General features: G+C 64.5%; 56 protein-coding genes. 20 read left to right on the top strand and 36 right to left on the bottom strand.

Features of this window, described 5'->3' with window-relative positions; all coding sequences use genetic code 11:
• Window positions 1-1,179 carry an elongation factor Tu gene (gene tuf, locus B7X65_RS19400; protein ID WP_293595928.1) on the bottom strand — a complete coding sequence of 393 codons (1,179 nt, stop codon included), beginning with the start codon at window positions 1,177-1,179 and terminating at the stop codon, window positions 1-3.
• Window positions 1,180-1,326: 147 nt separating this feature from the next.
• A complete protein-coding gene (fusA, locus tag B7X65_RS19395; RefSeq protein WP_293595934.1) occupies window positions 1,327-3,375 on the bottom strand; it encodes an elongation factor G in 2,049 nt (682 codons plus the stop codon).
• On the opposite strand from fusA, the gene B7X65_RS19390 reads away from it, so the two are divergent.
• On the top strand, window positions 3,298-3,486 hold the full coding sequence (locus B7X65_RS19390) for a hypothetical protein (protein WP_293595936.1): 189 nt from the start codon (window positions 3,298-3,300) through the stop codon (window positions 3,484-3,486). The genes fusA and B7X65_RS19390 overlap by 78 nt on opposite strands.
• Before the next feature lie 152 nt (window positions 3,487-3,638).
• Here B7X65_RS19390 and rpsG read toward each other — a convergent pair whose 3' ends face one another.
• From rpsG to B7X65_RS19355, 7 genes are all read right to left on the bottom strand, one after another.
• Window positions 3,639-4,112 (bottom strand): 30S ribosomal protein S7, encoded by a 474-nt coding sequence (gene rpsG / locus B7X65_RS19385; protein ID WP_077592325.1) that lies wholly within the window; start codon window positions 4,110-4,112, stop codon window positions 3,639-3,641.
• A gap of 202 nt (window positions 4,113-4,314) precedes the next feature.
• Window positions 4,315-4,692, bottom strand: coding sequence for a 30S ribosomal protein S12 (gene rpsL / locus B7X65_RS19380; protein WP_293595927.1), 378 nt, complete (start codon window positions 4,690-4,692; stop codon window positions 4,315-4,317).
• 173 nt (window positions 4,693-4,865) lie between these two features.
• Window positions 4,866-6,065, bottom strand: a complete 1,200-nt coding sequence (locus B7X65_RS19375; RefSeq protein ID WP_293595926.1) for a D-alanyl-D-alanine carboxypeptidase family protein — start codon at window positions 6,063-6,065, stop codon at window positions 4,866-4,868.
• A gap of 98 nt (window positions 6,066-6,163) precedes the next feature.
• Window positions 6,164-6,784 (bottom strand): alpha/beta fold hydrolase, encoded by a 621-nt coding sequence (locus tag B7X65_RS19370; RefSeq protein WP_293595925.1) that lies wholly within the window; start codon window positions 6,782-6,784, stop codon window positions 6,164-6,166.
• Window positions 6,785-6,902: 118 nt separating this feature from the next.
• On the bottom strand, window positions 6,903-7,253 hold the full coding sequence (locus B7X65_RS19365; RefSeq protein ID WP_293595924.1) for a (2Fe-2S) ferredoxin domain-containing protein: 351 nt from the start codon (window positions 7,251-7,253) through the stop codon (window positions 6,903-6,905).
• On the bottom strand, window positions 7,250-8,434 hold the full coding sequence (locus B7X65_RS19360) for a VanZ family protein (protein WP_293595923.1): 1,185 nt from the start codon (window positions 8,432-8,434) through the stop codon (window positions 7,250-7,252). The genes B7X65_RS19365 and B7X65_RS19360 overlap by 4 nt, the downstream gene beginning before the upstream one ends.
• A 138-nt stretch (window positions 8,435-8,572) precedes the next feature.
• Entirely contained in the window at window positions 8,573-9,001 is a 429-nt protein-coding gene (locus B7X65_RS19355) for a CopD family protein (protein WP_096670574.1), read from the bottom strand.
• Between the two features lie 434 nt (window positions 9,002-9,435).
• Between B7X65_RS19355 and hemB the strand changes: the two genes are divergently transcribed.
• The 4 genes from hemB (at window position 9,436) to B7X65_RS19335 (ending at window position 13,040) form a co-directional block, all read left to right on the top strand.
• The gene (gene hemB / locus B7X65_RS19350) at window positions 9,436-10,455 is read left to right on the top strand and encodes a porphobilinogen synthase (protein ID WP_293595922.1); all 1,020 of its coding nucleotides are present in this window, start codon (window positions 9,436-9,438) and stop codon (window positions 10,453-10,455) included.
• A 61-nt stretch (window positions 10,456-10,516) separates the two neighbouring features.
• Window positions 10,517-11,671: a magnesium transporter CorA family protein gene (locus tag B7X65_RS19345; protein ID WP_293595921.1), complete on the top strand. Its 1,155-nt coding sequence runs from the start codon at window positions 10,517-10,519 to the stop codon at window positions 11,669-11,671.
• Between the two features lie 11 nt (window positions 11,672-11,682).
• Window positions 11,683-12,423, top strand: coding sequence for a DUF72 domain-containing protein (locus B7X65_RS19340; RefSeq protein ID WP_293595920.1), 741 nt, complete (start codon window positions 11,683-11,685; stop codon window positions 12,421-12,423).
• A 38-nt stretch (window positions 12,424-12,461) separates the two neighbouring features.
• Window positions 12,462-13,040, top strand: a complete 579-nt coding sequence (locus tag B7X65_RS19335; protein WP_293595919.1) for a DUF1003 domain-containing protein — start codon at window positions 12,462-12,464, stop codon at window positions 13,038-13,040.
• Window positions 13,041-13,054: 14 nt separating this feature from the next.
• On the opposite strand, the gene B7X65_RS19330 is transcribed toward B7X65_RS19335, so the two are convergent.
• The 4 genes from B7X65_RS19330 to B7X65_RS19315 all read right to left on the bottom strand — a co-directional run bounded on the left by B7X65_RS19330 (window position 13,055) and on the right by B7X65_RS19315 (window position 15,981).
• A complete protein-coding gene (locus B7X65_RS19330; protein WP_293595918.1) occupies window positions 13,055-13,705 on the bottom strand; it encodes a glutathione S-transferase family protein in 651 nt (216 codons plus the stop codon).
• Window positions 13,702-14,550 carry an amidohydrolase family protein gene (locus B7X65_RS19325; RefSeq protein WP_293595933.1) on the bottom strand — a complete coding sequence of 283 codons (849 nt, stop codon included), beginning with the start codon at window positions 14,548-14,550 and terminating at the stop codon, window positions 13,702-13,704. The genes B7X65_RS19330 and B7X65_RS19325 overlap by 4 nt, the downstream gene beginning before the upstream one ends.
• A gap of 75 nt (window positions 14,551-14,625) precedes the next feature.
• A complete protein-coding gene (locus B7X65_RS19320) occupies window positions 14,626-15,318 on the bottom strand; it encodes a dienelactone hydrolase family protein (protein ID WP_293595917.1) in 693 nt (230 codons plus the stop codon).
• A gap of 60 nt (window positions 15,319-15,378) precedes the next feature.
• Window positions 15,379-15,981, bottom strand: coding sequence for a 2-hydroxychromene-2-carboxylate isomerase (locus tag B7X65_RS19315; RefSeq protein WP_293595916.1), 603 nt, complete (start codon window positions 15,979-15,981; stop codon window positions 15,379-15,381).
• A gap of 107 nt (window positions 15,982-16,088) precedes the next feature.
• Between B7X65_RS19315 and B7X65_RS19310 the strand changes: the two genes are divergently transcribed.
• Window positions 16,089-16,835, top strand: coding sequence for an SDR family oxidoreductase (locus B7X65_RS19310; protein ID WP_293595915.1), 747 nt, complete (start codon window positions 16,089-16,091; stop codon window positions 16,833-16,835).
• Window positions 16,835-17,473 carry a MarC family protein gene (locus tag B7X65_RS19305; protein WP_293595914.1) on the top strand — a complete coding sequence of 213 codons (639 nt, stop codon included), beginning with the start codon at window positions 16,835-16,837 and terminating at the stop codon, window positions 17,471-17,473. Before B7X65_RS19310 ends, B7X65_RS19305 begins: the two co-directional genes overlap by 1 nt.
• 85 nt (window positions 17,474-17,558) lie before the next feature.
• Here B7X65_RS19305 and B7X65_RS19300 read toward each other — a convergent pair whose 3' ends face one another.
• The 7 genes from B7X65_RS19300 to B7X65_RS19270 form a co-directional block, all read right to left on the bottom strand.
• Window positions 17,559-18,599, bottom strand: a complete 1,041-nt coding sequence (locus B7X65_RS19300) for a DMT family transporter (protein WP_293595913.1) — start codon at window positions 18,597-18,599, stop codon at window positions 17,559-17,561.
• A 62-nt stretch (window positions 18,600-18,661) separates the two neighbouring features.
• On the bottom strand, window positions 18,662-19,279 hold the full coding sequence (locus tag B7X65_RS19295; protein WP_293595912.1) for a cyclic nucleotide-binding domain-containing protein: 618 nt from the start codon (window positions 19,277-19,279) through the stop codon (window positions 18,662-18,664).
• Complete coding sequence (locus tag B7X65_RS19290) at window positions 19,258-19,953, bottom strand: ABC-type transport auxiliary lipoprotein family protein (RefSeq protein ID WP_293595911.1); 696 nt, start codon at window positions 19,951-19,953, stop codon at window positions 19,258-19,260. Before B7X65_RS19290 ends, B7X65_RS19295 begins: the two co-directional genes overlap by 22 nt.
• Window positions 19,950-20,903, bottom strand: coding sequence for an MlaD family protein (locus tag B7X65_RS19285; protein WP_293595910.1), 954 nt, complete (start codon window positions 20,901-20,903; stop codon window positions 19,950-19,952). Before B7X65_RS19285 ends, B7X65_RS19290 begins: the two co-directional genes overlap by 4 nt.
• Window positions 20,904-21,069: 166 nt before the next feature.
• A complete protein-coding gene (locus B7X65_RS19280) occupies window positions 21,070-21,858 on the bottom strand; it encodes an ATP-binding cassette domain-containing protein (protein ID WP_293595909.1) in 789 nt (262 codons plus the stop codon).
• Window positions 21,859-22,000: 142 nt separating this feature from the next.
• Window positions 22,001-23,155, bottom strand: coding sequence for an ABC transporter permease (locus tag B7X65_RS19275; protein WP_293595908.1), 1,155 nt, complete (start codon window positions 23,153-23,155; stop codon window positions 22,001-22,003).
• Window positions 23,156-23,369: 214 nt separating this feature from the next.
• Window positions 23,370-24,356 (bottom strand): LysR family transcriptional regulator, encoded by a 987-nt coding sequence (locus B7X65_RS19270; protein ID WP_293595907.1) that lies wholly within the window; start codon window positions 24,354-24,356, stop codon window positions 23,370-23,372.
• 129 nt (window positions 24,357-24,485) lie between these two features.
• Here B7X65_RS19270 and B7X65_RS19265 point away from each other — a divergent pair, with 129 nt between their 5' ends.
• Window positions 24,486-26,003, top strand: coding sequence for a CoA-acylating methylmalonate-semialdehyde dehydrogenase (locus B7X65_RS19265; protein WP_293595932.1), 1,518 nt, complete (start codon window positions 24,486-24,488; stop codon window positions 26,001-26,003).
• A gap of 125 nt (window positions 26,004-26,128) precedes the next feature.
• Window positions 26,129-27,889 (top strand): GMC family oxidoreductase N-terminal domain-containing protein, encoded by a 1,761-nt coding sequence (locus B7X65_RS19260; RefSeq protein ID WP_293595906.1) that lies wholly within the window; start codon window positions 26,129-26,131, stop codon window positions 27,887-27,889.
• A gap of 244 nt (window positions 27,890-28,133) precedes the next feature.
• Here the strand turns inward: B7X65_RS19260 and B7X65_RS19255 are convergent, their stop codons facing one another.
• Window positions 28,134-28,910, bottom strand: coding sequence for a hypothetical protein (locus B7X65_RS19255; RefSeq protein ID WP_293595905.1), 777 nt, complete (start codon window positions 28,908-28,910; stop codon window positions 28,134-28,136).
• Window positions 28,911-29,102: 192 nt separating this feature from the next.
• On the bottom strand, window positions 29,103-29,630 hold the full coding sequence (locus B7X65_RS19250) for a TIGR02281 family clan AA aspartic protease (RefSeq protein ID WP_293595904.1): 528 nt from the start codon (window positions 29,628-29,630) through the stop codon (window positions 29,103-29,105).
• Between the two features lie 151 nt (window positions 29,631-29,781).
• On the opposite strand from B7X65_RS19250, the gene B7X65_RS19245 reads away from it, so the two are divergent.
• The gene (locus B7X65_RS19245; protein WP_293595903.1) at window positions 29,782-32,124 is read left to right on the top strand and encodes a response regulator; all 2,343 of its coding nucleotides are present in this window, start codon (window positions 29,782-29,784) and stop codon (window positions 32,122-32,124) included.
• 25 nt (window positions 32,125-32,149) lie between these two features.
• Here B7X65_RS19245 and B7X65_RS19240 read toward each other — a convergent pair whose 3' ends face one another.
• The gene (locus tag B7X65_RS19240; RefSeq protein WP_293595935.1) at window positions 32,150-32,614 is read right to left on the bottom strand and encodes a hypothetical protein; all 465 of its coding nucleotides are present in this window, start codon (window positions 32,612-32,614) and stop codon (window positions 32,150-32,152) included.
• A gap of 14 nt (window positions 32,615-32,628) precedes the next feature.
• On the bottom strand, window positions 32,629-33,828 hold the full coding sequence (locus tag B7X65_RS19235; protein ID WP_293595931.1) for an ammonium transporter: 1,200 nt from the start codon (window positions 33,826-33,828) through the stop codon (window positions 32,629-32,631).
• A gap of 662 nt (window positions 33,829-34,490) precedes the next feature.
• On the opposite strand from B7X65_RS19235, the gene B7X65_RS19230 reads away from it, so the two are divergent.
• Entirely contained in the window at window positions 34,491-35,249 is a 759-nt protein-coding gene (locus B7X65_RS19230) for a TSUP family transporter (protein ID WP_293595902.1), read from the top strand.
• 13 nt (window positions 35,250-35,262) lie between these two features.
• Here the strand turns inward: B7X65_RS19230 and mrdA are convergent, their stop codons facing one another.
• The 4 genes from mrdA to B7X65_RS19210 all read right to left on the bottom strand — a co-directional run bounded on the left by mrdA (window position 35,263) and on the right by B7X65_RS19210 (window position 40,073).
• The gene (mrdA, locus tag B7X65_RS19225) at window positions 35,263-37,311 is read right to left on the bottom strand and encodes a penicillin-binding protein 2 (RefSeq protein ID WP_293595901.1); all 2,049 of its coding nucleotides are present in this window, start codon (window positions 37,309-37,311) and stop codon (window positions 35,263-35,265) included.
• A 228-nt stretch (window positions 37,312-37,539) separates the two neighbouring features.
• Complete coding sequence (mreD, locus tag B7X65_RS19220) at window positions 37,540-38,058, bottom strand: rod shape-determining protein MreD (protein WP_293595900.1); 519 nt, start codon at window positions 38,056-38,058, stop codon at window positions 37,540-37,542.
• Entirely contained in the window at window positions 38,055-38,975 is a 921-nt protein-coding gene (gene mreC / locus B7X65_RS19215) for a rod shape-determining protein MreC (protein WP_293595899.1), read from the bottom strand. Before mreC ends, mreD begins: the two co-directional genes overlap by 4 nt.
• Window positions 38,976-39,029: 54 nt before the next feature.
• Window positions 39,030-40,073, bottom strand: coding sequence for a rod shape-determining protein (locus B7X65_RS19210; RefSeq protein ID WP_077592290.1), 1,044 nt, complete (start codon window positions 40,071-40,073; stop codon window positions 39,030-39,032).
• 260 nt (window positions 40,074-40,333) lie between these two features.
• Here B7X65_RS19210 and gatC point away from each other — a divergent pair, with 260 nt between their 5' ends.
• From gatC to gatB, 3 genes are read left to right on the top strand one after another with little or no spacing between them, the layout of a single operon-like run.
• Window positions 40,334-40,633, top strand: a complete 300-nt coding sequence (gene gatC, locus B7X65_RS19205) for an Asp-tRNA(Asn)/Glu-tRNA(Gln) amidotransferase subunit GatC (protein ID WP_293595898.1) — start codon at window positions 40,334-40,336, stop codon at window positions 40,631-40,633.
• A complete protein-coding gene (gene gatA, locus B7X65_RS19200) occupies window positions 40,630-42,135 on the top strand; it encodes an Asp-tRNA(Asn)/Glu-tRNA(Gln) amidotransferase subunit GatA (RefSeq protein WP_293595897.1) in 1,506 nt (501 codons plus the stop codon). The genes gatC and gatA overlap by 4 nt, the downstream gene beginning before the upstream one ends.
• A gap of 12 nt (window positions 42,136-42,147) precedes the next feature.
• The gene (gatB, locus tag B7X65_RS19195; RefSeq protein WP_293595896.1) at window positions 42,148-43,647 is read left to right on the top strand and encodes an Asp-tRNA(Asn)/Glu-tRNA(Gln) amidotransferase subunit GatB; all 1,500 of its coding nucleotides are present in this window, start codon (window positions 42,148-42,150) and stop codon (window positions 43,645-43,647) included.
• Window positions 43,648-43,738: 91 nt separating this feature from the next.
• Here gatB and B7X65_RS19190 read toward each other — a convergent pair whose 3' ends face one another.
• Both B7X65_RS19190 and pyrE read right to left on the bottom strand, forming a co-directional pair.
• A complete protein-coding gene (locus B7X65_RS19190; RefSeq protein WP_324504108.1) occupies window positions 43,739-44,410 on the bottom strand; it encodes a DUF4124 domain-containing protein in 672 nt (223 codons plus the stop codon).
• Between the two features lie 14 nt (window positions 44,411-44,424).
• Entirely contained in the window at window positions 44,425-45,174 is a 750-nt protein-coding gene (pyrE, locus tag B7X65_RS19185) for an orotate phosphoribosyltransferase (RefSeq protein WP_293595929.1), read from the bottom strand.
• A gap of 28 nt (window positions 45,175-45,202) precedes the next feature.
• On the opposite strand from pyrE, the gene B7X65_RS19180 reads away from it, so the two are divergent.
• Together B7X65_RS19180 and B7X65_RS19175 are read left to right on the top strand one after the other, a co-directional pair.
• Window positions 45,203-46,081, top strand: a complete 879-nt coding sequence (locus B7X65_RS19180; protein ID WP_293595895.1) for an exodeoxyribonuclease III — start codon at window positions 45,203-45,205, stop codon at window positions 46,079-46,081.
• A gap of 118 nt (window positions 46,082-46,199) precedes the next feature.
• On the top strand, window positions 46,200-46,655 hold the full coding sequence (locus B7X65_RS19175; protein ID WP_293595894.1) for a response regulator transcription factor: 456 nt from the start codon (window positions 46,200-46,202) through the stop codon (window positions 46,653-46,655).
• Between the two features lie 42 nt (window positions 46,656-46,697).
• Here B7X65_RS19175 and B7X65_RS19170 read toward each other — a convergent pair whose 3' ends face one another.
• Genes B7X65_RS19170 through B7X65_RS19160 form a run of 3 tightly spaced genes read right to left on the bottom strand, consistent with a single transcriptional unit; the run spans window position 46,698 to window position 49,188 of the window.
• The gene (locus tag B7X65_RS19170) at window positions 46,698-48,116 is read right to left on the bottom strand and encodes a sensor histidine kinase (protein ID WP_293595893.1); all 1,419 of its coding nucleotides are present in this window, start codon (window positions 48,114-48,116) and stop codon (window positions 46,698-46,700) included.
• A complete protein-coding gene (locus B7X65_RS19165) occupies window positions 48,113-48,775 on the bottom strand; it encodes a response regulator transcription factor (RefSeq protein ID WP_293595892.1) in 663 nt (220 codons plus the stop codon). The genes B7X65_RS19170 and B7X65_RS19165 overlap by 4 nt, the downstream gene beginning before the upstream one ends.
• A 17-nt stretch (window positions 48,776-48,792) precedes the next feature.
• The gene (locus B7X65_RS19160) at window positions 48,793-49,188 is read right to left on the bottom strand and encodes a PepSY domain-containing protein (RefSeq protein ID WP_293595891.1); all 396 of its coding nucleotides are present in this window, start codon (window positions 49,186-49,188) and stop codon (window positions 48,793-48,795) included.
• Window positions 49,189-49,319: 131 nt separating this feature from the next.
• Here B7X65_RS19160 and B7X65_RS19155 point away from each other — a divergent pair, with 131 nt between their 5' ends.
• Genes B7X65_RS19155 through B7X65_RS19140 form a run of 4 tightly spaced genes read left to right on the top strand, consistent with a single transcriptional unit; the run spans window position 49,320 to window position 51,253 of the window.
• Window positions 49,320-49,739, top strand: coding sequence for a DUF1924 domain-containing protein (locus B7X65_RS19155; RefSeq protein WP_293595890.1), 420 nt, complete (start codon window positions 49,320-49,322; stop codon window positions 49,737-49,739).
• A gap of 35 nt (window positions 49,740-49,774) precedes the next feature.
• Window positions 49,775-50,293: a diheme cytochrome c gene (locus B7X65_RS19150; RefSeq protein WP_293595889.1), complete on the top strand. Its 519-nt coding sequence runs from the start codon at window positions 49,775-49,777 to the stop codon at window positions 50,291-50,293.
• Between the two features lie 10 nt (window positions 50,294-50,303).
• On the top strand, window positions 50,304-51,047 hold the full coding sequence (locus B7X65_RS19145) for a cytochrome b/b6 domain-containing protein (protein WP_293595888.1): 744 nt from the start codon (window positions 50,304-50,306) through the stop codon (window positions 51,045-51,047).
• A 41-nt stretch (window positions 51,048-51,088) separates the two neighbouring features.
• Window positions 51,089-51,253, top strand: coding sequence for a rubredoxin (locus B7X65_RS19140; RefSeq protein ID WP_293595887.1), 165 nt, complete (start codon window positions 51,089-51,091; stop codon window positions 51,251-51,253).
• A 235-nt stretch (window positions 51,254-51,488) separates the two neighbouring features.
• On the opposite strand, the gene B7X65_RS19135 is transcribed toward B7X65_RS19140, so the two are convergent.
• The 3 genes from B7X65_RS19135 to B7X65_RS19125 all read right to left on the bottom strand — a co-directional run.
• On the bottom strand, window positions 51,489-52,217 hold the full coding sequence (locus B7X65_RS19135; protein ID WP_293595886.1) for a GntR family transcriptional regulator: 729 nt from the start codon (window positions 52,215-52,217) through the stop codon (window positions 51,489-51,491).
• A 9-nt stretch (window positions 52,218-52,226) separates the two neighbouring features.
• Window positions 52,227-52,895 (bottom strand): cysteine hydrolase, encoded by a 669-nt coding sequence (locus B7X65_RS19130; RefSeq protein ID WP_293595885.1) that lies wholly within the window; start codon window positions 52,893-52,895, stop codon window positions 52,227-52,229.
• Window positions 52,886-53,072: hypothetical protein (locus tag B7X65_RS19125; RefSeq protein WP_293595884.1), on the bottom strand; the 187-nt coding region annotated here is incomplete at its 5' end. The genes B7X65_RS19125 and B7X65_RS19130, both read right to left, overlap by 10 nt.

The raw sequence follows: 53,072 nt of genomic DNA, 5'->3' as shown, positions 1-53,072 counted from the left end.
TTACGCAATGATCTTGGCCACGACACCGGCGCCGACGGTTTTGCCGCCCTCGCGGATGGCGAAACGCAGACCTTCTTCCATGGCGATCGGGTTGATCAGCTTGACGGTGATCGACACGTTGTCGCCTGGCATGACCATTTCCTTGCCTTCTGGCAACTCGATCGCACCGGTCACGTCCGTCGTGCGGAAGTAGAACTGGGGACGGTAGTTGTTAAAGAAAGGTGTGTGGCGGCCGCCCTCATCTTTGGACAAGACATAGATCTCGCCGGTGAAGTGGGTGTGGGGCTTGATGGAGCCGGGCTTGCACAGCACCTGGCCGCGCTGGACGTCTTCACGCTTGGTGCCGCGCAGCAGGATACCGACGTTGTCGCCGGCCTGGCCCTGGTCGAGCAGCTTGCGGAACATTTCCACGCCGGTGCAGATGGTTTTCTGGGTGTCGGCAATACCGACGATCTCGATTTCTTCGCCGACCTTGACCACACCGCGCTCGACACGGCCGGTCACGACGGTGCCGCGGCCGGAGATGGAGAACACGTCTTCGACGGGCATCAGGAAGGCGCCGTCAACGGCACGCTCTGGCAGGGGGATGTAGGTGTCCAGGGCTTCTGCGAGCTTGAGGATGGCCTGTTCGCCCAGGGGACCTTTGTCGCCTTCCATGGCGAGTTTGGCCGAGCCGTGGATGATGGGGGTGGCGTCGCCGGGGAAGTCGTATTTGTCGAGCAGCTCGCGCACTTCCATTTCAACGAGTTCGAGCAGTTCGGCGTCGTCGACCATGTCGCATTTGTTCAGGAACACGATGATGTAAGGCACGCCGACCTGGCGGGCCAGCAGGATGTGTTCGCGGGTCTGGGGCATGGGGCCGTCAGCAGCCGAACAAACGAGAATCGCTCCGTCCATCTGGGCGGCGCCGGTGATCATGTTTTTCACATAGTCGGCGTGGCCTGGGCAGTCGACGTGGGCGTAGTGGCGGTTGGCCGTTTCGTATTCCACGTGGGCGGTGTTGATGGTGATGCCGCGGGCTTTTTCTTCGGGAGCCGCGTCGATCTGGTCGTAACCTTTGGCTTCGCCGCCGAACTTGGCTGCGATCGCTGCCGTCAGCGTGGTCTTGCCATGGTCAACGTGCCCAATCGTGCCTACGTTGACGTGCGGTTTGGTCCGCTCAAATTTGCCTTTTGCCATTTTTAACTCCAGATAAAGAACACGCCCGTGTATGGTTTAACGTTTGCACTGTGTTGCTTGTTCCATCACCACGGGCAGTGAGGGGCACACAATCGCAGACAGGAAAAAAGAAGGTACCGGCCCCTGCGGGACCGGCACCGGTTTTACTTACTTGGCGCGCGCAGCCATGATGGCTTCAGACACATTGCGCGGCGCTTCGGAGTAGTGCTTGAACTCCATGGTGTAGGTGGCACGGCCCTGCGACATCGAACGCAGCGTGGTCGAGTAACCGAACATTTCGGACAACGGCACTTCGGCCTTGATGGCCTTGCCGCCACCAACCATGTCTTCCATGCCCTGCACCATGCCGCGGCGTGAGGACAGATCGCCCATCACGTTGCCCGCGTAGTCTTCAGGTGTTTCCACCTCGACGGCCATCATCGGCTCGAGAATCACCGGGCCGGCCTTGCGGCAGCCTTCCTTGAAACCGAAGATCGCAGCCATCTTGAAGGCCATTTCGTTCGAGTCCACGTCGTGGTACGAACCGAAGTGCAGCGTGACCTTGACGTCCACCACCGGATAGCCGGCCAGCACGCCCGAAGTCACTGCCTCGTGAATGCCTTTTTCAACCGCAGGGATGTATTCGCGAGGAACCACACCGCCCTTGATCGCATCGATGAACTCAATGCCCTTGCCCATTTCATTGGGTTCGATCTTGAGTACCACGTGGCCGTACTGGCCCTTGCCGCCCGACTGGCGCACGAATTTGCCTTCGGCATCTTCGATGGTCTTGCGGATGGTTTCGCGGTAAGCCACCTGGGGCTTGCCGACGTTGGCTTCCACGCCGAACTCGCGCTTCATGCGGTCCACGATGATTTCCAGATGCAGTTCGCCCATACCGGCGATCAGGGTCTGGCCGGACTCTTCGTCGGTCTTGACGCGGAAAGACGGATCTTCCTGGGCCAGACGCTGCAGGGCGATGCCCATTTTTTCCTGGTCAGCCTTGGTCTTGGGTTCGACGGCCTGCGTGATCACAGGCTCGGGGAACACCATGCGCTCGAGCATGACGATGGCATCCGGATCGCACAGGGTTTCGCCCGTGGTCACGTCTTTCAGGCCCACGCAGGCGGCAATGTCGCCAGCGCGGATTTCGCTGACTTCTTCGCGGTTGTTGGCGTGCATCTGCACGATACGGCCGATACGCTCTTTCTTGCCCTTGATCGGGTTGTAGACGCTGTCGCCCTTTTTCAGCACGCCGGAATACACGCGCACGAAAGTGAGTTGACCAACGAACGGGTCGGTCATCAGCTTGAATGCCAGCGCGGAGAATTTCTCTTCGTCGTCGGCACGGCGGGTCACGGGCGCCTCGTCTTCATCCATGCCCTTGACAGGCGGGATGTCGATCGGCGACGGCATGAACTCGATCACGGCGTCCAGCATGCGCTGCACACCCTTGTTCTTGAACGCGGAGCCGCAGTACATCGGCTGGATCTCGCTCGCGATGGTACGCGTGCGGATGCCCAGCTTGATTTCTTCTTCGGTCAAATCACCTTCTTCAAGGTATTTGTTCATGAACTCTTCGGAGGACTCAGCCGCGGCTTCGACCATCTTCTCGCGCCACTCCTTGGCCAGCTCGACGAGCTCTGCCGGGATTTCGCTGTAGGTGAATTTCATGCCCTGCGAGGCCTCGTCCCAGATGATGGCCTTCATTTTCAGCAGGTCCACCACGCCGGTGAAGTTTTCCTCGGCGCCGATGGGGATCACCATGGGCACAGGGCTGGCCTTCAGGCGCAGTTTCATCTGCTCCACGACCTTGAAGAAGTTGGCACCGGTGCGGTCCATCTTGTTGACAAAGGCCAGACGTGGCACCTTGTACTTGTTGGCCTGGCGCCAGACGGTTTCGGACTGCGGCTGAACGCCACCCACGGCGCAATAAACCATGCAGGCGCCATCCAGCACGCGCATGGAACGCTCCACCTCGATGGTGAAGTCCACGTGGCCGGGGGTGTCAATGATGTTGATGCGGTGCTCGGGCAGGGACGTGTCCATGCCTTTCCAGAAGCAGGTGGTTGCAGCGGAAGTAATCGTGATGCCACGCTCCTGCTCCTGCTCCATCCAGTCCATGGTGGCCGCACCGTCATGAACTTCACCGATTTTGTGGTTCACGCCGGTGTAAAAGAGGATCCGCTCGGTGGTCGTGGTTTTTCCGGCATCGATGTGCGCGGAAATGCCAATGTTGCGGTAGTTTTGAATGGGGGTAGCGCGGGACATAAATTACTTTCAGTTCGGGGTTACGAACAAAGACTGCTGAAAGACGCCCTGCAATGACATCTCTCATGTTTTCTGCGCGCCTGCCAGCTGTGCGTTATGCGCTCAGCTGGCAGAAATTGGGGTTGAACCGCCAGGCGTCCAGGTGGTGGACACCTGGAGGCCGCTCGGCAACCCGTCAAATCAGCGCAGCAAATACTGCGAACGAAAAATCAGAAGCGGAAGTGGCTGAACGCCTTGTTGGCTTCGGCCATGCGGTGCACTTCATCACGTTTTTTCATGGCACCGCCGCGACCTTCGGTGGCCTCCATCAGTTCGTTGGCCAGACGCAGGGACATGGACTTTTCGCCACGTTTCTTGGCGGCTTCCTTGAGCCAGCGCATGGCCAGGGCCATGCGGCGGACCGGACGCACTTCAACCGGCACCTGGTAGTTGGCACCGCCGACGCGGCGGGACTTCACCTCAACCATGGGCTTGATGTTGCCGATGGCCATGTGGAAAGCCTCCAGCGGATCTTTGCCAGGGTTCTTTTTCTCGATCTGCTCGAGGGCGCCATAGACAATACGCTCGGCGACAGCTTTTTTGCCGCCTTGCATGATGACGTTCATGAACTTGGCAAGGTCAACGTTGCCAAATTTTGGGTCAGGGAGAATTTCACGTTTAGGGACTTCGCGACGACGTGGCATTTTTTCACCTCTTTGCTTCAGTTGGCACCGCTTTTGGCAGCACCGCGAGAGTTATCAAAACCCTCACTTACTCGACCGGCACAACAATTTGCACTTGGGTCACTTCGCTTGAAACACCTGCCAAGGTGATTCAAACACCTGTTTTTGAAGACGTCATGACAACTTCTTCTGGCGCGGGCGATAAAACCCGAGCCGGTCTGGCTTATTTGGCCTTTGGCTTCTTTGCACCGTACTTGGAGCGCGACTGCTTGCGGTCTTTCACGCCTTGCAAGTCGAGCGAGCCACGGACGATGTGGTAACGCACACCGGGCAAGTCCTTGACACGACCGCCGCGAACCAGCACCACGCTGTGTTCCTGCAGGTTGTGGCCTTCGCCGCCGATGTAGGAAATGATTTCAAATCCGTTGGTCAGGCGCACTTTGGCGACTTTACGCAGAGCGGAGTTTGGCTTCTTGGGCGTCGTGGTGTACACACGGGTGCACACGCCACGGCGCTGGGGGGAGTTCTGCATCGCAGGACTCTTGGACTTGATCTTTTCGACCTCGCGCCCCTGGCGAACTAGCTGATTGATGGTTGGCATTTAAAACGTCCCTAAACGTCTGATTTCTGACTTGACTAAATACGTGACTATTTACGTGAAAACGTGAATCTCCCCGGAAATTCCGGAAAAGCCCTCGAGTGTAGCAGTTTGGGGGGCCATCTGCAAATTTACCCCGCTGGGGGAGTGCCCAGCGACCTGCGGGGGATGGCGCCCTACTTGATCCAGAGCCGGACCGAATCCCAGGCGCGGCCCAGAATGCCGGCTTCCTCCACCGTTTCCAGCGCCACCAGCGGGATGTCCACCACGGTTTCGCCTCCGGCCACGTTGACCTTGAGCGTCCCGAGGGCCTGCCCCCGGGTGAAAGGCGCGACCAGCGGGTCGGGCCGGGCGACCTGGGTCTGGACCTTGGCGGAGCTTCCGGCGGGAACGGCAATCACGATGGCCTCGGGCCGGCCCAGCTTGACGGTGCCGGATTTTCCCTTCCAGACCGCTGGCGAAACCACCGCCTGGCCGGCATCGAACAGCTTGACCGCCTCAAACGCGGTGTAGCCCCAGTTCAGCAGCTTTTGCGACTCATTGGCACGGGCGCTGTCGCTGGCGGCGCCCAGTACGATGGCCACCAGGCGCCGGCCGCCTGGCGTGCCGGCAGCGCCCAGGTTCGGAAAGTCGCGTCTGGCCGTGGCAATCATGCAGTAACCCGCCGCGGCGGTGTGGCCGGTTTTCAGGCCATCGACCGTGGGATCGCGAAACAGCAGGGTGTTGCGGTTGGTGTCGTTGGCGGCAGGTGTGCCCGGGTAGCGGTACTTCTTGATCGCCGAAAAGCCCATGTAGTCGGGGAAATCCTGCATCAGGCGGGTGGACAGGATGCTCAGGTCGCGCGCCGTGGTGGTATGGCCCGGCTCGGTCAGGCCCTCCGGGTTCTTGTAGGCGGTCGATTTCATGCCCAGCGCCTTGGCCTGCTCATTCATGAGTTTCACAAAATTCTCGGCGCTGCCGCCCACCCCTTCGGCCAGCGCCATGGTGGCGTCGTTGCCGGACTGGACGATCATGCCCTTGATCAGGTCTTCCACAGGCACCTGCATCTTGGGATCGATGAACATGCGTGAGCCTGGCATTTTCCAGGCGCGCTCGCTGACGCCAAAGGTCTGCTTGAGGGTGATTTTTTTGGATTTGAGCGCGTCAAACACCAGGTACTCGGTCATCAGCTTGGTGAGTGAGGCCGGCTCGATCGGAATGTCAATGTCCTTGGCGGCCAGGATCTGGTTGGCCGTGACGTCGAGCAACAGATAGGAGCGGGCAGCCACTTCCGGCGGCAGCGGCATCTGTGCTTGCGCCACCGGCAACAGGACCACGGAAGAAAGCAGCACAAGCGATGAAGCCAGGCCACGGAAAGCAGTCAGGAAACGGTGCATGGGGAGATAAGACCTGAAATGGAGGAAGGGGGAAGAAAGAAGAGAAGAAGAAGAAGAAGAAGAAGAAGAGGCGGAGCGACCGGTTCGGCCTGAAAAAGTCAGCCCAGGTGGCGGGCCACCAGATTTTTCAGAAGCGGCAATTGTCCATGAAAGAAGTGCCCGCCGCCGGGGATAACCGTAACAGGCAGTACCTGGGGCCGCGCCCAGTCCAGCACCGCCTGCAGCGGCACTGTGTCGTCCTGCTCGCCATGGATCACCAGCGTCTGCGCGTGGGCCGCTTCCGGGATGGTCGCCACCGCAAAGCGGCTGGCGGCGGTGCCAACCAGCACCAGCTTGTCGATGGGGCGCAGGGCCTGCAAGCGTTCGAAAACGTGTGAAGTCACGAACGCGCCAAAGGAAAATCCGGCCAGGGCCAGCGCCCCGTCGGGCGCCAGTTGCTGCACCACCGCCAGCATGTCGTCGATCTCGCCGCGCCCCTCGTCGTACGCCCCTGCGCTGGCGCCGACACCGCGGAAATTGAAACGCACGGCGGTCCACCCGGCCTGGGTGAAAGCGCGCGCCAGGGTCTGCACCACCTTGTTGTCCAGGGTGCCGCCGAACAGCGGATGCGGGTGCGCGATCACGGCGACGCCGCGCGACGGGCCGGCGGGCGCGTCCAGCGCGGTTTCAAGCGCGCCGGCTGGGCCGGCCACACTGCTTTTCTGGGTTTGAGCGTTCATGAGAAAAATGCACCGGGTTCGGGACGCTATAAAAAAAGTAGCTGTTTGCGCCCGTCACATAAAGGCTGGAGCCATAAAACATGCCAAAACCATCGTCGACGGGCCCCGGGGCGCGGGCTCAGCGCCCCAGATGCGGGGGGGTGAGCAGCCGCTCGACCACCTGGCCGTTTTTCAGGTGGGACTCGACAATTTCGTCGATGTCCTGTGCATCCACATAGGTGTACCAGACCGCCTCCGGGTAGACCACGGCCACCGGCCCGGCCGCGCAGCGGTCCAGGCAGCCGGCCTTGTTGACACGAACCTTGCCCGGTCCGGCCAGGCCGGCCGCCTTGACCTGCGCCTTGCAGCGGTCGAACCCTTCCTGGGCCTTGTGGTTGGCGCAGCTGTCTTCACCGCTGTCGCGTTGATTCAGGCAAAAAAAGATGTGCCGCTCGTAATAGGAGCCGGGGGGTGCGCTGGGTGGGGTCATGCCTCGATTTTACTTTCGCCGGCGTCGGCGGCCCGACGGCTGGACAAACGCACCAGCACATACAGCACGGCCGCATAAGGCCAAAGCCAGCCCAGCCACTGCGCCAGACCGTTGAAACGGACGAACCGCCCCTGCTCCCAGATCTGCAGGGTCTCTGCGAAATAGGGGCCGACCGGGGCCTGGTTGAGCAGCGACAAATGAATGCTCAGCGCCAGCAGCAGCAGCGCGGCGGCGGCCCGGCGCGGCACCGGCAGCAGCAGCACGGCCAGCACGCCGCCCATGATCAGGCCGACACGCACCGGCAGGTCCAGCCAGGCCCAGGCGTGGTCCGGGCCGTAACTGAGCGCGGCGGACAGGGCGGTCAGCGCGATGCCGGCCGCCAGCGTGAGCATCAGGAAAACAGCGCGTTGCAGCAAGGTGCGGATCACGCAGTAGCCGAGCAGGCAGGGAATCAGCGCGCCCAGCGCCACACAGATCACTTCGACGCCGGGGACCAGCGGCTGCAGCTCTATGTCGCGCACCGGCAGCCACTCGAGAAACGGCGTATCGGCCAGCACGTCGGCAAGCGCGTACTCCAGCCGTTCCAGCACCTGCCCCAGACCCAGCGGCACCGAGGCCGGGAACAGCAGCGCGACCGGCCACAGGGCCAGCAGCACCAGCGCACCCCGGGCGTCGCGCACAAACCAGCGCGCCCGAAAGCGGCTCCAGCGGTCCATCGCACCGGCCCGCTCCAGCAGCCAGGCGCTGCAGGCGCCCAGCCAGGCCCCGGCCGTGTTCAGGACAAAGTCGACATTGGAGGGAATGCGCGCAGGCAGGTAACTTTGCAGCGACTCCATCACCAGCGACAGGGTGCCCGCGCCGAGCACGGCCACAGTGACCGCCCAGCGCGTGCGGCCGCTGCGCAGCGCCGCCAGGGCCAGCAGAAAACCCAGCGGCGCGTAACCGGCCAGGTTGATGCCCACATCAAAACCGGTCCAGTAGCGCGGCAGGGGCGCCGTCAGAAAGGTCAGCGGCGAGATGCCCTGGTTGCGCCACTCGGCAAACGGGTAGAGGCTGGCATAAACAATCAGGCAGACCGTGGCCAGTGCCAGCGGCCAGGAGGCAGTTGGCTCACCCCTATCGTCCGCACTCCGCTTCGCTGCGTGTCGTTCCTTATCCCCTTCCAGGGAAAGAGGTGGCACACCCCTGACATCCTCACGATGCTGCGCATCGTGTAGTTCTGCCCCCCCTTGCAGGGGGCGACGCATGGCGCCCGGCAAAGCCGGTTCGCTCGCGTCTGCTGGTGAAGGCGGGGATGGCACGCTGGCGGCCTTGTGATGCTAGAACGGCTTGACCACAACCAGGATCACCGCAGCGAGCAACAGCAGCACCGGAACTTCGTTGAACCAGCGCCACCACACGTGGCTGCGGGTGTTGCGCCGGGCCACAAAGGTCGACAACATGCGGCTGCAGGCATGGTGGTAGCCGAGGGCCAGGGCCACGATGACGAGCTTGGCGTGCATCCAGCCATTGCCGGGGCCGCGCCCTATGCCGTAACCCAGCCACAGCCACAGGCCGAAAGCCAGCGCGGGCACGGCCAGGATCGTGGTGAAGCGCAGAAGCTTGCGTGCCATCAGGATCAGGCGCTCATGCTCGGCCAGACTTTCCGGCGGCACCATCGCCAGGTTGACAAAAATACGCGGCAGGTAAAACAGGCCCGCAAACCAGCTGGCGACAAAAACGATGTGGAGTGATTTGACCCAGAGCATGCACAAAGTGTAGCCCCCACGGTTGCTCACTGCGTGTAGCGCCCTGCCCCCCGAGGGGGCCGCTGCGCCTGCGGCCCGGCAAAGCCGGTTCCGCGGCCCCTGCTGGTTTAAAACCCGCCCGCCCCTTGAGACGGCCTTCGCTTTTGACTTTGCGTGATGGCGACGGACAAAAAAATGCCCGGATGACACTGGGTCAACCGGGCCTGGAAGCCTTGTCTGCTGTGACACTTGAAGGCACCCGCTCAGGGAGGAAAAGCGGGATGCTGTCCCCAAAAGGAGACAACACGCCGCATTCTAACCACGCATGCAAGGCGATGACAAGCACCGTGCGGCCAAAGTCAAAGATAGTTTTGCTGGCTATGTTCGGTAACGCACATACGGCCGGCACCGGTGATGAATTTCCGGCCTTGACAAAGCTTTGGCACAATTTGGGCATGACCCTCCACGCCTCCAACTTCGCCCCCTACCCGCTCGGCCGGCCGCGCCGCCTGCGCCGCGACAGCTTCACGCGCAACCTCGTCCGCGAGAACGCGCTGAGTGCCCATGACCTGATTTACCCGGTGTTTGTCACCGAAGGCAGCCAGCGCCGCGAACCGGTGGCCTCCATGCCTGGCGTGGAACGGCTCAGCCTGGATTTGCTGCTGCCGGTGGCCGAAGAGTGTGTGCAGCTCGGCATTCCCGTGATGGCACTGTTTCCGGTGATCGACAACTCGCTCAAGACTTACGACGGCAAGGAAGCCTTGAACCCGGACGGCCTGGTACCGCGTGTGGTGCGCGAACTGAAAAAACGTTTTCCCGAGCTCGGCGTGATGACCGACGTGGCGCTGGACCCCTTCACCAGCCACGGCCAGGACGGCCTGCCAGACAAGGAAACCGGCTACATCCTGAACGACGAGACGATTGAGCTGCTGGTCGGTCAGGCGCTGGCCCAGGCCGAAGCCGGCGTGGACATCGTTGCGCCCAGCGACATGATGGACGGCCGCATTGGCGCGATCCGCCAGGCGCTCGAATCGCGCAAGCTGATCCACACCCGGATCATGGCCTACAGCGCCAAATACGCGAGTGCGTTTTACGGCCCCTTCCGGGATGCGGTCGGCTCCTCGGGCAACCTCGGCAAGGCCGACAAAAAGGTCTACCAGATGGACCCGGGCAACAGCGACGAAGCGCTGCGCGAAGTGGCCATGGACATTGCCGAAGGCGCCGACATGGTGATGGTCAAGCCCGGCATGCCTTACCTGGACGTGGTGCGCCGCGTGAAGGACGAGTTCGGCGTACCGACTTTTGCCTACCAGGTCAGCGGCGAATACGCGATGCTCAAGGCGGCCGCACAAAACGGCTGGCTTGACCACGACGCGGTGATGATGGAAAGCCTGCTGGCCTTCAAGCGCGCCGGCGCCGACGGCGTGCTCACCTACTTCGCCATCGCGGCAGCGCGTTTGCTACAAAAAACATAGCCATCTACGCATGACTGACAAGGGCTAGAGGCCAATTTGACCATCAACCGGACAGACCCCCGTGCAAATAGTTGAATTCACCGCCGACAGCCTGCGCTTTTCCGACACCCTGCCGGCGCAGGCGTCGGCGGATGGTTTTGTCTGGCTGTTCCTTGACCGCGAAGAATTCGAGACCCACGAGGCGCTGCTGCATCAGGCGGCTCAGCAGCTGGGCGGCTCGGCCCTGCTGGACCTGCATTACCAGGACTTGCGCAACCCGGTCCACCCATCGCATTACGACTACACCTCCATCTACGACCTGATCATCTTTCGGCGGCTGGCCACGCAAGTCGAAACCCGGGCCGAGGTCGAACACGAGACGGCGGTCGATGCCTACCACGGCCAGAGCAGCCAGCCGCGTACCAAGCAGCGCGGCGGCCTGCCTGCCTTCAACCGCATCAGCTCACGGGCCGTGGGTTTTGTGGTGTTTGACCGGCTGCTGATCAGCGTGCACCCGCGCGGCTGCTACACCGCCAAGAGTTTTATCCAGCGCTCGCTGACCGACGCCAAGTTCAGCGTGGACAGCGTGTCGGCGCGCAGCCGCATCCCGTCCAGCCCGGCTGATCTGGTGTTGCGCATGGTCAATGCCATGGTGGACAGCTACCTCGACGTGCGCAAGGAACTCACCACCCAGCTCGAGCACTGGCAGGCCGAGCTGCTCAAACCCAATTCGCGCTTCATCAACTGGGGCTCGCTGATGGGCGCACGCAGCCAGCTGCATGTGCTGGAAGACCTGTGTGACGAGCAGCGCGACGCGATGCAGGAGTGGCTCGACTCCTTGCGCGAGCAGCCGATGTCGTCCTTTGCCGCCGATGAACAGCTGGCGCTGACACGGCGCGACCACATGGTGGCGCGCGCGCGCGACGTGATTGAACACATCGAGCGGGTGGTGCACCACGCGCGCCGGCTGGAGCAATCCGCCGAAACGGTGGTGCAGATCCACTTCAGCGCCCAGAGCAACCGCACCAACGACATCATGCGCACGCTGACCGCCCTGACCGCCGTGTTTCTGCCGCTGAACCTGATCACCGGCTTTTTCGGCATGAACTTCGAGTTCATGCCCCTGATTCACCAGACCAGCGGCTTCTGGTGGACCCTCGGTTTCATGGTGCTGCTGGTGGTGGTGGTGGTGTCGGTCTTCTGGCGCAAGCGCTACCTGGCCAGAAGCAGGCGTTAGGAACCAGGGGCATGGCGGCAGTGGTGCGTATCGGTTGCGCCGGCTGGAGCCTTCCGAGGGACAGCTGGCCGCGGTTCCCCGACACCGGCACCCACCTGCAGCGTTACGCCCAGCGGTTCAACGCGGTGGAAATCAATTCGTCGTTCTACCGGCCGCACCAGCCGGCCACGTATGAACGCTGGGCTGCGGCGGTGCCTGCCGGCTTCCGTTTTTCGGTCAAGCTGCCCAAAACCATCACCCATGAAAAGCGCCTGCGCGACTGCGCATCGCTGCTGCACGGCTTTCTGGCCCAGGCCTGCGCACTTGGCGACCGGCTGGGTTGCCTGCTGGTGCAACTGCCGCCCAGCCTGGCACTGGACACCCACGTGGCGTCCGGCTTTCTGCAAACCCTGAGAAAGCAGCACACCGGCCCCATTGCACTCGAGCCCCGGCATGCCAGCTGGTTTGCGCCGTCCGCGGACGCGCTGCTGCGTTCGTTTGAAGTGGGTCGCGTGCTGGCCGACCCGGTGCTGTTTGAAGCGGGAGCGCGGCCCGGTGGCTGGCCCGGCCTGGTCTACCTGCGCCTGCATGGCTCCCCACGCACGTACTACTCGCCCTACGGCCACGCCCTGCTGGACCAGCTGGCTGCGCGGCTCGTGCTGGAAGCGGCGACGGCTGACACGGTGTGGTGCATTTTTGACAATACGGCGTCGGGCGCAGCCACAGAAAATGCCCTTTACACCTGCCGCGCGGTACAGGGTCCGGGCACCTGACAGCGGCATTTCCTCCACCGCAAGCCAAAGGAGTTGCGATGAGTTCAGCCGCCACAGCAAGACCCACCCCCTATGGTGATCCCGGGTCCGCCGCAGAACCGACCTGCGTCGACGACCTGACGCGTCAGAACGTCCAGGCCATGCAGCGCCTGGAAGAAGCCGCACTCGCCTCGCGCAGCCGTTCCGACCGCATCGCCGGCTTCATTGCCCGCTTTTGCGGCTCCATGCCTTTTGTCGGGGTGCACGTGGCGATATTTTCTGCCTGGCTACTGGTCAATTCACTGCCTGCGTTGCCCCACTTCGACCCTTACCCGTTTACCTTTCTCACACTGGTGGTGTCGCTCGAAGCGATTTTCCTGTCGACCTTCATCCTGATTAGCCAGAACCATGAGCTGCGGATCAGCGAACGGCGCAACCAGCTGGACCTGCAGATCAACCTTCTGACGGAACAGGAAAACACCAAGATGCTGCAGATGCTGGAGCGCATCGCCAGAAAAGTCGGCGTGTCGATGGACGACGATCCCGCCGTGCACATCCTGAAAAAGGCGACACATCCGGAGGCCCTGCTGGAACAGATCGAGCAGGCACAGCGCGACCGCTCCGAGGCGCCCAACTAGCCGGGCGCCGCCGCTCAGACCCAGGGCTGGGCGATCTGCTCGGTTTCGAAGACCCGCAACACCGCAGGCCGCGCCAGCATGCGCTGCAGGTAAGGCCCGAGGTGCGGACGCGTGCGGGCGGCGGGTGACTGGAAGTTGCGCGTCCAGCGGCACAGCGTGAACACATAAGCGTCCAGCGCGCTGTACTTCTCACCGGCAAACCAGGGGCCACCATGGCGTGCCAGTTCAGCGTCCAGCTGGTCGAGCATGCCGCCGATTTTTGCTTCGGCCTGCGCCTTGACCTCTGCCGCGCCGGCCGCATTGCCGGACGCCACCGAGCGTTCTGGATAGAAGTAAACAATCAGCGTGGCCTGCAAGGTGTTGGTCAGCCACATCAGCCATTTGTAGAAGTGCGCGCGCGCTGCCGTGCCCAGGGGCGGTACCAGCCCCGCTTCGGGATGCATGTCGCTCAGGTGCAGGCAGATGGCCGCGGTTTCATACAACACCAGGTCGCCATCGACCAGCACTGGGATCAGGCCGTTCGGGTTGAGCTTGAGGTAGTCCGGCGCCTTGTGGGCGTTTTGCATGCGGTCCACCAGCACGCGCTGGTAAGGCACGCCGATTTCTTCAAGCACGATGTGCGGCACCATGGCTGCGGTGCTCGGGTAATAGTGCAGACTGATCATGGCACTTTGACGCCAAACAGGGTCGCCCCGTTGTCCCAGCCGATTTTTCGTGCCACGTCGGGCGGCAAGTCACCGAGCCAGCTGCGGTAACCCTTCATGAGTTCGTCGTAGTACTGCCAGCGCTGGTTGACCCAAGTGTCCGAGCCGATCATGAAACGCCCCGGGTACTTGAGCAGCAAGGCGCGCCACTCGGGGCACAGCTTGCCCGAGTCACAGGTCAAACCCGGCCGGTAGGACAGCTCGCCCATCAACGTCGGGTAGCGGGCCAGCAGCGCCTCCACCTGCGCCACGGGCACGCCGCTGATGCCGGTGTGCGCCCAGATCAGCCGGGCCTTGGGCGCATGCGCCATCAGCAGGTCAATCGCCACATCGTCCACATGCGCGAGGATGGCGAGATTGTTCTTCCCGGCGAACTGCATCAGCTTTTTCGCCACCGGTCCGTTGGCATTGGCACTGTCGTACAGATGGAATTCGCCGATGCCCTTGTACGGTCCGGCCTGGGCGCCGCTGACGCCGCGCGCAAACTCGGCCTGCACCATCTCGTAAATCGTCTCGTCGCGATGCCAGAGTTCGTAGTCGGCGCGGTTGCGGTACAGGCGGATGAAGGGCACCACGGTGACACCGGCGCGCGCCGTCTGCTCCGAGGCCGCCAGCGCCTTGGTGCCGTCGTTGGGCCGCGAGTTGGCGACGATGGCCTTGACGCCATTGCGCTGCATACGCGCCAGCACATCGGCGGGACCATGGGGCCCCACACTGCCGTTCCAGGCCTCCTCGTTGTAATGCAGGTGCGCATCGAACAGCGGGCCGCTGTAGTCGGTCGCCTGGGCGAACGCCGAAAATGCTATCAAAAACAGAGCTGTCGGCGCCCGCCAGTCAATGGCCAGAGGCCAAAAACACCTGAAGCGCGGGCGACCCATGGTTCAGCCCAGGTGGTTGGCGAAAAACGCCAGCGTGCGCTGCTTCGCCAGCGTGGCCGCGGCCTCGTTGTACGAGCCGCGCTGGTCGCAATTGAAGCCGTGGTTGGCTTGGTAGACATGTACCGCGACGCCGGGCTGGGCTTTCTTGAAGGCCTCGACGGTGTCCAGCGGAATCCAGTGGTCCTGGTCGCCGAAGTGAACCATCACCGGGCAGGCCGGCTGGCGCGCGGGTTCATCACCCGCCGTCATGCCGCCGCCGTAATACGGCACGGCGGCCGACAGGCCGGACAGCGCGGCGGCCGCGCGCCAGGTCAGCAGGCCGCCCCAGCAGTAACCGACGATGCCGACCTTTTTGCCGCCTGTGCTTTTCGCCGCGTGGTCGATGGCCGCCTGCACATCCTGCAGCACGCCGGACGTCGGCAGGGCTTCCACCGCGGCCTTGAGTTCCATCCCGGTTTTCATGTCGGCGTCGGTGTAGCCGATGTCCACGCCAGGCCGGACACGGTGGAAGGTGGCGGGCGCGACCGCCATATAACCGGCCGCCGCGTAGCCGTCGGCGACCGAGCGGATGTGCGAATTGACGCCGAAAATTTCCTGCAGCACCACCACAGCGGCTTTCGGCGTGCCGGCCGGCTCGGCCACGTAGGCCGGAAAAACAAAACCGTCGGCGGAAGTGAGATCGATGAATTTGCCCATGGCGCAAGTCTCCTGTTCAGTTGCTGATGAATGCTTCAATTTTTCAATGTCAACTTCAATTTACTTGGCAGCGAGTTTTTTCTCAAGCAGATCCAGCCGGTCCTGGCCCCAGAAAATCTCGCCGTCGACCACGTAGCTGGGCGCACCGAACACCCCCGCATCGATGGCCTGCTGGGTGCGGGTTTCATACAGCTGCTGGATGGCCGGACTGTGCGACTGGGCCAGGCGCCCTGCATCCAGGCCGCGCTCCTGCAGAATTTCCGCCAGCACCGCGTCGTCGGCAATATTGCGCTCTTCCACCCAGACCGCCTTGAAAATCGCGCCGGCCAGCGCCATGGCCGCAGCACTGCCGTCGGCCTGGTCCACCGCCGTGATCAGCCGCGCGGCGGGGTCGCCCCCCACGGGAAAGTATTTGGGCTGGCGGTTGATCGGCAACTGCAGGTGCTCGCCGAAGCGCTGCAGTTCCACGAGTCGGTAGGCCTGGCGCTGCGGCGCGCGCTGGCCCAACGGCAGGCCGCCGGAGACCGGAAAGATTTTGCCGAAATCCACCGGCAGCACCCGCACCGCCGCGCCGGCGGCGCTGGCGATCTGCGCGAAACGCTGGTGGCCCAGGTAAGTCCACGGGCTTTGCGGCGTGAAGTAATAGTCGATGGTGGTGCTCAAGGGTGTCTCCGGTGGAAAGCTGTTTTGCGGCCGTTGCGGCCGATTGAGGTAGATTCGGGTCAACCCGGTTTGTAACCGGGATTGCATTTTTTTGCTGGAGGCCGGCTTTGTCCAACATCGTTCTGATCACCGGGGGCTCACGCGGCATTGGCGCCGCCACCGCCCTGCAGGCCGCCCGCGCCGGCTATGCCGTGGCGGTCAACTACACCGCCAACTCACTCGCCGCCGACGAGGTGGTGCGGAGAATACGCCAGGGCGGAGGCACGGCCATCACGGTGCAGGCCGACGTAGCCGAGGAAAGCCAGGTGCTGGCGATGTTTGAAAAAGTCGATGCCAAGCTCGGCCGGCTCACGGCACTGGTCAACAACGCCGGTGTGGTGGACCAGACCTCGCGGGTGGACGGCATGAGCGTGGCGCGCCTCAAGCGCATGTTCGACATCAACGTGATCGGCACCATGGTCTGCGCGCGTGAAGCGGTCAAACGCATGAGCACGCGCTACGGCGGCGCGGGCGGCGCCATCGTCAATGTCTCCAGCGCGGCCGCGCGGCTGGGCTCACCCGGCCAGTATGTGGACTACGCGGCCGCCAAGGGCGCGGTGGACGTCTTCACCATCGGCCTGGCCAAGGAAGTGGCGGCCGAGGGCATACGCGTCAACGCGGTGCGGCCCGGCATCATCGAGACAGACATCCACGCCTCGGGCGGCCTGCCCGACCGCGCGCGCGACCTGGCGCCGCAGGTGCCCATGCAGCGGGCGGGCAGCGCCGACGAAGTGGCGCAAAGTATTGTCTGGCTGCTCGGCGATGCATCGAGCTACACCACCGGCGCGTTGCTGGACATCGCGGGAGGCCGTTGATGGACTTCAAACCGCTTGTCACCCTGCTGGCCATCGTCAACCCGCTGGCCATCGTGCCGTTTTTCATTCATTACACGCGGGGATTTTCGACAGAGCAGCGACGGCGCACCATCGTCATCGCCTCGTTCAGCGCCTTCATGGTGATTGCCACCAGCGCGCTGCTGGGCTTGCAGATCCTCGAGTTCTTCAGCATCTCGCTGGCCAGCTTCCAGGTCGGTGGCGGCATGCTGCTTCTGATCAGCGCCATGAACATGCTCAACGCGCAGCCGGCCGAAGCCAAGCCGAACACCCACGAACTCGAAGACGGCGCGGAAAAAGCCGCCATGGGTGCGAGCATTGCCGTGGTGCCGCTGACCATTCCCCTGCTCACCGGCCCGGCCACCATGTCGACGGTGGTGATCTACGCAGAAAAAGCGCAGAACTTCCTGCAGCTCGGCATGCTGGTTGGTTACGGCGTGGTGATCGGCCTGGCCACGGCCGTGTGTTTCGCGCTGGCCCACCCGATTGCCCGCGTGCTCGGCAAGACCGGCATCAACGTGATGACGCGGCTGATGGGCCTGATCCTGGCCGCGCTGGCGATCGAGGTGATGACCGGCGGGCTGCTCAAGCTGTTTCCCATCCTCGGCCGCGGCCTGTAGAAAATTCGCCGCCAGCCCTTTCCAGACGGGCGCAGGCAGCTACTTTTTCAATAGCAAAACAGACTGCCCACCAAGGTCATCCGGTTCAGTGACGATGCAGGTGGTGCGCATCGGGCACATGCGGATGGGCGTGTTCCAGCGGCTCGTGGTGGTGGCGATGACTGTGCGGCCCTGCCGGCATCGGCACGTGGACGTGGTTGTGGTGGCCATCGGCGTGGTCATGTGCATGTTCGTGATCCAGAATCTCATGGCGGTGCGCATGACCGTGTGACTCCATCAGGTGCAGCAACACACCGCCCAACATCAGCAGCCCGCCGGCGCCCATCCACATGCTGACCGAGCGGTCGCCCAGGGCCAGCGCGAGCACCGCACCGATGAAAGGCGCGAAGGCAAAAACAGAGCCGGTGCGCGCCGCGCCGAAAGCCCGCTGCGCCAGCAGATAAAAGCGCAGGCTCAGGCCGTAGCCGGTGGCGCCGACCGCCAGCAGCCCGGCGGCAGCCGCCAGAGCGGGCGCCGGTTCGGCGAAAACCAGCGCGAGCAGGGCCGTGACGGTGGCGCCCAGCGCCGCCTTGACCAACACCACCTGTCCCGGGTCGCGCTCGGCGAGCGCACGTGACAGGGTGTTGTCCATGCCCCAGGCGGCCGTGGCCACCAGCACGGCCAGCAGGCCGGCGAGCTGGGCCCCGCCGAGCCGGGCCTGGTCCAGAACCAGCACGGCCCCGCCGGCCAGCAACAGCGCCATGGCGACCCAGACGCGCAGGCCCAGGGTCTCACGGTAAAGCCGCCAGGCCAGCAGCGCCGTGAACAGCGCCTCCAGGGTCAGCATGAGGGATGCACTGGCGCCGCTGGTGCGCTGCAGGCCCCAGGCCAGCGCCACCGGCCCGATCACGGCGCCGAAGGCCACCACCGCCAGCAAACGCCGCCCGTCGCTGCGCTGCAGACTGGCCTCCTGCTGGCGGCCTTTCCTGAGCAGCGCGCCGGCCAGCGCGGCACCGGCGTACAACAGGGCTGCCGTGGTCAGCGGCCCCAGGCCCCGGCCCAGGTACTGCACCAGCGGCGTGCTGACACCGAAAAGTGTCGCCGCCAGCAACGCCAGCAGGCCGCCGCGCAAAGCGGGTGTGTTCATGCCCGGATCCTCAAGAGATCAATCAAATCAGCCTCCAGCCCAATACCAACAAGCGTCAACAGCTATCTTTTTTGCAGCAAGCGGACCAGACGGTTGCTGGTGTTGCGCAGCCGCTGGGCCAGCAGCTGGGTGATCTTGACCATCAGCTTGGCGCCGACGCCGGGGTGCTGGCGTATCAGCTGCCCGATGGCGGCGCGGCTCAGCACCGCGGCCTCCACCGCGTCGATGGCGGTGCAGGTGGCGTAACGCACGTCGCGGTCGAACATCGACATTTCGCCGAGGACTGCGCCCTCGGTCGTCACGCCGAGGCGGGACTTGTTGTCCGCGGTGTCCGGGTCGTCGTCGTTCGCCAGCGTGGTTTTGGTCACATCGACCGTGCCGCTGAGCAGCAGCAGCATCCAGTCGCCGGCATCCCCCTCGGCGATCAGCACCTGCCCGGGCTGCGCGCGGATCAGCAGCATGGCGTCACCGAGCGTGTCGAGCTCCTTCATGGTGAAGTCTTCCAGCAGGGCCGAGTGCTGCAGCAGCCCCGGGCCGCGGCCTGACATCTTCTGGCAGCTGCCCAGCACTTCCAGCCCGGCCTGCCGCAACTGGTCTTCCAGGGAAGCCGGTGCCCCCGTGCCCGCCGCTTCGGGTGCCGGCGGCGACGCGGCGGCGTTCAGGGGATCTGCTGCAGCCATAACGAGATCTCCTCGATCGCAGCGTCGGTCGCCGCGGTCAGCGCCCGCACGCCGCCGGCCGCGTCGGCGCTGGTGGCCGGCCGCTGGACCGTGAAGTAGCGCTGGGCCAGCAGTTTTTCGCCGCTCGGCGTGTTCTCCACCAACGTGGCGTGCAGCCGCACCAGGCCGGTGCTGCTGGCGGGCGACTGGAACAGGTGGCTGAACTCCTCGAGCTGCAGCTGCAGCGTGCGCGGCGGCGGCCCCAGAGCGGCGCTTCGGTTCAGGGCCGGACCTTCCCCGGCGTTGAAGACGGCCCGGTCGCGGCCCAGCGTCTCGCGCAGGCGCTGGCGCACCAGCTGCGCAGGCGGCATGCTCCAGCGTGCCTGCGAGTAGGGCCGCAACTGCTGCGCATCGGCATAGGCCAGCCGGTACAGCACCGCCTGGTTGTCGAGTACGCCGCCGGGCGTTGAAATGTCGCTAAGTGCCAGCGCCGGCAGCGGCGCCTGCCGGGTTGCGGGCGGCGTGTTCAGGAGGCCGGGCCCGAAGTCGTAGAGCGCGGCGCGCAGCGGCTTGTCGGGCAGGGCCGAGCAGGCGGCGAGTGTCAGCGCCACCAGAAAAATCAAGCCAAATCGGGCTCCAGCCTTTTTCTGGCGGGCGCCGGCAGCTACGGTATTGATAGCATTTACGGGATTCATGGTTTTCCTCCGGGAGCGGTAAAGCCCGCCTCACCCGGACCGGGCGTGGGCGGGCCGTTGCCGAAAATCAGCGATTGCGGGTTGTCGTCCACCGCGTTGACGGTGCGCCGGAGCTGACGCATGGCGCGGGCGGTTTCCTCGGCCACTTCACCCAGCCTTGGCAGGGTGGCCGCGCTGAAGGTCTCCACCGTGGCCGTCAGGGCGGCACCGCCTTCGGCCAGCTTGTCGAGGGGCCCGCCCTTGGCGTTGAGGCGCCCGGCCGTGGTGTTCACTTCGTTGGCGGTCCTGGACACATCATCGGCCGCGGTCTTGAGCGACTTCATGGTGACGCTGGCCTCCTGGCTCAGCCTGGGCAGTGAAGACACCACCGGGTCCAGCTTCAGGGCCACCTTGTTGATGCTGTCGGCCGCCTGGCCGAACTGCTGGACAGCGCTCATCAGCGCCTGCTGGTTGCTGTCGCCGAGCAGCTTGTTGAGTTTGGTGCTGGCCGCCTCGACCTGGTCCATGATCACTTCGCTTTTGTCCAGCAGCTTTTGCAGCAGGCCGGGCTTGAGCGGGATGCGCGGCGGATCGTCGTCGTTGGGCACCAGCAGCTCTGTAGAAGGACCGTCGTCTTCGAGCTGGATAAAGCCCAGCCCGGTGACGCCCTGCGAGCTCACGGTAGCAAACGTCGATTGGGTCAGGGGCGTGCCGACATCGACCGAAATGCGCACCAGCACATTGCCCTTGGTCTTGTGGTCAAAGCCGATGAACTCGACCTTGCCGACCGGCACGCCGCGAAAACGCACCTGCGCCTGCGGCTGCAGGCCCGAGAGCGTCTCACGCGTGGACAGCTCGTACAGGTGGCGCTCGCCGTTGTCGCGTGTCAGCCAGACGGCCAGCAGCGCCAGCAGCGCAGCCACCACCAGCACAAAAGCGCCGGCGGCGATGGCATGGGCTTTGTTTTCCATTTTTGAAGTCCTTACTATCTCTGTGAGGTGGTTCCAGAAATTCGTTGATCGGGATGCAGTGCAAGGCGCCCGGAGCGCAGGACACCGGAATGCACTTCGGTGCATGAGGATTCCGAGCACCGCGCAACGCAGCAATGCGCCCGAACTGCGGATTTATGGAGGCACCTCATACGGTGAAGGGGTATTCGCGCAGCAGCTCCATCGCGCGCTGGCCCCGTTCGCCGAGAAAAAATCGGCGGACAAACGGGTGGGGAAAGGCAATCACGTCCCGGGGCGGGCCGCTGACAATGACCTGCCTGTCGGCCAGCACCGAAATGCGCGTGCTGAGCTCGAACAGCGTGTCCAGGTCGTGCGTGACCATCACCACGGTGAGCTCCATGTCGCGGTGCAGCGAGCGCAGCAGGGCGCAGAAGCTGTCGGAGGCTTCCGGGTCCAGACCGGCGGTCGGTTCGTCGAGCAGCAGCAGCGGCGGGTCCATGATCAGGGCGCGCGCCAGCGACACCCGCTTGACCATGCCGCCGGACAGGTCGGCGGGCATCTTGTCGGCATGTTCGGGCGCCAGGCCAACCATCTGCAGCTTGACCATGGCCGCCTCACGGATCAGCGCGTCGGGCAGGGTCTTGAGCTCGCGCAGCGGGAAGGCAATGTTCTCCAGCACCGTGAAGGCCGAAAACAGCGCCCCGTGCTGGAACAGCATGCCGACACGGCGCGCCGCGCCGCGCTTGCCCAGCTCGGCCGCCGGTTTGCCCAGCACCGTGATCTCGCCGCGGGTCGGTGCTTCCAGCCCCAGCATCTCGCGCAGCAGCACGGTCTTGCCCGATCCCGAGCCGCCGACCAGCGACATGAACTCGCCGCGCTCAATGCGCAGGTTCAGGTCCTGGTGAATGACGGCCTCTTTCTTGCCGTTTTTGAACACCGTCCACAGATCGCGGATATCCACAATGGCATCACTCATTGCGCACACCCCAGCGTTGTTCCACCAAAAGTTACCCCACACCTTCCAGCAGGGGCCGCGGAACCGGCTTCGCCGGGCCGCAGGCGCAGCGCCCGCTCGGGGGGCAGAGAGCTACACGCAGTGAGCGAACGTGGGGGCCAAGTCATACACCGATACTCTTGAACAAAACTGCAAAAAGTGCATCGACCAGAATCACGACCGTGATCGAGGTGACCACGGAGGCCGTGGTGCCCTGACCCAGGCTTTCGGTGTTGGGTTTGACACGCAGGCCGAAATGGCAACCGATCAGCGCAATCAGCACACCAAACACGACCGACTTGGCCGTGGCCAGCGTCAGGTTGGCGGCGTCCACCGCCTCGGGCAGGGCATCGAGGAAGAAGGACGGCGTCACGCCCATGACCAGGTCGGCAGCGAGCATGCCGCCGAGCAGGGCCGCGATGGTGGTCCAGACGCTGATCAGCGGCATCACGATGGCCAGCGCCATGGCGCGCGGCATGACCAGCCGGTAACTGTGGGCAATGCCCATCACGCGCATGGCATCGAGCTCTTCGGTCACCCGCATCACGCCGATCTGAGCCGTGATGGCCGAGCCGGAACGCCCTGCGATCAGGATGGCGGCGAGCACCGGCCCGAGCTCGCGGATCAATGAGATGCCCAGGATGTTGACGATGAAGGCGTCGGCGCCGAACTGGCGCAACTGCTGCGAGATCAGGTAGGCGAGCACCACACCGATCAGGAAGCCGACCAGGGCGGTGATCGGCAGTGCCGTCGCACCGATGTGGTACAGGTGGCCGGAGAGGTCGCGCCAGGGGCCTTCGCGCGGATTTTTGACCAGCTTGATCAGGTTCAGCAGCAGCCGGCCCACCAGGACCAGCAGGTCCGCGCCGTGATCCACCACCTTCAGAACACCTTCGCCCAGCGACAGGAAATTTTCCCGGAAACCCGGCGCCGGCGGTTCGGGCCGGTCGGTACTGAACTGGGCCACGCGGTCCAGCACCGCGCGTTGCGGCGGCAGGACCTCCAGCTTCTCGGGCCACTTCCGGCCCCAGTGGTCCCACAACACCTGCGCGCCCAGATGGTCGAGCTGGTCGATCTGGCGCAAGTCCCACAGGGCGGTGCCGGCTGCCGCAGCATCCAGCGCGTTCAACTGGAGCGTCAGCGCCTGCCACGCCGGCTGGGCCGTCAGCTCGGCGGCCGTCCACGGGCCCAGCACCCGGTAACACGCACCTTCGGGCGTGTCTTGCGGGTCGATGTGCGGAGCAGATTCGCGCGCGGCGTCGTCCTCCGGAGATGGCATGTGGTCGATAGGTGCAAACAGCTTGGGATCGATGGGCGGAACAGGGCGGCGCTCCGGTCCACACGCGTGACAGCCGCCCATTCATTGCATATTAAAGCAGCGGCCGGCGCAGGCGCTACAGCATTTGTCCCCAATCCATACTCCGCCCTGTCCTACAGCGCGGTGGACGCGGCTTGCATGGACGGGCGGGGCCCGGGGGCACCTGGCGAAGGAGTCAGTCCGTGCCCCAGACCGCCTCAAGCGCGTGCCAGGCACTGGCCACCACCGGCGCCTCGCGCTGCGCGCTCAGGCTGACAAAACTCAGCACGCTTTGCAGGCTGACCTGGTCGGCAATCACCAGGCCCGCGGCGTGCGACTCGCGCATCGCGATCGAGTCGCGCACCAGGCTCAGGCCCACGCCGGACTTCACCAGATCCAGCATGGACGCCTCCTGGTCCACCAGCGCCACCCGGTGCGGCTCGACACCCAGCGGGCCGAACACACTGGCCAGCAGCCGGTGGTGCGCCGAGGCAGGCGGCGTGCCAATCCAGGGCAAGGCCGCCAGGGCTTTCCAGTCCTTGCCGCGCACCTGCGGCCCCCAGCCGGCCGGCGCCAGCACCCGGTAGGTGAAGTGCGTCAGCTCCCGGACGGCAAAACGTGCCACCCGGCCGGGCGCCTGATCAGCTCCTGAATGTATAGCTGCCGACGCTTGTAGGGAAAGGGCTGCAGTCTGATTCTTAACAAAATCATGGGTCTCCCCCAGCGGCTGGGCCGGCGTGCCGAGGTAAAAGCCCACATCGAGATCGCCCCGGTCGATTTGCGCCAGCACCTCGCCGCTCATGGCTTGGCGCAGTTCCGTTTCCACCTGGGGCGCGGTTTCCACCAGCACCTTCAGAAAGGCCCCGAGCCGGGTGAACTCGGGGTCGAGGATGGTGCCTATGCGCAGGCGGCCGCGCACCTGGCTGTGCAGGCGGGCGGCGGCGTTTTTGAAGTCGCCCTGCGCGGCCAGCACTTTTTCGGCCAGCGGCAACAGGGCCGCGCCGTCGCGCGTCAGGTTCATGCCCTGCGCGCTGCGCTTGAACAGTGTCAGCCCCGTGGCAGCTTGCAGGCCTTTAATCTGCAGACTGACGGCCGGCTGGGTCAGGGCCAGCTTGTCGGCAGCGCGCGACAGGCTGCCCTCGCGGGCCACCGCCACAAAAATCCGGAGTGTCTGGATGTCCATTATTAGTAATATTTATAACACTTCTGAGAAATTCAAACTAGCAAAAGTCGGCCTGGTCCGCTAACCTATTTGATTGATCACAGGTTAATTGCAGGAGACCGCCCCATGAATGATATGAGCCGCCCAAATATGAACAGCAGCATCCAGGCCATTGGCCACGCCATCAACGGACGAACCGTGCCCGGCAACTCCGGGCGCGCACAGGACGTCTTCAACCCCGCCACCGGCGCCGTGACAGGCCACGTGGCGCTGGCCAATGCCACCGAGGTGGACGCTGCCGTCAGCGCGGCGCAGGCCGCCTTTCCGGCCTGGGCCGACACGCCGCCGATACGCCGGGCACGCGTGATGTTCAAGTTCCTCGAACTGCTGAACCAGAACAAGGACAAACTGGCGCACATGATCACGGCCGAACACGGCAAGGTCTTCACCGACGCCCAGGGCGAGGTCTCGCGCGGCATCGACATCGTCGAGTTCGCCTGCGGCATTCCGCAGCTGCTCAAGGGCGACTTCACCGACCAGGTGAGCACCGGCATCGACAACTGGACGCTGCGCCAGCCGCTGGGCGTGGTGGCCGGCATCACCCCTTTCAACTTCCCCGTCATGGTGCCGATGTGGATGTTCCCGGTGGCCATTGCCGCGGGCAACTGCTTTGTCCTCAAGCCCAGTCCGATCGACCCGAGCGCCAGTCTGTACATGGCCGAGCTGCTCAAACAGGCCGGCCTGCCCGACGGCGTGTTCAACGTGGTGCAGGGCGACAAGGAAGCGGTCGATGCCCTGCTGGTGCACCCGGACGTCAAGGCCGTGTCTTTTGTCGGCTCCACGCCGATTGCCAACTACATCTACGAAACCGGCGCGCACCACGGCAAACGGGTGCAGGCGCTGGGCGGCGCGAAGAACCACATGGTGGTCATGCCCGATGCCGACCTGGAGCAGGCGGTCGATGCACTCATCGGCGCGGGTTACGGTTCGGCCGGTGAGCGCTGCATGGCGATCTCGGTCGCGGTGCTGGTCGGCAACGTCGCCGACAAACTCGTTCCCATGCTGGCTGCACGTGCCAAAACACTGGTCGTCAAGAACGGGGTCGAGCTCGATGCCGAGATGGGCCCCATCGTCACGGCCGCAGCCCACCAGCGCATCACCGGCTACATCGACACCGGCGTCCAGGAAGGCGCCAAACTGCTGGTCGACGGCCGCGGCTTCACCGGTCAAAGCGCGGGCGCCGGTTGCGACAAGGGCTTCTGGATGGGCGGCACGCTGTTCGACCATGTGACCCCGGAGATGAAGATCTACAAGGAAGAAATTTTCGGTCCGGTGCTGGGCTGCGTGCGTGTCAAGGACCTGGCCGAAGCGGTGAACCTGATCAACGCCCACGAGTTCGGCAACGGCGTGAGCTGCTTCACGCGCGACGGCAATGTGGCGCGCGAATTCTCGCGCCGCATCCAGGTCGGCATGGTCGGCATCAACGTGCCGATTCCCGTGCCCATGGCCTGGCACGGCTTTGGCGGCTGGAAGAAAAGCCTGTTCGGCGACATGCATGCCTACGGCGAGGAAGGCGTGCGTTTTTACACCAAGCAGAAGTCCATCATGCAGCGCTGGCCCGAGAGCATTGGCAAGGGTGCGGAATTCGTGATGCCGACCGCCAAATAGCCCCCCCGAAGCGGCCTGCGGCCCGGCGGAGCCGGTTCCGCGATGGCCCAGGTCCGGACCGCGCTTGAATGAGTCGCGGTGGAAGGTTTTGACGGTATGGCTACAAGAACGACGAGACAAGACGCATGAACGAAAACATCTTTGACTACATCATCGTCGGGGGCGGTACTGCGGGTTGCCTGCTGGCCAATCGCCTGAGCGCCGACGCGTCCAAACGTGTGTTGCTGATCGAGGCCGGCCGCAAGGACGACTATCACTGGATCCACATCCCGGTCGGTTACCTGTACTGCATCGGCAACCCGCGCACCGACTGGCTCTACAACACCGAACCCGACGCCGGCCTGAACGGCCGCACGCTGCGTTACCCGCGCGGCAAGACGCTGGGCGGCTGCTCCAGCATCAACGGCATGATCTACATGCGCGGCCAGGCGCGCGACTACGACCGCTGGGCCGAACTCACCGGCGACGACGACTGGGCCTGGGACAAGGTGCTGCCGGGCTTTCGCAAACACGAGGACCACTACAAACTCGATGTGCCCAAAGGCAAGGCAGAGGTCGTGGTCAATGAAAACTTCCGGCGACTGCATGGCCACAAAAGCCAGCACGCCACCAGCGAAGGCCTGGCACGCAAGATGGGCGGCGAGTGGCGCGTTGAAAAGCAGCGCCTGCGCTGGGACATCCTCGACGCGTTTGCCGCGGCGGCGCAGCAGGCGGGCATTCCGGCCACCGACGACTTCAACGGCGGCAACAACGAAGGCGTCGGTTATTTCGAGGTCAACCAGAAAAGCGGCTGGCGCTGGAACACCGCCAAGGCGTTTTTGCGTCCGACCTGTTTTGCCCGCCCCAACTTCGAAATGTGGACCGGCGCGCAGGTCTGCAAACTCATTGTCGAGCGCCAGGACGACGGCAGCCAGCGCTGCACCGGCGTCGAGGTCTGGACCGGCCACGAACGCGTGCAGGCCTTTGCCACGCGCGACTCAGCAAGAGCGCAGGGCAAGCTCGGCGAAGTCATCCTGAGCGCCGGCAGCATAGGCTCGCCGCAAATCCTGCAGCTCTCGGGCATCGGCCCGGCGGCGCTGCTGCAACAGCACGGCATCCCGGTGGTGGTGGACCTGCCCGGCGTCGGCGCCAACCTGCAGGACCACTTGCAGATCCGCTCGGTCTACAAGGTCAACAACATCGCCGGCAGCAAGGCAAAAAACTTCACGCTCAACACTCTGGGCAGCTCGCTCTGGGGCAAGGCCAGAATCGGCCTCGAATACGCGCTCAAACAGACCGGCCCGATGAGCATGGCGCCGTCGCAGCTCGGCGCCTTCACGCGCAGCTCGCCGGACCAGCCCTGGCCCAACATCGAGTACCACGTGCAGCCGCTGTCGCTCGACGCGTTTGGCGAGCCGCTGCACAACTTCAACGCCTTCACTGCCAGCGTCTGCAACCTCAACCCCACCAGCCGCGGCACGGTTCAGATCAGGAGCGGCAACTTCGAAGACGCGCCGGCGATTGCGCCCAACTACCTCAGCACCACCGAGGACCGGAAGGTGGCGGCCGACTCCCTGCGTGTCACGCGCCGCATTGTGAGCCAGAGCGCCCTGGCCGGCTACCAGCCCGAAGAGTTCCGCCCCGGCGTGCAGTTCCAGAGCGATGACGACCTGGCGCGGCTGGCCGGCGACATTGCGACCACCATCTTCCACCCGGTGGGCACCACCAAAATGGGCAGGGCCGATGACCCCATGGCGGTGGTGGACTCGCACCTGCGGGTGCGCGGGGTGACCGGGCTGCGTGTGGTCGATGCCGGCGTGATGCCGCTGATCACCAGCGGCAACACCAATTCACCAACCCTGATGATTGCGGAAAAAGCCGCGCAGTGGATACGGGACGGAAATTAAAGCCCCCAAGTAAGGCCCCCACGGTCGCTCGCTTCGCGTAGCTTCCTGCCCCCCGAGGGGGCCGCTGCGCCTGCGGCCCGGCTAAGCCGGTTCCGCGGCCCTGGCTGGTCTGGAGCGAAGCCCCACCTACGACCGCTTATACCGCTCGTTCCGAGCTGTCGACGCCTGTTCGCCGGGGTTCAAACAAGCAGGGGCCCCCTCGGGGGGCAGCGCAGTACACGCAGTGACAAGCGTGGGTGCTTAGTTATTCCCCGATCAGCGCGGCGATGGTCACGCCATCACCTCTCTGGTTGCTGGCACGCAACTCGTCAGCGCAGGTGATCCAGCTCTTGATCTGCGAGACCCAGCCTTCCGCCTCGCCATCGGCCGGCGGCGCCTTGCCCTTCATGGCCAGCGCCACAGGTTCGGGCCCGCAGCGGGCCTGCGCTGCATCGATGAAGCCGAGCCGGTAAGACACCGCGGTCAGCAACTGTTGCTCGGCCAGCCAGCGCGGGCTGATGACAAACAGGTCTGTCGGCGCAGTGGCGTTCATCTTGTCGAGAATGAGGCGCGGCGTGCCCAGCCCTGACATGTAGTTTTCCACCGTGCGCGCAATCTGGCTGACATACGCCGACTGCTGGTCGATGCTGCCCTCCTTGAGCTGGACATGGATGCGATGCACGCCCAGCGTTGCGCCGCTGGACACATGGCGGGTCACGCCACTCATCCATAAAATGAAACAGGCGCTGTAGCAGCGCGCGCCACGGGCCACATGGGTGGCGGCGTAACTCTTGTCAAGCAGGTGGGCGATCTTGATGGCCTCCACCACATCACCGCCCGATGAATCCAGGTAGACCATGCGCGCGAAGCGCCCGTAGTTGTCGGGGTGCCGGACGAACCCGATGATCCTGGCGTAGTCACCTTTCTCGATGGTTCCCTGGATCAACACGCCACGCTGGTAGGCCGAGATATCAGCAGCCGCGGCGGGCAGGCATGCAGTGGCAAACACGCTGATCAAAAGGGTGATGAGGGCTCGCATCATGAGAATCTCCTGCCATCAGCCGGAAGAGCTGAACAGATGTCATCCTAGGATTGCGCTGCGCCGGCGTCAGTCATCAATTACCGGGGTAGCGGTAACTTATTTACCGTCCGGTTTTCAGCGTGGCGGCCCAGGGGGAGAATCTGAGACTTATCGGTGTAGCGGGTTCACCGCAAAATGAAAACCTTAGGTTCATTATTTGCCGCGCAGCACCATGTTGTCCCCGGACAGCACGATTTCGAACCGGGACAGGAAGCTTTGTCCCAGCAGGGCCATCGAGGGATCGGGCCCCACCAGCCCCACGCCGACCCGTGTGCCCGAGACGCTGGCCGGCCCGACCGACACTGTGACACCTTTGACAATCCGGCCCTGCAGCTCGCCGCTGGCGGTGCGGAAGGTGGTCGCCTCGCCCGGCGCCATGCCGGCGGTCCGCGCAAACTCCTGGCTGACCACCACCAGCGATGCGCCGGTATCCACCAGAAAAGTGACAGGCCGGCCATGAACCTGTCCTAGCGCGTAGAAGTGGCCGTCCCGGGCGCGCGGAATCACCAGTTCTCCGGTCACTGAAACGGTCAGCGGTGGCGGCTTCAATACCTGGCGCATCACGGCGTACAGGGCCCCCATGACCGTCAGCCAGAAAAGCAGGATCACCAATGGTCCCCACCGAAGGCCCGCACCGGCCGGGCGGGCCTGTTTCGTGCTGTTGCTGTCCGGATGTCTCATGGGAGTTGGCTTGAGGGGTGGCTGCCTGTACGGAAGGCTTCGGGACGCCCTGCGCCCCGAGGCCATGATACGTCGGGTGACAGACAAAACGACGCCCACGCCGCCGCGAGCCCGATAATGGACCAGCTCCCCTCACAACCCCAAAGCCCTGATGCCGACCACCAGCCTAGCCCTTTACATGCAGACCCAGCGCGCGCTGTATGCGGCCGGGTTGCCGGAAAAGATCAGTGCGCTGGAAGCAGCGCTGCGACAACTGGACGGCGGCACCGACGAACCCGCAAGCCAGGAGGCGGCGCTGTCCGTGCTGGCGCAGGCCCACAAGCTGGCGGGCTCTGGCGGCACCTTTGGTTTTCCCGCCGTCAGCGAAGCGGCGGCGGCGATCGAGAAACTTCTCTCGAAAAACGCCGGTGTCCCGGGTTTTCCCAGCGTTGAGTATCGTCTCTCGCTGGAAGCCGGCCTGCAGGCGCTGAAAGCTGCGGCGGCCGCGGACCAGCCTGCCGTTGAGACTCCCGCTGCGGTTCTCACGGCCAGCAGTCATGCCGTCGTGCCCCAGCCCACCGGGCGAGCACGGCTGCTTCACATCATCGATCCCGACGGGGTAGCGGCTGGCCAGCTTGCCGATCAGCTGAGCCATGGCGGCTACCAGATCCGCGTGTTCACCCAGCCTGCTGCCGCAGACCTGGCGGCACGGCAGGAAGCGCCGGCGGCCATTCTTGCCGACATCACGTTTTCCGCAGACCCCCTGGTGGCGTGGCCCGTACTGGCCGCGCCCGGCCCGGCCACAGAAGGCCGGACGCCCCTCCTTCTCATGGGCGCCGGCGCGGACTTCCAGACCCGCCTGGCCGCCGTGCGGGCCGGGGCAGCCGGTTATTTCCCGCACCCCGTGGATGTGCGGGCCATCACCGCCCTGCTGGGCCTGCTCACCTCTGCGGAGCCGACGCAGCCCTACCGGGTACTGATCATCGAGGACGACGAAACACTGGCGAGCTTTTATGCCGGCGTGTTGCAGTCCGCAGGCATGCAAACGTGCGTCGTCACCGAGCCCCGTCAGGTCATGGCGCCGCTGGCCGATTTCCAGCCCGACCTGATCACCTGCGACATCCACATGCCGCAATGCAACGGGATCGAGCTGGCGACCCTGATCCGGCAGCAGCCCGAGTTCGTCCGGGTGCCCATCATCTTCCTGTCTGCCGAGACCAGCCTGGACCAGCAGGCCCAAGCGCTCCGGCAGGGTGGTGATGACTTCATCACCAAGCCCGTCTCCCCGGAAACGCTGGTCTCTGCGGCGCAGAGCCGGGCACGCCGCCACCGCAGCCTGCTCGCAGCCGAGGACACCCTGCGCATCAGCGAGGAGCGGTTCCGGCTGGTGGTCGAAACCAGCCTGGACGGCTTCCTGCACAGCCTGCCCGATGGCACGGTGGTCGCGGCCAACCAGGCCGCCTGCACCATGTTCGGGATGAGCGAACAGCAAATCAGGGCGGCAGGCATTGCCGGTCTGGTGGACAGCACGGATCCACGCATGGCCGGACTGGTAATGGAGATCAGCCGCTCCGCCAGGTTCCGCGGCGAACTCGTCTGTGTGCGCGGGGATGGGACGCGTTTTCCGGCCGAGGCCTCGTCGTCGCAGCATGTGAACAGCGACGGCGACGTGCAGGTCAGCGTGATCCTGCGCGACATCACCGAACGCAAGCTTGCCGAGCAGCAGATCCTGCAGCTCAATGCGGAGCTGGAAACCCGCGTGGAAAAACGCACGGCCGAACTGACGGCAGCCACCCTGGAGCTGCAGGCTTTCTCGCAGGCGCTGGCCCATGACCTGCGCCAGCCCTACATTGCCATCAACGGCATGACCCGGCTGCTGGAAAAGGAAATGGCGGCCGGCATCAGCGAGCGCGGCAGGCACTACCTCCAGCGCATCCGTGCCGGGGTCAGCCAGATGAACGAACGAACCGACAGCCTGCTGGCGCTGGCGCAGCTGTCGCGCACGCAGTCCCGCCGCGAGCAGGTGGACCTGGGCGCCATAGCCGGCGCGGTTCTGAAATCACTCCAGGAACAGCACCCGGAACGCCTTGTGGCCACCCGGGTCCAGGCCTTGCCGGCCGTGCAGGCCGACGCCGGGCTGGCGCTGCATTTGCTGAACATCCTGCTGGGCAATGCCTGGAAGTTCACGTCTACGCGGGCGGACGCCGAGATCACGGTGGGCGGCGAGCCAGGTACCGATGGCGAGATGATTTTTTTCGTGAGGGACAACGGCGTCGGGTTCGACATGACGTATGCCGACAAGCTGTTTACCGCCTTCCAGCGACTGCACGCCCCAGGCGAATTTGCCGGTGCCGGCATTGGCCTGGCGACCGCACGCCGGATTGTCACGCGCCATGGCGGACGGATCTGGGCCACATCGGCACCCGGGCAGGGCACCTGTTTTTATTTCACACTGGCTGGCGCCAAACGCTGGACGCGCAGCTCCAGCCGTTCCCCTTCGACGCTAGGCATGTGAAACAGGTGCCGCAGGCGAGAGCCGCTCAGCGCAGTCCCTTCACATAACGGGGGGCATCCGGATCGCGCGGCTTGCGCTCGCGGTGTTTTTCGCTGTCACCAAAAAAGTTGCCGAACGTCGACTCGATGAAGCCCGACTCGGGGTAGACCTCTTCCTCGGTGTTGACCGAGCGGGCCCCCTGCTGATCCGGCACCGGCGCGGCGCCCGCTGGTGGCGCGGCACTGCGCTCCTTGACCGCATCGGCCATCATCCTGACCAGCGGCACGCGGTGCCTGGCCTCCGGAGACGCCATGATTTCCTCGAGCCGGTCGGCCCAGACGCCGAGATCGATATGGCCATCTTCGACGGCCTTCTCGCGCGAGAAACGGACGATTTCGGCCGCGTATTCCGCATTGGTCGCCATCCACTCGGTGTCGGTCACCCGCCCGGTCTTTCTGCGCAGCAATACATGCAAGTGGGCAGCAATCGCAATTTTTTCGCTGGAAGGCATGTCGGGATCCTCCATCAGGTGCCCATCCGCTCGGCATGCTGGGCAATGTCCAGGCCATCGGACTCCGAGCTGTCACTGACCCGCAGGCTGAAAACCAGCGACGTGATCCAGAGCACCACGGCCGTCATGAGCAGGCTGTAACACAGCACGGCGCCTGCACCGATGGCCTGGGTCAACACGCTGCCTTCCACGCCCGAGATGGTTTTGCTGGCAAACACGCCGGTCAGCAGCGAGCCGACGATGCCGCCCACGCCATGCACGCCGAACACGTCGAGGGAATCGTCGGCATTGAGCAGGCGTTTGAGGCCGGTCGCGCCCCAGTAGCAGGCGACGCCGGCAATCAGCCCGATGGCCAGGGCCGCGCGAGGCGAGACAAAGCCAGCCGCCGGGGTGATGGCCACCAGCCCGGCCACCAGCCCCGAACACAGTCCAAGCAAGGTGGGCCGCTTGCGGACCATCCACTCGGCCGCCATCCATGACAGGGCGCCGGCAGCGGCGGCAATGTGCGTTACCGCCATCGCCAGGCCGGCCCGGCCGTCGGAGGCCACGGCGGAACCGGCATTGAATCCGAACCAGCCAACCCAGAGCATGCCGGCACCGGCCATGGTGAGCCCGAGGTTGAAGGGCGTGAAGGCCTCACGGCCGTAGCCGCGGCGCGGTCCGAGCACGTAGGCACAGACCAGCCCCGCTACGCCGGCATTGATATGGACGACGGAGCCACCGGCAAAATCGAGCGCCCCAAGTTGGGCCAGCCAGCCATTGGGTTCCCAGACCCAGTGCGCAATCGGTGCATATACGACCAGGGTCCACAGGCTGATGAAACACAGCATCGCGGAAAACCGCATGCGCTCGACAAACGCCCCCACCACCAGCGCCGCGGTAATGATGGCAAAGGTCAGCTGGAACATCGCGTACACCGACTCGGGGATATTCGGTGCAATATGGCTGACCGCGACTTTCTGCGCGTCCTTGACATAGTCCAGACCGGCAAACCAGAGCCGCTCGCCACCGCCAATGTAGTGGCCCAGCGCGCCGCTGCCCGGCGTGAAGGCCAGGGAGTAACCGACGGCAAACCACAGCAGGCTGACGATTGCGCAAATGGCCACCACGCAGGCCATGGTGTTGAGCACGTTTTTCTTGCGCACCATGCCGCCGTAGAACAGGGCGATGCCCGGCAAGGTCATGAGGAGAACCAGCGCCGTCGATGTCATCATCCAGGCGGTGTCGGCGCCATTGAGGGTATCGGCGGCCACCAGACCCGGGCGGGTCAGAGGGGCGGGGACCGGGACCGCAGGGACAGGAGCTGGGGCTGGAGCCGCTGTTGTGGCAGGCGGCGCAACCACCACCTGCGCCACCGGTTCGACAGGCGCGCTGGCTGCTGGCACGGCAGACGCGGCCTCTGCAGGAGCCGGCGTCTGTGCTCCGGCCAGCGTGGCGGCCAACAGCAGCCCGAGCCCCCAACCCAATGAAACGAACCGCGTGTGGTGCATGGTGATTTCCGATGTGTGCTGAATGGATCGAACATCTCGTAACAGGCATAAGTCGTGCCAAGCTGCCGACGCCCTGTTTCACCGCACCCTGGCGCCCAGCCAGCAGGGAACAGCCCCCCCCACACGGGGAAGGGAAAGTCCCGATGCACTATGCGGGTGCGCACACTACATTCAGTGATCTGCATACGAGCCAAGCCGCTCGCAGAGGGCCGAGGAGACAAACTCGCACAAGCACAACAGACAACAGAATTGGCATCCAGAGAGATGTTTTTTACAAAGCGCCGGTGAACCCGGCGCTTTTTTTTGCCCGCCCGATCCGGATCATCCGAGGTGCGAGGTCGGGACCGGCAGCCTGCCGCCGACGGGGCCAATGAGACAATTCACCCATGGAATTACTGATCGTGTCATTGGCCTCGCTGCTGGCGGGTTTTGTGGATTCCATCGTGGGTGGCGGCGGGCTGATTCTGGTGCCCGCCCTGTTCGCCGTGTTTCCCACCACCCATCCGGCGACGCTGTTTGGCGTGAACAAGGGCGCATCGGTCTGGGGCACCGCTGTGGCCACCGTGCAATACGCCCGGCGCGTGGACATGCGCTGGGCCGCCCTGCTGCCGGCCGCGCTGGCCGGTTTTGCCGGCTCGTTCGCCGGCGCCTGGCTGGTCACCGTGATTTCCCCGGGGTTTCTGCGCAAGATCCTGCCGTTTGTGCTGCTGGCCGTGCTGCTCTACACCCTGGTCCGCAAGGACCTGGGGCGCACCCACGCACCTCGGTTTTCCGGTCGCGCCGAAACCTGGGCGGCCTGCACCATCGGTATCCTGCTGGGGTTTTACGACGGGTTTTTCGGCCCGGGCACCGGCAGCTTTTTTGTCTTCCTGTTCGTGCGCTGGCTGGGTTACGACTTCCTGAGCGCCTCGGCGTCCGCCAAGCTGCTCAACACGGCCACCAACCTGGCCGCCCTGCTGCTGTTTGCGTACAAGGGCCACGTCTGGTGGCATTTCGCGTTGACCATGGCACTGGCCAACGTGGTGGGCAGCCTGCTGGGCACACGCCTGGCGCTCAAGCATGGCGCAGGTTTTGTACGTGTGGTGTTTATCGTGGTGGTCAGCGCACTGATTCTCAAAACCGGATTCGACGCTTTCCTGAAATAGCGCAAGAACGGCGCTAATCGGCGTCGGGCAAAGGCACAGGCACAGGCACAGGCGGCGGCAGCTTGCTGAGGGCTTCGGCAATCGCCGCGGCCTTGGCCGGATTGGTGGCTGTGGTCGTGCCGCTCCCCAGCAAGCCCGCCATTTCGGCCGCCAGGCGCGGCTTGCCGATGGGCGCAGCCGCCAGCCCCTTTTGCACGGCCGCCATGTCCACCTCGCTGGGGTACTGGCCGAGCAGCACGTAGTCAAACACGCGTCGGGCAATGGGCGCCGCATGGGCTGCACCGAAGCCGGCGTTTTCCACCACCACGGCCAGCGCAATTTTCGGATGGTCTGCCGGCGCAAAAGCCATGTACAGGGCATGGTCCCGCTGGTGCTCTTCAAGTTTGCGGGCGTCGTACTTGTCCTTCTGGCCGACACCCACCGCTTGGGCCGTACCGGTCTTGCCGCCGCTGAGATAGCCGGCCCCCGCAAACACCCGGGTCGACGTGCCCTCCTGCGTGACACCGACCAGCGCCTTGCGGATCACCGCCACGTTTTCCGGCTTGTAGCCCAGGTTTTGCGGCGGCTCCGGAGCAATGGGTTCGATGGCCCGCGTCATCGGGTCCTGCGTGGCAATCACCAGCTGCGGTTTGTGCCGGACGCCGTTGTTCGCCACCGTGGCGGTGGCCTGCGCAAGCTGCAGCATGGTGAACGCGTTGTAACCCTGGCCGATGCCCAGCGAAATGGTTTCGCCTGGGTACCATTTCTGCTGATCGGCCCGCTTGTAGGTCTTGCGCTTCCATTCCTGGCTGGGCAGCACGCCGCGCACTTCACCGTGGATGTCGATCCCCGTGATCTGCCCGAAGCCGAGCGGCTTCATGAAGTCATGCATGGCATCCACACCGAGGTCATTGGCCAGCGAGTAGTAGTAGACATTGCTCGACTTGACGATGCTCTGGTGCATGTCGACCGGGCCGAGCCCGGCCCCATGGCTGCGGAACTGGTGGCCGCCAAACATCCAAGACCCGGTGTCGTTGGTGATGCTGCCGGGCTGGCGCTTGCCGGACTCCAGCGCCGCCAGCGCCATGAAGGGCTTGTAGGTGGAGCCGGGCGGGTAGGTCCCGCGCAGTGCCCGGTTCAGCAGCGGCTTGTCGATTGACTCGTTGAGGGCCTGCCAGCTTTCGCTGTCAATGCCATCGACAAACAGGTTGGGATCGAATGTCGGCTTGCTGACGAAGGCCAGCACTTCCCCGGTGGACGGGTCCAGCGCCACCAGCGCGCCGCGCCTGTCGCCAAACAGGTCTTCCACCAGCTTCTGCAGCTTGATGTCGATGGACAGCATCACCGTATCGCCCGGCACCGCCGCCGTACTGGCGAGCTTGCGCACCGCGCGGCCACCGGCCGACGTCTCCACCTGCTCGACGCCCGTGTTGCCGTGCAGCTGGGCTTCAAAGCTCTGTTCAACGCCGAGTTTGCCGATGTAGTCGGTACCGCGGTAGTTGCCTTCCTCGTCGTTTTCCTCGATCCGTTCCTTTTCCGACCGGTTGATGCGCCCGATGTAGCCGACCACGTGGCTGGCCAGCTCACCATTCGGGTAGCTGCGAAACAGCCGCGCCTTGATGTCGACACCGGGGAAGCGGAAACGCTGGGCTGCAAAACGGGCCACTTCTTCGTCCGTCAACCGCGTGCGGATCGGCAGTGACTCGAAATTGCGGGACTCCTCGCGCAGCTTCTTGAAACGGCGCTTGTCGCGCGGATGAATATCCACCAGCCGCCCCAGCGCCTCGATGGTTTCCTCCAGGTCGGCCACCCTGGACGGCGTGATCTCCAGCGTATACGCCGAATAGTTGGTGGCCAGCACAATGCCGTTGCGGTCGAGGATCAGGCCCCGGTTGGGCACGATGGGAACGACCGCGGTACGGTTGCTCTCGGCCTGTTCGTTGAGGTCGTCGTGCCGCACCACCTGCAAAAAGACCAGGCGGGCGGCCAGCAGCACGAAGGCGAACAGGATGACCAGCCCGGCCACCAGCACCCGCGCACGGAAACGTGAAAGATCAGCCTCGACGTTTCTGAGTTCAGTCATGGCAAGTAGGACTCAGGGCCGGCGGAAAAAGTGCCCCCACTTGCAAAATGCGTCCCATCTCCAGACCAAGCTCCGCTCCGGAGTCGGCTTGGCCAGCCCGCTGGCGCAGCGACTGCGGGGACTCTTCAGACCAGCAGGGGCCGCGGATCTGGCTTTGCCAGTCCGCAGGCGCAGCGGCCCCCCCGGGGGGCAGGGCGCTACACGCAGTGAGCAACCGTGGGGGCATGCCTACAGCGGCCGGTTCTGGTCGGGATTGGGCGCCCGACGCTGCGGCGCCAGCAGCATCACGCTGATCACCGGCCACAGCAGGGACTCGGCCAGCGGCGCCAGCAGCAGCGTCCAGCCGGGAAAAACACCGCCGCTCATCATGCGGATGGTGATTTCCACACCATGCGCCACCGCAAACAGCGGCAGGATCTGCAGTGCCTGGGAGGGCACGGTAAACCACAGGAGGCGGCGGTGGATCATGGTGGCGAAAAAGCTCAGGGCGGTGTAGGCCAGCGCGTGCTGGCCGAGCAGGGCCGACTGGTGCACATCCATGCCCAGGCCGAACATGAAGGCCAGGCCAATCCCCACCCGCTGCGGCTGGTGAATGTTCCAGAACACCAGCACCAGTGCCAGGAAATCCGGCATCCAGGGCACCCGCCCGAGCGGAAGCATGTCCAGCAACAGGGCCACGATCAGGCTGGTCCAGATGAACACCGGGTTGGCGGGCAGCAGCAGCTGCTGGCCAGAGGGCATGATCATTTGCCGGCTCCTTTTTTGACGGGTACGGGCGCGGGCTCTGCGGCAACAGCTGGCAGCTTTTCGCCGGACAAGGGCTTGACCACCATGACATGGAAAGCGGCATTGACCTGGGCCTGCGGTGTGCAGTAAATCCGGGCAAACGCCGATTCGGCACGCCGCTCTATCCGGTCGATTTTGGCCACCGGCAGCCCCGGCGGATAAACGCCGTCAACACCGCTGGTCGTCAGCAGGTCGCCCTGCTGCACATCCGAATTGCTGCCCATGAAACGCAGCTCCAGCCCGCCGCCATGGGTGGTCGGCTCGCCGAAGGCCACACTGCGCGCACCGGTCCGGGTGTTGAGCACGGGGATGGCAAGGTCGCGGTCAATGACCAGCGTGACCTCGCTGATCAGGGGATGGACACGGGTGACCTGGCCCAGCACACCGGACTCGTCCACCACCGGCGAACCAAGCGCCACACCCTGAAGCAGGCCTTTGTCGATGATGACCTTGCGGGTGTAGGGGTCGGGGGCGTCGTAAAGCACCTGTGCGGCCTGCCCTGTGAGGGCCGCCTGTTCGCGCAGATCAAGCAGCTTTCGCAGACGCGAATTTTCGAGTGCCAGCTGCTCAACCTGGCTGGCGCGCAGCGACAGCGTCGCCAGTTTCTGGTGGGCCGCTTCTTCGCCGGCTCGGGCCTGGCTCAGCGCGGTGAAATAACCGCCGCCATACCGGGCCGCGCGGACCGGCTGCAGGGCCAGCCACTGCACGGGGTAAAGCACCGTCGCCACGGCCGCCCGGATGGGCTGGGTGATCTTGAAACGCAGGTCGGCCACCATCAGGAACAGGGCCAATGCGCTGAAAAACATCAGCTTGGACAGGGCCGACGGTCCCTGCTTGAAAAAGGGCGGCGGGCTTCTGTCGAGGGTTCCTAAGGGCATGGTCTGCGGTCAATCATGCGCCTGTCCGGCTGCATCGAGGAGGATGCGCCAGGTTTATTCCGAGGTGAAGATGGAGCCGAGGCGGTCCATGCGCTCCAGCGCGATGCCGCAGCCGCGCACCACGCAGGTCAGCGGGTCTTCAGCCACCAGCACCGGCAGCCCGGTTTCTTCCGCCAGCAGGCGGTCCAGATCACGCAGCAGCGCGCCGCCGCCGGTCAGCATCATGCCGCGGTCGGCAATGTCGGCGCCGAGCTCGGGCGGCGTGTGTTCGAGCGCGGTTTTCACGGCGCTGACGATGTTGTTGAGCGGGTCAGTCAGGGCTTCGAGGATCTCGTTGCTGGAGATCGTGAAGCTGCGCGGCACGCCTTCGGACAGGTTGCGTCCCTTGACTTCCATTTCCTTGACCTCGGAGCCGGGGAAGGCCGAACCGATGTTTTTCTTGATGGCCTCGGCCGTCGGCTCGCCGATCAGCATGCCGTAGTTGCGGCGGATATAGCTGATGATGGCTTCGTCGAAACGGTCGCCGCCCACACGCACGCTGCCCTTGTAGACCATGCCGCCCAGCGAGATGACGCCGACCTCGGTCGTGCCGCCGCCGATGTCGACGACCATGGAGCCGCTGGCTTCGGAGACCGGCAGGCCGGCCCCGATGGCTGCGGCCATCGGTTCTTCAATCAGGTAGACGTCGCTGGCGCCGGCGCCCAGGGCGCTTTCGCGGATCGCGCGGCGCTCGACCTGGGTCGAGCCGCAGGGCACGCAGATGATGATGCGCGGGCTGGGCTTGAAGAAGCTGCGCGGATGCACCATTTTGATGAACTGCTTGAGCATCTGCTCGGTGACGGTGAAGTCGGCGATCACGCCGTCTTTCATGGGCCGGATGGCTTCGATGTTGCCGGGAACCTTGCCGAGCATGGCCTTGGCTTCATGGCCAACGGCCTGGATGGTTTTTTTGCCTTGGGGGCCACCTTCGTGGCGAATGGCAACGACGGAAGGTTCATCCAGCACAATGCCGCGGTCGCGTACAAAAATCAGGGTGTTGGCGGTACCGAGGTCAATCGCCAGGTCGGTGGAAAAATACCGACGGAAAGTTTCAAACATGGTGAGGGAGTCCGGTTTTGGGCATGGAACAAACTTCGTTGCTCTATCGCCTTTTGTGATTGTTGTGAGGGGTCAAAAAAAGTCGATGGACAGGAAAATGAGGCAACACCTTGATTCCAGAGCGTAAACCGCGCCTAAAGCGTGCATCCGACCCTGATTTCACATCAAAGGCGGGATAATAACGCATCCCCTGTAAATCACCGGGCGGCACCCTGCCCATTATTTCATCTTTACACCTGGTTTCAGCCCCTGTTTTTCCCATGGCATTGACATCCCAAGACATATCACGCGTCGCCAACCTGGCGAGGCTGGAGTTGCGCCCCGACGAGACCGAGCACACGCTCAGGCAGCTCAACGGTTTTTTTGCCCTCGTCGAACAGATGGACGCCGTCAACACGGAAGGTGTTGAACCGCTGGCCCATCCTGCCGCGGTCCTGGGCCAGGTGGCCCTCAGGCTGCGCGATGACGTCGTGACCGAAACCAACCAGCGCGAGGAAAGCCAGAAAAGCGCCCCCGCTGTCGAGCGGGGCCTGTTTTTGGTGCCAAAGGTGATCGAATGAGCCATACCGATTTGCATGATTTGAGCGTGGCCCAACTCGCGGCCAAGCTCGCAGCGCGCGAGGTGTCCAGCGTCGAGCTGACGCAACACTTCCTGGCCCGTATCGACAACCATGCCGGCCTGGGCGCTTTCCTGGCCACCGACGGCGAGGTGTCGCTGACCCAGGCCCGGGCGGCCGACGCGCGCCTGGCCGCCGGCGAACGCACGCCCCTGCTGGGTGTGCCGCTGGCGCACAAGGATATTTTTGTCACGCGCGACTTCCCGACCACGGCCGGCTCGAAGATGCTCGCCAACTACCGCAGCCCGTTCGACGCCACCGTGGTGGCCCGGCTCGGCGTGAGCAGCGGCGCCGGCATGGTGAGCCTGGGCAAGCTCAACTGCGATGAGTTCGCCATGGGGTCGGGCAACGACAACAGCGCCTGGAAACCCGTGCAGAACCCCTGGGACACCAGCCGCGTGCCGGGCGGTTCCTCGGGCGGCTCGGCCGCGGCCGTGGCGGCGCGGCTGGTGCCGGCGGCCACCGGCACCGACACCGGCGGCTCCATCCGCCAGCCGGCCGCGCTGACCGGTATCACCGGCATCAAGCCGACCTATGGCCGCTGTTCGCGTTACGGCATGGTGGCCTTTGCCTCCAGCCTGGACCAGGCCGGACCGATGGCACGCAGCGCGCTCGACTGCGCCCTGCTGCTGTCCAGCATGGCCGGGCCCGACCCGGACCGCGACTCCACCTCGCTGGACCTGCCGGCGCTCGACTATGCTACCGATTTGATAGCCGTCAGCGCAGCAACGACGGACGCTACACCCCTGAAAGGCTTGAGGATCGGCCTGCCGGCCCAGTTTTTCGGCGCCGGCTGCTCGGCCGACGTGCTCAAGGCCGTGCGCAGCGCGCTGGCCGAGTTCGAGAAGCTGGGCGCAACGCTGGTGGACGTGAGCCTGCCGCTGACCGAGCTGTCGATCCCGGTGTATTACGTGATCGCCCCGGCCGAGGCCAGCAGCAACCTGAGCCGTTTTGACGGTGTGCGTTATGGCCACCGTGCCGCGCACTACACCGACCTGACCGACATGTACAAGAAGTCGCGTTCCGAAGGTTTTGGCGACGAGGTCACACGCCGCATCATGATCGGCACCTATGTGCTGTCGCACGGTTATTACGACGCCTACTACCTGAAGGCGCAGAAAATCCGCCGCCTGATCGCCGAGGATTTCCAGAAGGCCTTTGCGCAGTGCGACATCATTGCCGGGCCGGTGTCGCCCACGGTGGCCTGGAAGATCGGCGAAAAATCCGACGATCCGGTCGCCAACTACCTGGCCGACATCTACACCCTGTCGTCCAGCCTGGCGGGCCTGCCCGGCATGAGTGTGCCGGCCGGTTTCGGCGAAGGCGGCATGCCTGTCGGCCTGCAGCTGATCGGCAACTATTTCAAGGAAGCGCAGCTGCTGGGCACGGCGCACCAGTTCCAGCTCGCGACCGACTGGCACCTGCGCCAGCCCACAGGCATTTGAGTGATTGCGACCATGAGCCAGACCCCACCCCCCGTGAACTCCTTCGCCCAGATGCAGGCCGGCCGGCCCACCGGGCCCCTGGTGCAGGGTTATGAAGTCATCATCGGCTTCGAGACCCACACCCAGCTGACCACCCAATCGAAAATTTTCAGCCGGGCCTCGACAGCGTTTGGCGCCGAACCGAACACGCAGGCCTCGGCGGTGGACTTTGCACTGCCCGGCGCGCTGCCGGTGATGAACAAGGGCGCGGTGCAACGCGCCATCGAATTCGGCCTGGCCGTCAACGCGCATATTGCCGAAAGCAGCGTGTTCGCGCGCAAGAACTATTTCTACCCCGACCTGCCCAAGGGTTACCAGATCAGCCAGTTCGAGATCCCGGTGGTGCAAGGCGGCACGGTGGAATTTTTCCTCGGCGACGAGAAAAAAACCGTGCGTCTGGTGCGCGCCCACCTGGAGGAAGACGCAGGCAAGTCGCTGCATGAAGACTTCATCGGCATGAGCGGCATTGACCTGAACCGCGCCGGCACGCCGCTGCTGGAGATCGTGACCGAGCCCGACATGCGTTCGTCTGCGGAAGCCGTGGCTTACGCCAAAGAGCTGCACAAAATCGTGACCTGGATCGGCATCTGCGACGGCAACATGCAGGAAGGCAGCTTCCGCTGCGACGCCAACGTCTCGGTGCGCAAGCCCGGCGCCGAGCTCGGCACACGCCGCGAGATCAAGAACCTGAACAGCTTCAAGTTCATGCAGCAGGCGATTGACTATGAAGTGCGCTGGCAGATCGAACAACTCGAGGACGGCCATGCGATCCAGCAGGCCACCGTGCTGTTTGACCCGGACACCGGTGAAACGCGTTCCATGCGCACCAAGGAAGACGCGGCGGACTACCGCTACTTTCCCGACCCCGATCTGCCGCCGCTGGTGATTTCGCGCGAGTGGGTGGAGAAGACCCGCGCCGAAATGAGTGAACTGCCGCGCGTGATGGCGCAGCGGTTTGTAAGCGACTACAGCCTGCCCGAGTACGACGCCGGCCAGTTGACGCAAAGCAAGGCTGTTGCCGCCTATTTCGAGGGCGTGGCGGCTGCCAGCCAACAACCCAAGCTGGCCAGCAACTGGGTCATGGGCGAGCTGTCACGCCGCCTGAATACCGAAGACAAGGGGATCGAGCTTTCGAGTGTCAGCGCACAACAACTGGGCCAACTGATCTCGCGCATTGCCGATGGCACGATTTCCAACAACGCCGCGAGGCAGGTGTTCGACGCCCTCTGGACCGGCGAAGGCAGTGACGTTGACGCCATCATCGAGGCCAAAGGCCTCAAGCAGATGAGCGACACCGGTGAGCTCGAAAAAATCATTGATGACGTGCTGGCCGCCAATACGAAGAACGTCGAGGAAGTCCGCGCCGGCAACGCCAAGGCCTTCAACGCCCTGGTCGGCCAGGCCATGAAAGCCACCAGGGGCAAGGCCAACCCCGCCCAGGTCAATGAACTGCTGAAGAAAAAGCTGGGCTGAAACGCGGCGGGATCAACGGCAAGTTGCTACCAAAAAAGTAGCAAATTACGCAATACCGACGGGGGCTAAAGGCCTTTTTTCACCTGAATTTTTACTTCCTGCCGGTGGGCGCTGCCGCTGCGGCAGGCACCGCACCGCCCATCGCCCACAGCTGGTTGAGCTTGACCAGTTCTTCGTCGAAACGCATGTTGACGCGTTTTTTCTCCGCATCCTGGTCGGCGATAAAACGTTTCTGCACCGCCACGCTGCTGTCGTTTTCCTCGAGCCGGCGCTTGAGCGAGGCCGGCGCCTTGGCCGGATCGGATTTGTAAAACTCGAAGTCGGCATCGATGGCCTTGCGCTGGCCGGCCAGTTCGGTGGTTCGCTTGCTGGCGGCCTTGATGACCACATCGATCTGGTCCAGCGCCTCGGCGCGCTCCTTGTCGTGCACGGCCCGGCTCGGGTAACGCAGCAACAGGGCCCGGTCGCGGCGCTTTTCCTCCGCCTCGCGGGCCCGCACTTCGGCGGCCGCCTTGTCTTTCTGTTCCTGCGCGGCCCTCTCCTGCGCGGTCAGGGAAGGCCCGACGACACGTTTGACGGTGCCCGAAGGATTGATTTCCCGCTGCGGGCGGTCAATACATTCGGCAATCGGACGGTCGGCGGTGATCTTGCGGCCCTTGCCATCGACACAGCTGTAAATGCCCTGAGCCTGGGCAATGCTGCACAGGCAGGCCCCCAGCGCGACCCAGGCCAGCGCGGTCATCGTCTGAACATGCATTTGCATCACCGGGAAAGTCCTTAATCCACGCCGTAGCGCTGTCGGTAGGCCAGCACATGCTGGTAATGGGTCTGAAGCGAATCGCCGGAGGCCAGTTGCGCAGCGTCTGGCAGGGCGCGACTCGCCTCAGACAGATACTGCAGCAAGTCGGTCAAACGGGCAATCGCGAAAACGTGCAGCCCTAGCTGATTGGTAACATATTGCACCGCGCTGTAGTCGACGTCCTGGCCATTTTCCATGGCCTTTTCCTGCCGGTCCAGCGCGATGGCTACCGCGTGGGGGGTCGCCCCGGCGGCCCGGATAATGGCGATCGACTCGCGCGTGGCGGTGCCGGCGGAAATCACGTCGTCGATGATCAGCACCCGCCCCCTGACCGGCGCGCCGACGAGTGTGCCGCCTTCGCCGTGGTCCTTGGCTTCCTTGCGGTTGTAGGCAAAGGGCACGTTGCGGCCCAGCCGGGCGAGTTCCACCGCCACCGCTGCCGCAAGCGGGATGCCCTTGTAGGCCGGGCCAAAAATCATGTCGAACTGCAAGCCGCGCGTTTTCTCTTCGAGCAGCAGGCCGCGCGCATAAAATTGCGCGAGCCGGCCCAGTTTGGCACCGTCGTCAAACAGCCCCGCATTGAAAAAGTAGGGGCTCAGGCGGCCAGCCTTGGTCTTGAACTCGCCAAAACGCAGCACGCCAGCCTCGATGGCAAACTGCACGAATTCCTGCGCCAAGTCATGACTTTCAGCGGTCTGGCTGCTGTTGTCCTGTTTTTGCCCCGGCATTCCCGTTGTCATGCTCATTGGAAGTCCCATGTTTAAATTAACCAGCCTGAATCTCAATGGCATCCGTTCCGCAGCCAGCAAGGGACTGCAGGAATGGGTGGGCCAGACCCAACCGGATTGTATTTGCGTGCAGGAACTCAAGGCCCAGGCGGCTGACGTGGCCGGCCGCTTCGAGGAAATCGCCGGGCTCAAGGGCCACTTTCACTTCGCCGAGAAAAAGGGTTATTCCGGCGTCGCCATCTACACCCGTCATGAGCCCAGCGATGTGATCACAGGCTACGGCTCGCATGAGTTCGACGCCGAAGGCCGTTATGTGGAGCTGCGCTTCGACCGCCCCGGCCGCAAGCAGGCACCCAAACTGTCCATCATCAGCTGCTACTTTCCAAGTGGATCTTCTGGCGAGGAGCGGCAGGCGGCCAAGTTCCGCTTTCTCGCGGAGTTCTACCCTTACCTTGCAAGCCTGAAGGAAACGCGCGACTTCGTGCTGTGCGGCGACATCAACATTGCGCACCAGGAGATCGACCTGAAAAACTTCAAGGGCAACAAGAAGAACAGCGGCTTTCTGCCCGAAGAGCGCGCCTGGATGACCGAATTGCTGCGCGATGCCGAAGTGGCCGAAGAAGCACTTGAAGAGATGACCGGGGGCACCGGCCAGCCGGCGCTGAAAGCAGTGCGCGGCGGGGGCATGGTCGATGTGTACCGCAAGCTGCAGCCTACGGCCACCGATGAGGCCTACACCTGGTGGAGCAACCGCGGCCAGGCCTATGCAAAAAACGTGGGCTGGCGGCTCGACTATCACCTGGCCACGCCGGCCGTGGCGGCCCTGGCCCAAAGCGAAACGATTTACAGAACCCAGCGGTTTTCCGACCACGCGCCGATCACGGTCGACTACCGGCTGCAGCTTTAGAACGGTTCCGTCATACGGATCCACAGAACTAGGCCAGAGATGGCCATCCGGGAGAACAGGGCAACTATTGAGCGGGTCCTCACTGGATTGGTATTTTCCCTTCCGCGGAAAGTACCCCATGACCACCGACCCCACACCACCGCCCCTGGAGGCTGAGGCGCCCCCCGTTCAGGAGGAGCCGGCAGCGGCCCTGCCTGCCGTCCTGGTGGTCGAGGACGACGAGTCCATCGCGTACCTGCTGGTCTTCATGCTGGAGCGGGAGGGTTTCAAAGTCCACCTGTGCCAGGATGGCCGACAGGCCAGAAAATACGTGGAGGAAAACGCCTCCACGGATATCGTGGTCCTCGATATTGCGCTGCCCTACCTCGACGGCTTCGGCCTGATTCGGGTGATGCGCGACAGGATTGCATGGGAATCAACCCCCATCATCATGTTGACCGCCAAAGCCCAGGAGCAGGACGTTGCAAAAGCACTTCGTGCCGGCGCGAACGACTACCTGCTCAAGCCCTTCCACCCGGCAGACCTGCTGGCGCGCGTCCATAAACTCTGCAGACGCGAAACACCGGAGAGCTGAAACGGGAGAATGCTTGCGGCAACCCGGTCTGGCACAGGAACGTCAGGCGGGTTGTTGCGGACCTGTGGCCGGCAGGCGCAAGGTGGCACGCAGCCCACCCCCCGCGGCTGGCTGCAGGGTGAGATCCCCTCCGTACAAGCCAACCAGGTCCTGCACAATGGCCAGGCCCAGCCCCGTACCGGGAACCGACTCGTCCAGACGCACGCCTCGGGCACCCACTGAAGCAAGATGTGCGGCGTCAATTCCGGGCCCATCGTCCTCGATATGGACCTGCAACTGAAGAGGCTGGGCGCCGGCCAGAGGTCGGACGGCAATCGTCACGCTTGAACGTGCCCATTTGCAGGCGTTGTCCAGCAGATTGCCCAGCATTTCCTGCAAATCCTGCTCCTCACCGGCAAAGAACAGCGGCGCGCCATCCGCTTGCACGGTGATGGCGATGCCTTTTTCGGCGTGGACCCGCTCCATGACCCGCACCAGTCCGGCCAGCACCGGCCCGACCGCGGTGCGCTGGCCGGGCAGGCGCTGGGTGGCGGCCACGCGCGCGCGGGCCAGGTGCCAGTCGATGTGGCGGCGTGACAGCCCCACCTGCTCCTTCACCAGCCGGGCCAGCTCGCTGTCGTGCATCGCCAAGGTCCCCGCCGCGGCCTGGTCCAGCACCGACAGCGGCGTCTTGAGTGCATGGGCCAGGTTGCCCGCCTGGGTGCGCGCGCGCGTCACCACCTCGGTGTTGCGGTCGAGCACATCGTTGAAATCGTCGATCAGGGGCTGCACTTCGGTGGGGAAACGCCCCTGCAGGCGCTGCGTCCGCCCTTCATGCACATCGGCCAGCGCGCGCTGCATGGCGCGCAGGGGGGACAGTCCCACTGCCACCTGCGCCAGCGCCGCCAGCACGAGCAGCACCAGCAGCACCAGCAGCGATGCTGCCATCACCCCGTTGAAGCTGTCCACGGCCCCAGTGACTTCCTGCATGTCGGCCGCGGCCACGATGCGCCAGCGGGCATCGGGTTGTTCGGCGATGCTTACCTTGCGCTCGAGGATCAGCAGCGGGGCGTCCAGCGGGCCCTTGCCCTGGTGCACATGCACCGCGCCGTCGGCCAGTTCGTCGGCGAGGAGCGGCAGGCTGGTGTCCCACAGCGAGCGCGAGCGCAACACGCCCACGCGGGACAGACCATCGGCGGTGGTGCGGTCCAGCTGCCAGTACAGTCCCGAATAGGGTTTTTGCCAGCGCGGGTCGGACAGGGTCTGGGGGTCGATCAGCGGCTGGCCGGCGGCATCAAATTCGAGCCGGGCGGTGACCTGGTCGAGCTGTTGCGTCAGGGCAGCCTCGAACTGCCGCATCACGTGGTCGCGAAACAGGCCGCTGAGCAGCACGCCCGCGAGCAGCAGCGCCAGCGCCAGTGCCACCAGCGTCGCGGCCAACAGCCGCAAACGCAGGGACGTGGCCCGGCGCCAGAGGTTCATGGCGGCGGCACCAGCCGGTAACCCAGCCCGCGCACCGTTTCGATCAGTTCGGGCGGCAGCTTGCGGCGCAGGCGGCCCACGAAGACCTCGATGGTGTTGGAGTCGCGCTCGAAATCCTGGGCGTAAATGTGTTCGGTGAGTTCGGTGCGCGACACCACGGCGCCCGGACGGTGCATCAGGTAATCGAGCACCTTGTACTCATGGCTGGTCAGGCTCACGGGCTGGCCGGCCAGCGTGACGCGGCCGCTGCGTGTGTCCAGCGCCAGCGCGCCGCACTGCAGCACCGCAGAGGCCAGGCCGCTGGCGCGGCGGATCAGCGCGCGTACACGTGCCAGCAGCTCTTCCATGTGAAAAGGTTTGGTGAGGTAGTCATCGGCCCCGGCGTCGATGCCGGCCACCTTTTCGTTCCAGTTGTCGCGCGCCGTCAGGATCAGCACCGGCATGGCCCGTCCGCCGTCGCGCCAGCGCTTGAGCACGGTCAGGCCATCGAGCACCGGCAGGCCCAGGTCGAGCACCACGGCATCGAAGGCTTCGGTGTCTCCCAGGAAGTGGGCATCGCGGCCATTGTCGGCCTCGTCCACCGCATAGCCGGCTTCCACCAGGCCGGCACGCAGCTGGGCACGCAGCGTGGGTTCGTCTTCAACCAGGAGGATGCGCATGGGCTGGCAGCGGGGTGTCAGGGACGTGCGTCACGGCCGTTGCGGCGCTCGTCGCTTTTGCTGTTGCCCTTGCCGGGCAACAGGACGGCGGTCCGGGCATCCAGCTTGAGCTTGACCAGCTCGCCCTGCGGCTGCAGCAACTTGACTTCGTAGATCCAGCGGCCTTCCTCCTGCTCCAGTTCGACTTCCATGACCTGGCCCGGGTGCTCGCGCTCCAGCCGCTCCAGCACGCTGCGCAGCGGCAACACCTGGCCGGCCTGAACCGCCTGGCGCGCACGGTTGTGGTCATCCTTGCTGCCCGACCAGGCCGGCTGCAGCCCCAGGCTGCCAATCAGCAGCGCCAGCACCCACAACCCGCCCGGCCGCGAACGGCGGCGTTTGCCGGTAAAGAGGGAAGGCTGGACGGAGGTCATGGCGTGATTGTCCTGCACACATTGTGAACCGCAGATGAACGACGCCTTCAGGAAGGGTTCAAGCGCCTTCGCCAAAACTACCTCCCATCTCCTGCAAGAGTCCATCCCACCCGAAACGCAGAAAGCCCAGCATGACCTTGATCCGCAGCTTCTTTCCCGCAGCCGCCCTATTTGCCGCGCTGGCCGGTGCACTGCTGCCCGCCACCAGCCAGGCGGCCGACACCTCGCCCGCAGAGCAGCTCCGCCACTGGAGCGTCCAGGCCGGGACCCCGGGCAATGCCGACAAAGGCCGGGTATTTTTTACCACCAAACACGGCGGCGAATGGTCCTGCGCCTCATGCCACGGCACGCCACCTACGGCGCAGGGCAAACATGCCAGTACCGGCAAGTCGATAACACCGCTGGCCCCGGCGTTCAACCCCAAAGCCTTCACCGACACCGCCAAGGTGGACAAGTGGTTCCGCCGCAACTGCAAGGATGTGCTGAGCCGCGAATGCAACGCTGGCGAAAAGGCCGACGTGCTGGCCTATCTCAACAGCCTCAAGCCCTGAGCTGAGCCATGCCGTTCACCCACCGGAGTTTCTTCATGAACACCCACCCCGCCGTCCGCTCCCTGTTGATCGCCGCCACCCTGGGCATCACTGCGCTGCCCGCCCTGGTCCGGGCCGACAGCAGCCGCTTGCTGCCGGGCAACGTGCCTGCGGCCTACACCCAGGAGTGCGCCGCCTGCCATACCGCCTATCCACCGGGCATGCTTCCTGCCCGCTCCTGGGAACGCATCATGACCGGCCTGGACAAGCACTACGGCACGGACGCCTCGCTGGACGCGGCCACGGTGCAACAGCTGAGCAGCTGGCTGAAGGTCAACGCGGGCACCTACAAACGCGTGGCGGAAGAGCCGCCGCAAGACCGCATTACCCGCTCGGCCTGGTTTGAACACAAACACCGCAAGGTCGACGCCGCCGTCTGGAAACACGCCAGTGTCAAAAGCGCAGCCAACTGCGCGGCCTGCCACACCGCGGCCGACAAGGGCGACTACAACGACGACAACATCCGCTTCCCGGCCGGGCTCGACGCCCGTTACCGCCGGGCCTGGAACGACTAGGAGAACCACCATGCATGCCAACCCCTCCATCAACACCCCCGCACCGGCCCCGCACGCCGCTACCGCGCCAAGCCGCCGGGTGACCGACGCGCCCACGCGCATGTTCCACTGGCTGTTTGCGCTGAGCTTTCTGGGCGCCTACGTGACCGCTGACGGCGAAAGCTGGCGGCTGCTGCATGTCACGCTCGGCTACACCATGGCCGGCCTGCTGGTGTTTCGTGTGCTTTATGGCCTGCTGGGTCCGCGCCAGGCGGGCCTGGGCCTGATGTGGCGCAAGCTGGCCGGCGCGCCGGCCTGGCTGCGCTCGCTCACGCAAAGCCGGTCGCTGGCCGACGTCAATTGGCGCCAGGGCCAGAACCTGCTGATGGCGCTGGCCGTGGTGGCCCTGCTGCTGATGGTGGTGCCGCTGACGCTCAGCGGTTATGCCACCTACAACGACTGGGGTGACTTTCTCGGCGGCGACTGGCTGGAAGAGGTTCACGAGTTTTTCGGAGAAGCGTTTCTGTTCGTCGTTCTGGCCCACCTGGCGCTGATCGCAGGCCTGAGCCTGCTGCGGCGCAAAAACCAGGCCCTGCCCATGCTGACCGGCCGGATCGACGGCAAGGGGCCGGATCTGGTGCAGAAAAACCGCGTCTGGCTGGCCGCCTTGCTGCTGCTCGCCGTGCTGGCCTTCGGTGCGTGGGAGTGGCAGCAATCACCGAACGGCCTGATTTCCACCAACCCGGCAGGCAGCCGGGCACACGATGACGACTGACAAACCGGCGTCCGGCTCCCATCATCTTCAGTGAGGAATTCATGAACGTCTACATGTGCGTCGTCTGCGGTTTTATCTATGACGAAGCGGCCGGCCGGCCCGAAGACGGCATCGCCCCGGGAACGCCCTGGGCCGCGGTGCCCGCAGGCTGGGCCTGTCCGGAATGCAATGTCGGCAAGGCCGACTTCACCATGGTGCTGATCTGAACACCTCACGGTTAAGCGGCGGACCACCCCGCCATGTCCGATGAGCAGCGGGTGTCGGGCGTACTCCGGCTGCTCGGCTTGGCGGCGGTGGCGCCGTGACGTCGTGCCGCGCCCTGGAGCCGTTGTCAGAAGACGGCATGCCGCCGTCTCTGGATGCTATGAATACATGAGCTGATAACGCACGCCCCATCAGGGCTTGAGTCGATTTTCTCTCATGGTTTTCGGGCGAATATGCCTACCGCGCCGCCTGGCCCAGCTGGCGTGCCAGGTGCACCTGATGCAGCGTGATCTTGCGCACCTCGGCCTGGCTGGCCTGGATGTGGGCGCGCAGCAGCAGGGCTGCCTGGTCGCCGCGCCTGCGCTGGATCGCCTTGAGGATCTTGGCGTGTTCCTCGTAGGTGGCGTCGATGCGCGGCTGCTTGGTGAAGTCGAGCCGGCGGATCACGCGTATGCGTTCGGTCACGTCGCGGTGCACACGGGCCATCTCTGCATTGCCGGCCGCCGCCACCAGCGCGCAGTGAAAGGCCTCGTCCCATTGCGCAACCTGCACGGTGTCGCTGCTGCGCTGCTCGGGGCTGACCAGCCAAATCGCGACCAGATCGTCCAGCAGCGCCGGGTTGACCTTCAGGGCATCTTCACACAGGCGATGCGCGGCAGTGGTTTCCAGCACCATGCGCAGGTCATACAGTTCTTCGAACTGGTTGAAGTCAAAGGGCAACACGCGCCAGCCGCTGCGAAACAGCACCTCGACAAAACCTTCATGCTGCAGCCGAAACAGCGCCTGGCGCACCGGCGTGCGCGACACGCCCAGACGTTCGCTGATTTCGGTTTCGGTGAAGCGGTCGCCCGGCACCAGCTTGAATTCGGACACATCGCGCTTGAGCTGTTCGTACACCTCGTCGGCGCGCGAGCGGTGGGCGGGGGCCTCGGCAAGGGCAGGCAAAGGACGGGCAGCGGTGTGCATGGCGGAACTCTAGCAGTCTTGCAGCAAAGGCAGCAGCTGGTCGCTGGCAGCGGTCCAGCCGACGATGGCACCCTGCGCCCGCATCATCTCCACCGCCGCCGCCTTGAACGCCGGGAAGTAACTCTCGGTGCAGTCTTCCAGCAGCAGGCTGTCGTAGCCCCGGTCGTTGGCTTCGCGCATGGAGGTCTGCACACACACCTCGGTGGTGACCCCCATGAACAGCAGGTGCGTGATGCCTTCCTGCTGCAGCAGCTCGTGCAGCGGTGTGGCGTAGAACGCGCCCTTGCCCGGCTTGTCGATGACGATCTCGCCCGGCAGCGGTGCCAGCGCGGCAATGATCTGGTTGCCGGGCTCGCCGGCGATCAGGATGCGGCCCATCGCGCCCATGTCGCCGATGCGCAGCGAAGGATTGCCCCGGTTGCGCTTGGCAGGCGGGCAATCGGCCAGGTCGGCCCGGTGCGCTTCCCGGGTGTGCACCACGAGGCCGCCGGCGCCGCGCCAGGCTTCGAGCACCGCCTGACAAGCCGGCACGATAGCCTGCAGCAGAGAGACATCGTTGCCCAGCGTCTCGCCAAAACCACCGGGCTCGATGAAGTCGCGCTGCATGTCGATGATGACGAGGGCGGTGGACTTCAGCTCGAAGTTGTAGGGGAAGGGTTGGGCTTGGTCTAGTTGCATGGTGGTTTTTGGTGGCTCATGCGGGTCTTGCGGCAGCGCGTATCAACGCCATTGCCAGTACTTGCGATTGAGGTGCTTCCAGCAAGCCGGGGGTTGCCCGGCGGCAACTCACTTTTCTTTTGCGTCGCCAAAAGAAAAGTAAGCAAAAGAAAAGGCGACCCTGCTGTCTGCGTCCCT

Source organism: Polaromonas sp. 39-63-25, assembly GCF_002278925.1.
Classification (GTDB): domain Bacteria; phylum Pseudomonadota; class Gammaproteobacteria; order Burkholderiales; family Burkholderiaceae_C; genus Polaromonas.
The sequence above is the reverse complement of the archived record's forward strand: the minus strand, read 5'-3'. Positions and strand labels throughout refer to the sequence as shown.

Excerpts from the sequence above, each read along its gene's own strand:
- tuf (WP_293595928.1), bottom strand. The coding sequence starts at position 1,179 with ATGGCAAAAGGCAAATTTGAGCGGACCAAACCGCACGTCAACGTAGGC.
- B7X65_RS19390 (WP_293595936.1), top strand. The coding sequence starts at position 3,298 with ATGAACTTCACCGATTTTGTGGTTCACGCCGGTGTAAAAGAGGATCCG.
- rpsG (WP_077592325.1), bottom strand. The coding sequence starts at position 4,112 with ATGCCACGTCGTCGCGAAGTCCCTAAACGTGAAATTCTCCCTGACCCA.
- rpsL (WP_293595927.1), bottom strand. The coding sequence starts at position 4,692 with ATGCCAACCATCAATCAGCTAGTTCGCCAGGGGCGCGAGGTCGAAAAG.
- B7X65_RS19375 (WP_293595926.1), bottom strand. The coding sequence starts at position 6,065 with ATGCACCGTTTCCTGACTGCTTTCCGTGGCCTGGCTTCATCGCTTGTG.
- B7X65_RS19370 (WP_293595925.1), bottom strand. The coding sequence starts at position 6,784 with ATGAACGCTCAAACCCAGAAAAGCAGTGTGGCCGGCCCAGCCGGCGCG.
- B7X65_RS19365 (WP_293595924.1), bottom strand. The coding sequence starts at position 7,253 with ATGACCCCACCCAGCGCACCCCCCGGCTCCTATTACGAGCGGCACATC.
- B7X65_RS19355 (WP_096670574.1), bottom strand. The coding sequence starts at position 9,001 with ATGCTCTGGGTCAAATCACTCCACATCGTTTTTGTCGCCAGCTGGTTT.
- hemB (WP_293595922.1), top strand. The coding sequence starts at position 9,436 with ATGACCCTCCACGCCTCCAACTTCGCCCCCTACCCGCTCGGCCGGCCG.
- B7X65_RS19340 (WP_293595920.1), top strand. The coding sequence starts at position 11,683 with ATGGCGGCAGTGGTGCGTATCGGTTGCGCCGGCTGGAGCCTTCCGAGG.
- B7X65_RS19335 (WP_293595919.1), top strand. The coding sequence starts at position 12,462 with ATGAGTTCAGCCGCCACAGCAAGACCCACCCCCTATGGTGATCCCGGG.
- B7X65_RS19330 (WP_293595918.1), bottom strand. The coding sequence starts at position 13,705 with ATGATCAGTCTGCACTATTACCCGAGCACCGCAGCCATGGTGCCGCAC.
- B7X65_RS19320 (WP_293595917.1), bottom strand. The coding sequence starts at position 15,318 with ATGGGCAAATTCATCGATCTCACTTCCGCCGACGGTTTTGTTTTTCCG.
- B7X65_RS19305 (WP_293595914.1), top strand. The coding sequence starts at position 16,835 with ATGGACTTCAAACCGCTTGTCACCCTGCTGGCCATCGTCAACCCGCTG.
- B7X65_RS19300 (WP_293595913.1), bottom strand. The coding sequence starts at position 18,599 with ATGAACACACCCGCTTTGCGCGGCGGCCTGCTGGCGTTGCTGGCGGCG.
- B7X65_RS19295 (WP_293595912.1), bottom strand. The coding sequence starts at position 19,279 with ATGGCTGCAGCAGATCCCCTGAACGCCGCCGCGTCGCCGCCGGCACCC.
- B7X65_RS19290 (WP_293595911.1), bottom strand. The coding sequence starts at position 19,953 with ATGAATCCCGTAAATGCTATCAATACCGTAGCTGCCGGCGCCCGCCAG.
- B7X65_RS19285 (WP_293595910.1), bottom strand. The coding sequence starts at position 20,903 with ATGGAAAACAAAGCCCATGCCATCGCCGCCGGCGCTTTTGTGCTGGTG.
- B7X65_RS19280 (WP_293595909.1), bottom strand. The coding sequence starts at position 21,858 with ATGAGTGATGCCATTGTGGATATCCGCGATCTGTGGACGGTGTTCAAA.
- B7X65_RS19275 (WP_293595908.1), bottom strand. The coding sequence starts at position 23,155 with ATGCCATCTCCGGAGGACGACGCCGCGCGCGAATCTGCTCCGCACATC.
- B7X65_RS19270 (WP_293595907.1), bottom strand. The coding sequence starts at position 24,356 with ATGGACATCCAGACACTCCGGATTTTTGTGGCGGTGGCCCGCGAGGGC.
- B7X65_RS19265 (WP_293595932.1), top strand. The coding sequence starts at position 24,486 with ATGAACAGCAGCATCCAGGCCATTGGCCACGCCATCAACGGACGAACC.
- B7X65_RS19260 (WP_293595906.1), top strand. The coding sequence starts at position 26,129 with ATGAACGAAAACATCTTTGACTACATCATCGTCGGGGGCGGTACTGCG.
- B7X65_RS19255 (WP_293595905.1), bottom strand. The coding sequence starts at position 28,910 with ATGATGCGAGCCCTCATCACCCTTTTGATCAGCGTGTTTGCCACTGCA.
- B7X65_RS19250 (WP_293595904.1), bottom strand. The coding sequence starts at position 29,630 with ATGAGACATCCGGACAGCAACAGCACGAAACAGGCCCGCCCGGCCGGT.
- B7X65_RS19245 (WP_293595903.1), top strand. The coding sequence starts at position 29,782 with ATGCCGACCACCAGCCTAGCCCTTTACATGCAGACCCAGCGCGCGCTG.
- B7X65_RS19240 (WP_293595935.1), bottom strand. The coding sequence starts at position 32,614 with ATGCCTTCCAGCGAAAAAATTGCGATTGCTGCCCACTTGCATGTATTG.
- B7X65_RS19235 (WP_293595931.1), bottom strand. The coding sequence starts at position 33,828 with ATGATGACATCGACGGCGCTGGTTCTCCTCATGACCTTGCCGGGCATC.
- B7X65_RS19230 (WP_293595902.1), top strand. The coding sequence starts at position 34,491 with ATGGAATTACTGATCGTGTCATTGGCCTCGCTGCTGGCGGGTTTTGTG.
- mrdA (WP_293595901.1), bottom strand. The coding sequence starts at position 37,311 with ATGACTGAACTCAGAAACGTCGAGGCTGATCTTTCACGTTTCCGTGCG.
- mreD (WP_293595900.1), bottom strand. The coding sequence starts at position 38,058 with ATGATCATGCCCTCTGGCCAGCAGCTGCTGCTGCCCGCCAACCCGGTG.
- mreC (WP_293595899.1), bottom strand. The coding sequence starts at position 38,975 with ATGCCCTTAGGAACCCTCGACAGAAGCCCGCCGCCCTTTTTCAAGCAG.
- B7X65_RS19210 (WP_077592290.1), bottom strand. The coding sequence starts at position 40,073 with ATGTTTGAAACTTTCCGTCGGTATTTTTCCACCGACCTGGCGATTGAC.
- gatC (WP_293595898.1), top strand. The coding sequence starts at position 40,334 with ATGGCATTGACATCCCAAGACATATCACGCGTCGCCAACCTGGCGAGG.
- gatA (WP_293595897.1), top strand. The coding sequence starts at position 40,630 with ATGAGCCATACCGATTTGCATGATTTGAGCGTGGCCCAACTCGCGGCC.
- gatB (WP_293595896.1), top strand. The coding sequence starts at position 42,148 with ATGAGCCAGACCCCACCCCCCGTGAACTCCTTCGCCCAGATGCAGGCC.
- B7X65_RS19190 (WP_324504108.1), bottom strand. The coding sequence starts at position 44,410 with ATGCAAATGCATGTTCAGACGATGACCGCGCTGGCCTGGGTCGCGCTG.
- pyrE (WP_293595929.1), bottom strand. The coding sequence starts at position 45,174 with ATGCCGGGGCAAAAACAGGACAACAGCAGCCAGACCGCTGAAAGTCAT.
- B7X65_RS19180 (WP_293595895.1), top strand. The coding sequence starts at position 45,203 with ATGTTTAAATTAACCAGCCTGAATCTCAATGGCATCCGTTCCGCAGCC.
- B7X65_RS19175 (WP_293595894.1), top strand. The coding sequence starts at position 46,200 with ATGACCACCGACCCCACACCACCGCCCCTGGAGGCTGAGGCGCCCCCC.
- B7X65_RS19170 (WP_293595893.1), bottom strand. The coding sequence starts at position 48,116 with ATGAACCTCTGGCGCCGGGCCACGTCCCTGCGTTTGCGGCTGTTGGCC.
- B7X65_RS19165 (WP_293595892.1), bottom strand. The coding sequence starts at position 48,775 with ATGCGCATCCTCCTGGTTGAAGACGAACCCACGCTGCGTGCCCAGCTG.
- B7X65_RS19160 (WP_293595891.1), bottom strand. The coding sequence starts at position 49,188 with ATGACCTCCGTCCAGCCTTCCCTCTTTACCGGCAAACGCCGCCGTTCG.
- B7X65_RS19155 (WP_293595890.1), top strand. The coding sequence starts at position 49,320 with ATGACCTTGATCCGCAGCTTCTTTCCCGCAGCCGCCCTATTTGCCGCG.
- B7X65_RS19150 (WP_293595889.1), top strand. The coding sequence starts at position 49,775 with ATGAACACCCACCCCGCCGTCCGCTCCCTGTTGATCGCCGCCACCCTG.
- B7X65_RS19145 (WP_293595888.1), top strand. The coding sequence starts at position 50,304 with ATGCATGCCAACCCCTCCATCAACACCCCCGCACCGGCCCCGCACGCC.
- B7X65_RS19140 (WP_293595887.1), top strand. The coding sequence starts at position 51,089 with ATGAACGTCTACATGTGCGTCGTCTGCGGTTTTATCTATGACGAAGCG.
- B7X65_RS19135 (WP_293595886.1), bottom strand. The coding sequence starts at position 52,217 with ATGCACACCGCTGCCCGTCCTTTGCCTGCCCTTGCCGAGGCCCCCGCC.
- B7X65_RS19130 (WP_293595885.1), bottom strand. The coding sequence starts at position 52,895 with ATGCAACTAGACCAAGCCCAACCCTTCCCCTACAACTTCGAGCTGAAG.